General features: G+C 68.6%; 54 protein-coding genes and 4 pseudogenes. 42 read left to right on the forward strand and 16 right to left on the reverse strand.

All coding sequences use genetic code 11. The features are described 5' to 3' along the window. Positions 1–52 precede the first annotated feature (52 nt). From L0C60_RS00005 to dnaE, 5 genes and pseudogenes are all read left to right on the forward strand, one after another. Positions 53–163 (forward strand): annotated as a pseudogene (locus L0C60_RS00005) (IS701 family transposase); the annotation flags it as partial. A 256-nt stretch (positions 164–419) separates the two neighbouring features. Beyond that, a complete protein-coding gene (locus L0C60_RS12725; RefSeq protein ID WP_267962813.1) occupies positions 420–1,046 on the forward strand; it encodes a LexA family protein in 627 nt (208 codons plus the stop codon). Further along, on the forward strand, positions 1,047–2,279 hold the full coding sequence (locus tag L0C60_RS12730; RefSeq protein WP_279231877.1) for a Y-family DNA polymerase: 1,233 nt from the start codon (positions 1,047–1,049) through the stop codon (positions 2,277–2,279). Further along, positions 2,227–2,379, forward strand: coding sequence for a hypothetical protein (locus tag L0C60_RS00030; RefSeq protein WP_234508174.1), 153 nt, complete (start codon positions 2,227–2,229; stop codon positions 2,377–2,379). The genes L0C60_RS12730 and L0C60_RS00030 overlap by 53 nt, the downstream gene beginning before the upstream one ends. Beyond that, positions 2,352–5,390, forward strand: coding sequence for a DNA polymerase III subunit alpha (dnaE, locus tag L0C60_RS00035; protein WP_267962812.1), 3,039 nt, complete (start codon positions 2,352–2,354; stop codon positions 5,388–5,390). Before L0C60_RS00030 ends, dnaE begins: the two co-directional genes overlap by 28 nt. 48 nt (positions 5,391–5,438) lie before the next feature. Here the strand turns inward: dnaE and L0C60_RS00040 are convergent, their stop codons facing one another. Together L0C60_RS00040 and L0C60_RS00045 are read right to left on the reverse strand one after the other, a co-directional pair. After that, positions 5,439–5,909, reverse strand: a complete 471-nt coding sequence (locus L0C60_RS00040) for an RES family NAD+ phosphorylase (protein ID WP_234508172.1) — start codon at positions 5,907–5,909, stop codon at positions 5,439–5,441. 10 nt (positions 5,910–5,919) lie between these two features. Then, positions 5,920–6,276 carry an antitoxin Xre-like helix-turn-helix domain-containing protein gene (locus L0C60_RS00045; RefSeq protein ID WP_234508170.1) on the reverse strand — a complete coding sequence of 119 codons (357 nt, stop codon included), beginning with the start codon at positions 6,274–6,276 and terminating at the stop codon, positions 5,920–5,922. Positions 6,277–7,199: 923 nt separating this feature from the next. Between L0C60_RS00045 and L0C60_RS00050 the strand changes: the two genes are divergently transcribed. The 6 genes from L0C60_RS00050 to L0C60_RS00075 all read left to right on the forward strand — a co-directional run bounded on the left by L0C60_RS00050 (position 7,200) and on the right by L0C60_RS00075 (position 15,362). Beyond that, on the forward strand, positions 7,200–8,891 hold the full coding sequence (locus L0C60_RS00050) for a tetratricopeptide repeat protein (protein ID WP_234508169.1): 1,692 nt from the start codon (positions 7,200–7,202) through the stop codon (positions 8,889–8,891). Between the two features lie 35 nt (positions 8,892–8,926). Next, positions 8,927–10,195, forward strand: a complete 1,269-nt coding sequence (locus L0C60_RS00055) for a peptidase S8 and S53 subtilisin kexin sedolisin (RefSeq protein WP_234508167.1) — start codon at positions 8,927–8,929, stop codon at positions 10,193–10,195. Between the two features lie 63 nt (positions 10,196–10,258). Then, positions 10,259–11,572 carry a S8 family peptidase gene (locus tag L0C60_RS00060; RefSeq protein WP_234508165.1) on the forward strand — a complete coding sequence of 438 codons (1,314 nt, stop codon included), beginning with the start codon at positions 10,259–10,261 and terminating at the stop codon, positions 11,570–11,572. A 110-nt stretch (positions 11,573–11,682) separates the two neighbouring features. Next, entirely contained in the window at positions 11,683–12,864 is a 1,182-nt protein-coding gene (locus L0C60_RS00065; RefSeq protein ID WP_234508163.1) for a hypothetical protein, read from the forward strand. A gap of 88 nt (positions 12,865–12,952) precedes the next feature. Beyond that, positions 12,953–13,576, forward strand: coding sequence for a gamma-glutamyl-gamma-aminobutyrate hydrolase family protein (locus tag L0C60_RS00070; protein WP_234508161.1), 624 nt, complete (start codon positions 12,953–12,955; stop codon positions 13,574–13,576). A 370-nt stretch (positions 13,577–13,946) separates the two neighbouring features. Next, positions 13,947–15,362: a DUF5666 domain-containing protein gene (locus L0C60_RS00075; RefSeq protein WP_243092366.1), complete on the forward strand. Its 1,416-nt coding sequence runs from the start codon at positions 13,947–13,949 to the stop codon at positions 15,360–15,362. A gap of 347 nt (positions 15,363–15,709) precedes the next feature. Here the strand turns inward: L0C60_RS00075 and L0C60_RS00080 are convergent, their stop codons facing one another. Continuing rightward, complete coding sequence (locus tag L0C60_RS00080) at positions 15,710–15,925, reverse strand: DUF4926 domain-containing protein (protein ID WP_243092367.1); 216 nt, start codon at positions 15,923–15,925, stop codon at positions 15,710–15,712. 285 nt (positions 15,926–16,210) lie between these two features. Between L0C60_RS00080 and L0C60_RS00085 the strand changes: the two genes are divergently transcribed. The 6 genes from L0C60_RS00085 (at position 16,211) to L0C60_RS00110 (ending at position 20,363) form a co-directional block, all read left to right on the forward strand. Further along, positions 16,211–16,645, forward strand: coding sequence for a YceI family protein (locus L0C60_RS00085; RefSeq protein ID WP_234508155.1), 435 nt, complete (start codon positions 16,211–16,213; stop codon positions 16,643–16,645). A 72-nt stretch (positions 16,646–16,717) separates the two neighbouring features. Then, positions 16,718–17,506 carry a cytochrome c3 family protein gene (locus tag L0C60_RS00090; protein ID WP_234508153.1) on the forward strand — a complete coding sequence of 263 codons (789 nt, stop codon included), beginning with the start codon at positions 16,718–16,720 and terminating at the stop codon, positions 17,504–17,506. A gap of 32 nt (positions 17,507–17,538) precedes the next feature. Next, positions 17,539–17,958, forward strand: a complete 420-nt coding sequence (locus L0C60_RS00095) for a hypothetical protein (protein ID WP_243092368.1) — start codon at positions 17,539–17,541, stop codon at positions 17,956–17,958. Next, the gene (locus tag L0C60_RS00100) at positions 17,955–18,611 is read left to right on the forward strand and encodes a response regulator transcription factor (RefSeq protein WP_243092369.1); all 657 of its coding nucleotides are present in this window, start codon (positions 17,955–17,957) and stop codon (positions 18,609–18,611) included. The genes L0C60_RS00095 and L0C60_RS00100 overlap by 4 nt, the downstream gene beginning before the upstream one ends. After that, on the forward strand, positions 18,608–19,849 hold the full coding sequence (locus L0C60_RS00105; protein WP_234508145.1) for a sensor histidine kinase: 1,242 nt from the start codon (positions 18,608–18,610) through the stop codon (positions 19,847–19,849). The genes L0C60_RS00100 and L0C60_RS00105 overlap by 4 nt, the downstream gene beginning before the upstream one ends. Next, positions 19,824–20,363: a hypothetical protein gene (locus L0C60_RS00110; protein WP_234508143.1), complete on the forward strand. Its 540-nt coding sequence runs from the start codon at positions 19,824–19,826 to the stop codon at positions 20,361–20,363. The genes L0C60_RS00105 and L0C60_RS00110 overlap by 26 nt, the downstream gene beginning before the upstream one ends. Here L0C60_RS00110 and L0C60_RS00115 read toward each other — a convergent pair. The 8 genes from L0C60_RS00115 to lysA form a co-directional block, all read right to left on the reverse strand. Further along, complete coding sequence (locus L0C60_RS00115; RefSeq protein WP_234508142.1) at positions 20,360–21,169, reverse strand: NADH-quinone oxidoreductase subunit B family protein; 810 nt, start codon at positions 21,167–21,169, stop codon at positions 20,360–20,362. The two genes, L0C60_RS00110 and L0C60_RS00115, sit on opposite strands and share 4 nt — an antisense overlap. An 8-nt stretch (positions 21,170–21,177) precedes the next feature. Then, positions 21,178–22,488, reverse strand: coding sequence for a hydrogenase large subunit (locus tag L0C60_RS00120; RefSeq protein ID WP_234508139.1), 1,311 nt, complete (start codon positions 22,486–22,488; stop codon positions 21,178–21,180). Further along, positions 22,476–23,822, reverse strand: coding sequence for a proton-conducting transporter transmembrane domain-containing protein (locus L0C60_RS00125; RefSeq protein ID WP_234508137.1), 1,347 nt, complete (start codon positions 23,820–23,822; stop codon positions 22,476–22,478). Before L0C60_RS00125 ends, L0C60_RS00120 begins: the two co-directional genes overlap by 13 nt. 3 nt (positions 23,823–23,825) lie before the next feature. After that, positions 23,826–24,458 (reverse strand): NADH-quinone oxidoreductase subunit K, encoded by a 633-nt coding sequence (locus L0C60_RS00130; protein WP_234508135.1) that lies wholly within the window; start codon positions 24,456–24,458, stop codon positions 23,826–23,828. Next, positions 24,446–25,300: a respiratory chain complex I subunit 1 family protein gene (locus L0C60_RS00135; protein WP_234508133.1), complete on the reverse strand. Its 855-nt coding sequence runs from the start codon at positions 25,298–25,300 to the stop codon at positions 24,446–24,448. Before L0C60_RS00135 ends, L0C60_RS00130 begins: the two co-directional genes overlap by 13 nt. After that, the gene (locus tag L0C60_RS00140) at positions 25,297–26,958 is read right to left on the reverse strand and encodes a proton-conducting transporter transmembrane domain-containing protein (protein WP_234508131.1); all 1,662 of its coding nucleotides are present in this window, start codon (positions 26,956–26,958) and stop codon (positions 25,297–25,299) included. The genes L0C60_RS00135 and L0C60_RS00140 overlap by 4 nt, the downstream gene beginning before the upstream one ends. Next, entirely contained in the window at positions 26,955–27,284 is a 330-nt protein-coding gene (locus L0C60_RS00145) for an ArsR/SmtB family transcription factor (protein WP_234508129.1), read from the reverse strand. The genes L0C60_RS00140 and L0C60_RS00145 overlap by 4 nt, the downstream gene beginning before the upstream one ends. Positions 27,285–27,496: 212 nt before the next feature. Continuing rightward, entirely contained in the window at positions 27,497–28,663 is a 1,167-nt protein-coding gene (lysA, locus tag L0C60_RS00150; RefSeq protein ID WP_243092414.1) for a diaminopimelate decarboxylase, read from the reverse strand. A 73-nt stretch (positions 28,664–28,736) separates the two neighbouring features. Between lysA and nagA the strand changes: the two genes are divergently transcribed. Then, positions 28,737–29,813, forward strand: coding sequence for an N-acetylglucosamine-6-phosphate deacetylase (gene nagA / locus L0C60_RS00155; RefSeq protein WP_234508128.1), 1,077 nt, complete (start codon positions 28,737–28,739; stop codon positions 29,811–29,813). Between the two features lie 15 nt (positions 29,814–29,828). Then, positions 29,829–30,074: pseudogene (locus L0C60_RS00160) on the forward strand (TSUP family transporter); the annotation flags it as partial. A 16-nt stretch (positions 30,075–30,090) separates the two neighbouring features. Here L0C60_RS00160 and L0C60_RS00165 read toward each other — a convergent pair. Continuing rightward, on the reverse strand, positions 30,091–30,882 hold the full coding sequence (locus L0C60_RS00165; protein WP_243092370.1) for an SDR family NAD(P)-dependent oxidoreductase: 792 nt from the start codon (positions 30,880–30,882) through the stop codon (positions 30,091–30,093). An 84-nt stretch (positions 30,883–30,966) separates the two neighbouring features. Here L0C60_RS00165 and L0C60_RS00170 point away from each other — a divergent pair, with 84 nt between their 5' ends. The 22 genes and pseudogenes from L0C60_RS00170 (at position 30,967) to L0C60_RS00270 (ending at position 49,471) form a co-directional block, all read left to right on the forward strand. Continuing rightward, positions 30,967–32,391, forward strand: coding sequence for a CoA-acylating methylmalonate-semialdehyde dehydrogenase (locus tag L0C60_RS00170; protein WP_234508124.1), 1,425 nt, complete (start codon positions 30,967–30,969; stop codon positions 32,389–32,391). Then, complete coding sequence (locus tag L0C60_RS00175) at positions 32,385–33,545, forward strand: M20 family metallopeptidase (protein ID WP_234508122.1); 1,161 nt, start codon at positions 32,385–32,387, stop codon at positions 33,543–33,545. Before L0C60_RS00170 ends, L0C60_RS00175 begins: the two co-directional genes overlap by 7 nt. A 46-nt stretch (positions 33,546–33,591) precedes the next feature. Then, on the forward strand, positions 33,592–34,158 hold the full coding sequence (locus L0C60_RS00180) for a LemA family protein (protein ID WP_234508120.1): 567 nt from the start codon (positions 33,592–33,594) through the stop codon (positions 34,156–34,158). A gap of 10 nt (positions 34,159–34,168) precedes the next feature. Then, on the forward strand, positions 34,169–35,278 hold the full coding sequence (locus L0C60_RS00185) for a DUF3137 domain-containing protein (protein WP_234508118.1): 1,110 nt from the start codon (positions 34,169–34,171) through the stop codon (positions 35,276–35,278). A gap of 22 nt (positions 35,279–35,300) precedes the next feature. Then, positions 35,301–36,782, forward strand: a complete 1,482-nt coding sequence (locus L0C60_RS00190) for an ABC transporter substrate-binding protein (RefSeq protein ID WP_234508116.1) — start codon at positions 35,301–35,303, stop codon at positions 36,780–36,782. After that, the gene (locus L0C60_RS00195) at positions 36,783–37,718 is read left to right on the forward strand and encodes an ABC transporter permease (RefSeq protein ID WP_234508114.1); all 936 of its coding nucleotides are present in this window, start codon (positions 36,783–36,785) and stop codon (positions 37,716–37,718) included. It begins immediately after the preceding gene. Further along, on the forward strand, positions 37,711–38,508 hold the full coding sequence (locus tag L0C60_RS00200; RefSeq protein WP_234508113.1) for an ABC transporter permease: 798 nt from the start codon (positions 37,711–37,713) through the stop codon (positions 38,506–38,508). Before L0C60_RS00195 ends, L0C60_RS00200 begins: the two co-directional genes overlap by 8 nt. Positions 38,509–38,565: 57 nt before the next feature. Then, positions 38,566–39,375, forward strand: a complete 810-nt coding sequence (locus L0C60_RS00205) for a cyclase family protein (RefSeq protein WP_234508110.1) — start codon at positions 38,566–38,568, stop codon at positions 39,373–39,375. Next, positions 39,369–39,917, forward strand: a complete 549-nt coding sequence (locus L0C60_RS00210) for a peroxidase-related enzyme (protein WP_234508108.1) — start codon at positions 39,369–39,371, stop codon at positions 39,915–39,917. The genes L0C60_RS00205 and L0C60_RS00210 overlap by 7 nt, the downstream gene beginning before the upstream one ends. After that, a complete protein-coding gene (locus L0C60_RS00215; RefSeq protein WP_234508105.1) occupies positions 39,914–40,687 on the forward strand; it encodes an ABC transporter ATP-binding protein in 774 nt (257 codons plus the stop codon). Before L0C60_RS00210 ends, L0C60_RS00215 begins: the two co-directional genes overlap by 4 nt. Further along, positions 40,674–41,441 (forward strand): ABC transporter permease, encoded by a 768-nt coding sequence (locus tag L0C60_RS00220; protein ID WP_234508103.1) that lies wholly within the window; start codon positions 40,674–40,676, stop codon positions 41,439–41,441. The genes L0C60_RS00215 and L0C60_RS00220 overlap by 14 nt, the downstream gene beginning before the upstream one ends. Beyond that, positions 41,438–42,427 carry an ABC transporter substrate-binding protein gene (locus L0C60_RS00225; protein WP_234508101.1) on the forward strand — a complete coding sequence of 330 codons (990 nt, stop codon included), beginning with the start codon at positions 41,438–41,440 and terminating at the stop codon, positions 42,425–42,427. Before L0C60_RS00220 ends, L0C60_RS00225 begins: the two co-directional genes overlap by 4 nt. Before the next feature lie 174 nt (positions 42,428–42,601). Continuing rightward, complete coding sequence (dctP, locus tag L0C60_RS00230) at positions 42,602–43,867, forward strand: TRAP transporter substrate-binding protein DctP (protein WP_234508099.1); 1,266 nt, start codon at positions 42,602–42,604, stop codon at positions 43,865–43,867. Beyond that, a pseudogene (locus tag L0C60_RS00235) lies at positions 43,864–45,114 on the forward strand (TRAP transporter large permease). The gene dctP and the pseudogene L0C60_RS00235 overlap by 4 nt, the downstream one beginning before the upstream one ends. Before the next feature lie 216 nt (positions 45,115–45,330). After that, positions 45,331–45,692: pseudogene (locus tag L0C60_RS12935) on the forward strand (transposase family protein); the annotation flags it as partial. 45 nt (positions 45,693–45,737) lie between these two features. Beyond that, positions 45,738–45,980, forward strand: a complete 243-nt coding sequence (locus tag L0C60_RS00240) for an AbrB/MazE/SpoVT family DNA-binding domain-containing protein (protein WP_234508097.1) — start codon at positions 45,738–45,740, stop codon at positions 45,978–45,980. Further along, positions 45,961–46,416 (forward strand): type II toxin-antitoxin system VapC family toxin, encoded by a 456-nt coding sequence (locus L0C60_RS00245; RefSeq protein ID WP_234508094.1) that lies wholly within the window; start codon positions 45,961–45,963, stop codon positions 46,414–46,416. Before L0C60_RS00240 ends, L0C60_RS00245 begins: the two co-directional genes overlap by 20 nt. A gap of 88 nt (positions 46,417–46,504) precedes the next feature. Further along, on the forward strand, positions 46,505–46,894 hold the full coding sequence (locus L0C60_RS00250; RefSeq protein WP_234508093.1) for a hypothetical protein: 390 nt from the start codon (positions 46,505–46,507) through the stop codon (positions 46,892–46,894). Between the two features lie 27 nt (positions 46,895–46,921). After that, positions 46,922–47,275, forward strand: coding sequence for a hypothetical protein (locus L0C60_RS00255; RefSeq protein WP_234508091.1), 354 nt, complete (start codon positions 46,922–46,924; stop codon positions 47,273–47,275). Next, positions 47,259–48,215 (forward strand): hypothetical protein, encoded by a 957-nt coding sequence (locus L0C60_RS00260; protein ID WP_234508089.1) that lies wholly within the window; start codon positions 47,259–47,261, stop codon positions 48,213–48,215. Before L0C60_RS00255 ends, L0C60_RS00260 begins: the two co-directional genes overlap by 17 nt. Continuing rightward, positions 48,212–48,931 carry a hypothetical protein gene (locus L0C60_RS00265; protein WP_234508086.1) on the forward strand — a complete coding sequence of 240 codons (720 nt, stop codon included), beginning with the start codon at positions 48,212–48,214 and terminating at the stop codon, positions 48,929–48,931. Before L0C60_RS00260 ends, L0C60_RS00265 begins: the two co-directional genes overlap by 4 nt. A 3-nt stretch (positions 48,932–48,934) precedes the next feature. Next, complete coding sequence (locus L0C60_RS00270) at positions 48,935–49,471, forward strand: hypothetical protein (protein ID WP_234508085.1); 537 nt, start codon at positions 48,935–48,937, stop codon at positions 49,469–49,471. Here the strand turns inward: L0C60_RS00270 and L0C60_RS00275 are convergent. From L0C60_RS00275 to L0C60_RS00290, 4 genes are read right to left on the reverse strand one after another with little or no spacing between them, the layout of a single operon-like run. Continuing rightward, the gene (locus tag L0C60_RS00275) at positions 49,468–51,348 is read right to left on the reverse strand and encodes a hypothetical protein (RefSeq protein WP_234508083.1); all 1,881 of its coding nucleotides are present in this window, start codon (positions 51,346–51,348) and stop codon (positions 49,468–49,470) included. The two genes, L0C60_RS00270 and L0C60_RS00275, sit on opposite strands and share 4 nt — an antisense overlap. A 3-nt stretch (positions 51,349–51,351) precedes the next feature. Beyond that, the gene (locus L0C60_RS00280) at positions 51,352–52,095 is read right to left on the reverse strand and encodes a hypothetical protein (protein ID WP_234508081.1); all 744 of its coding nucleotides are present in this window, start codon (positions 52,093–52,095) and stop codon (positions 51,352–51,354) included. Continuing rightward, a complete protein-coding gene (locus L0C60_RS00285; RefSeq protein WP_234508178.1) occupies positions 52,092–53,003 on the reverse strand; it encodes an RNA-guided endonuclease InsQ/TnpB family protein in 912 nt (303 codons plus the stop codon). The genes L0C60_RS00280 and L0C60_RS00285 overlap by 4 nt, the downstream gene beginning before the upstream one ends. Positions 53,004–53,019: 16 nt before the next feature. Then, positions 53,020–53,229 (reverse strand): helix-turn-helix domain-containing protein, encoded by a 210-nt coding sequence (locus L0C60_RS00290; RefSeq protein ID WP_234508079.1) that lies wholly within the window; start codon positions 53,227–53,229, stop codon positions 53,020–53,022. Between the two features lie 272 nt (positions 53,230–53,501). On the opposite strand from L0C60_RS00290, the gene L0C60_RS00295 reads away from it, so the two are divergent. Next, positions 53,502–54,872: a replication initiator protein A gene (locus tag L0C60_RS00295; RefSeq protein ID WP_234508077.1), complete on the forward strand. Its 1,371-nt coding sequence runs from the start codon at positions 53,502–53,504 to the stop codon at positions 54,870–54,872. Positions 54,873–55,054: the final 182 nt, after the last annotated feature.

Here is a 55,054-nt window from a genome sequence, read left to right on the forward strand (position 1 = left end):
AGCCCTGACTAAACTGACCGGTAAGGTGGTCCAAATTTAGGGCCGCAGTACATATCGTTTGCGGACGGGGATAAGCTGGTATGAGGCGAAGGCAGCCATTCTTCGGGACGCCATCCGAGCCTATCTGGCACACCCCTCCTATGAACTCATCCCAACTGCGTAAGTCCTATCACCGTTGTACCGCAAGCCGCGGCTCTCCAATCCCTCCCGAAGCATCGAGAGGCTAAATGGTTGTTGTTGGAAGGGCTACGTCTTGGGCCAGGCGGAGAGGGGCTGGGGGCCTCCTTGGAGGTCGGTTCTCGGCGAGGGAAGCCGCGCTTGCCCATGTCAATTCGACACCTCAAGGGAGTTTGCAAGGCAAGCTCCGTAGGCCTTGACGCCCCCTAGTACCTGTTATATAACAGGTGTAGGGGGATCCTATGAAACTGCCTCCCGGGCAACAGCGGGTGCTCAAGGCCGCGGCGGAGATGGTCCAGGAGGGCTTCTCCCCCACGGCCCACGACCTCACGCGCCTCCTCGGCCTGCGGCCCCAAACCCTGCGGCAACACCTCGAGGCCCTGGAGAAAAAGGGCCTCCTCCGCCTCCACCCCGCCGGCCACGGCCGCCCCACCCACCTGGAGCTCACCCCCGAGGGCCTCCTGGTGGCGGGGGCGGCCATCCCCTTGGTGGGCCGCATCCCCGCAGGCCCCTTGGAGGAGGCCATGGAGGAGGCGGAGGGCCTCCTGGCCCTTCCGGGAAGGCCGGGCCTCTTCGCCCTGGTGGTGGAGGGGGACAGCATGGCGGAGTACCTCCTGGAGGGGGACGTGGTGGTGGTGGAGCGGGGGCCCAAGCCCAGGCGGGGAGAGGTGGCGGCGGTCCTCCACCAGGGGCGGACCACCTTGAAGTACGTCTACCTCGAGGGGGACGAGGTGGTCCTCAGGCCCCACAACCCCGCCTACCCCACCCTGCGCCTCCCCGCAGGGGAGGTGGAGGTGCAAGGGGTCTTCCGCTTCCTCCTGCGGGGACGGGAGGCCTTGGAGGCCCTAAGGATCCTGCGGAGGCTCTAGATGGTGGCCGCCGCCCTCTTCCGCCCCTGGCCCGTTTGGCTCCTCGGGCGGGAACGGCCCGAGCTCCAAGACCTCCCCCTGGCCCTGCACCGGGGCGGGCGGGTGGTGGCCCTCTCCCCCAAGGCCCGCCGCCTCGGGGTGCGGGAGGGGATGGGGGTGGAGGTGGCCCGGATGCGGGCGGCGGGCCTCGCCCTCCTCCCCTACCCCGCCCACGCCGCCCCCGCCTGGCGGGCCCTCCTCCAGGAGCTTTACCGCCTCACCCCCTGGGTGGAGCCCCTGGAGGAGGGGACGGTCCTCCTCGGGCTCGCCCCCGCCGAGGCCCGGCTCCTGGCGGAGGGGTACGGGGTGCGGGTGGGGGTGGCCGCCTGGCGGGAGGTGGCCCTCCTGGCCGCCTGGGCCGCCCGGGAGGGGGAGGCCCGGGTGGTGGCGGAAGGGGCGGAGCGGGCCTTCCTGGCCCGGCTTCCCCTCCACTTCCTGAGGGGGGTGGGGCTTGGCCTCGAGGGGCTCGGGAAGCTCAGGCTTCTGGGGCTCAAGCGGGTGGGCGAGCTCCTCGCCTGGAGCCCCGCCCAGCTTCGCGCCTACCTCCCGGAAGGGGAAAGGCTTCTCCCCTACCTCCACGGCCCCTGGCACCGGGGGGTGGCCCGCTTCCCCGAGGCGCCCCAGGTGGAGGCCAGGGCCCCCTTGGACCCCCAGGGGGAGGTGGGGGTGGACCTCCTGGAGCACCTGGCCCGGAGGCTCCACCAAAGGCTCGCCGGCCGGGCCGCCCTTTGGGTGGCGGTGGAGGCGGTGGGGGCGGGGCTTCGCTTCCGGGGGGAGCACCTGGCCAAAGCCCCCTTGCGGGAGGAGAAGGAGGTGCGGCTCGCCCTGGAGCTGGCCTTCCGGCGGAGCGGGGCCTGGGGGATGCCCCTGGAGGAGGTGCGGGCGGCGGCCTCGGGCCTCCACCGCCCCGCCCACCAGGAGGGGCTTTTCCGCCGGCCGGGGGCCGGGCTCGGCCCCCTCTTGGCCCGCTACCCGGGGGCGCTTTTGCGGGTGGAGGTCCTGGACCCGGAGGCCCTGGCCCCGGAATGGGGCTTCCGCTACCGGAGCCTGGAGGTGGAGGATGCGGCTTTACCTGGTGCCCCTCACGGTCCTCGTTCAGGAGGGGAAACCCCGGTGGGTGGTCTGGGGCAGGAAGCGGCGGGTGGTGCGCCTCCTGGACCGCTGGCGGGCCGGCGGGCGCTGGTGGCGCCTTGAGCCCGGGCGGGACTACTTCCTCCTGGAGGTGGAGGGAGGCCTCCTCCTGGAGGTCTACCGGGAGGGGGAAGGATGGGTGCTGAGCCGGGTCCTGGACTAGCCCTGCTCTGGACGGAGTCCTACTTCGGCCGAGGGGTTTCCTCCCCGGAGAGGCTTTTGGAGGTGGCCTCGGCCCTGGGCCACACCCACCTGGCCCTCACGGACTGGCGCTCCCTCACCGGGGGCGTGCGCCTATACCAGCGGGCGAAGGCCCTGGGGGTGGTGCCCCTCCTGGGGGCGGGGCTTCCCCTCAAGACCCCGGAGGGCACCTTCCCCGTCCTCCTCCTGGCGGGGAGCCGGGAGGGGTACGCCCGGCTTTCCGCCCACCTGACCCAGGCCCTGGCGGAAGGGAGCCTGCCCCTGGAAGCCCTCCTCGAGGCCAACGAGGACCTCGTCCTCCTCACGGGGGGAAGGGAGGGCTTCCCAAGCCGCCTCCTGGCGCAAAGGCGCCTGGAGGCCTTGGATCGCCTCCTAAAGGCCCTGCGGGCGGCCTTCGGGGAGCGGCTTTTCCTCTCCCTCTACCACGCCCGCCTCCCGGGGGACGACCGCCGGGCCCGGGTGCTCCGGGCCCTGGCCCAGGACCGGGGCCTGCCCTACGTGGCGGCCCTCGAGGTGCGCCAGGCCACGCCGGACCTCTACCCCCTCCTGGACGCCCTCACCTGCGCCCGGCTGGGGGTGAGCGTGGAAGAGCCCCATCCGGAAAGGCCCCGGAACGAGGCCCTGGCTCTGCCCAGCCGGGAGGAGGCCCTGGACCGCCTCCCCTTCCCCGAAGCCTGGGCCAACGCCCGGGCCCTGGGGGAGGCCCTGGCCTTCCCCCTCCTGCCCGAAAGGAGCCTGGACCCTCCCGTCCCCCTCCCCCCGGGGCGCACCCCCATGGGGGAGCTCGCCCGCCTGGCCTGGGAGGCCTTGGAGCGCCGCTACCCCCACAGGCCCGCCTACCGGGAGCGCCTCAGGGAGGAGCTCGCCACCGTGGAGGCCTTGGGCCTCGCCGGCTTCTTCCTCCTGGCCCACGGAGTGGCGGCCTGGGCCCGGGCCCGGGGCATCCTGGCCTCCGCCCGGGGGAGCGCCGTGGGGAGCCTCCTCGCCCACCTCCTGGACCTCACCCCTGTGGACCCGGTGGCGGAGGGCCTCCTCTTTGAGCGCTTCCTCCACGGGGGGATGAAGGCCCTGCCGGACATAGACCTGGACCTGGCGAGCCGCCGCCGGGAGGAGGTGATCCGCCACCTGGAGGAGGCCTACGGGGCCCAGGAGGCCATGGCCGTCGCCTACGTCACCTACCGCCTGCCCTTGGCGGTGCAGGACCTGGGGCGGGCCCTGGGCCTGCCCGCCCCCTTGCGGAACCGCCTCACCCGGGCCCTGGGCCGGGACTTCCGCCACCTTCCCCCCCACCGGGCGGGGGAGGCGGAGCCCCTCTTTCGGGAGGTGCTGGGGGAGGCCCCCGTGAAGGACCTCCTCCTTTCCCTCCTCGCCCGCATGGAGAAGGGGCAGGTGCGCCACCTCACCCCCCACGTGGGCGGGGTGGTGGTGGCCCCCGGTCCCCTCACCCGCTACGCCCCCGTGGTGCGGAGCGCAGGGGGGATCCGGCTCCTCACCCTGGACAAGGACGACCTCGAGGCCCTAGGCCTGGTGAAGCTGGACCTCCTGGGCCTGCGCACCCTCTCGGCCCTGGAGCGGGCCCGGGAGGAGGTCTTCCGCCTGGAGGGGGTCTGGCTGGACCTGGAGCGCCTTCCCCAGGAGGAAGGGGTGTACCGCCCCCTCTGGCGGGGGGAAACCCTGGGGGTCTTCCAGTTGGAAAGCCCTGCCCAGACCGCCATGAGCCGGAAGCTCCGCCCGAGGAGCCTGGAGGACCTGGCCCACCAGATCGCCTTGGTCCGCCCGGGGCCCATCCAGTCGGGGACGGTGCGCCCCTACCTGGCCCGGCGCCTGGGCCAGGCGGCGAAGCCCCCCCTGCCCCCCGCCCTGGAGCCCATCCTGGGGAAGACCCACGGGGTCCTCCTCTTCCAAGAGCAACTCCTCCGCCTCCTCCACCACGGGGCGGGGATGGACTGGCCGGAGGCGGAGGCCTTCCGCAAGGCGGTGGCCAAGGCCCGGGACGAGGAGGACCTCCGCCCCTTGCGGGAGCGGTTCTTGCGGGGCCTAGCGGCCACCTTGGGCCTTGCGGGGGAGGAGGCGGAGGGGCTATGGCGCATGGTGGAGGGCTTCCGGGGGTACGGGTTCACGGAGAGCCACGCCCTGGCCTTCGCCCGCCACGCCTACGCCACGCTATGGCTCAAGGCCCACTACCCGGCGGAGTTCCTGGCGGGCCTCCTCTCCGAGGCTCCCGGCATGTGGCCCCTCGCCACCCTGCGCCAGGAGGCGAGGCGGCTGGGGGTGCCCCTTCTGCCCCTCTGCGTCAACCGCTCGGGCCTCCACTACCGGGTGGAGGTCCAAGGGGGGGTGAAGGCCCTCCGCCCACCCCTCACCGCCGCCAAAGGGGTTTCGCCGGAGGTGGCCCGGGCCATCCTGCGGGAGAGGCTTCGGGGCCCCTTCCGCTCCTTAGAGGAGTTCCGCGCCCGCCTGGACCTCCCCCAGGACATCCTCCTCTCCCTGGCCCGGGCGGGGGCCTTTGACGGCCTCCACGAACGGCGGGAAGCCCTCTTCCGCGCGGGCCTTCCCCGCCAAGGCCCCCTTCTGGGGGAAGGGATAACGCCCCCGCCCCTCCCCTCCCTAGGGGCCGGGGAGCGGCTTGCCCTGGACCTCGAGGCCAAGGGGTTTTCCGAGCTCCCCCTCCACCCCATGGACCTCCTCCGGGGGAGGCTGGAGGAGCTCGGGGCCACCCCCATCCCCCTCCTCCGCCCCGGGCCCGCCCTCACCGCCGGGCTCGTGGTGGCCAAGCAGAAGCCCCCCACCGCCCAAGGCCACGCCTTTTACGTCCTCGAGGACGGCCCCCACCGCCTCCAGGCGGTCATCCCCCCGGAGGTGTGGGCGAGGCGCTACCCCACCCTGCGGGACGCCCGGGTTTTGCTGGTGCGGGGGGTTCTGGAAGGAGGGGCTTTGCGGGTGGAAGAGGTATGGGACCTTGGGGAAGCGTAGGCCTGCCCCTCGAGGGCCCGGCTAAAAACCGGAGGCTTATCCGCCCCGCTAGCCCCGTGCCCGCCGCACCAACTCCTCCACCCTGGGGTCCCAGACAAGGGAGAAAGGCCCCTCTACCTCCACCAGGTGGAAGGCGGGGTGCTTCGGGTTAAGGACCAGGTTCCACCCCTCAGGCACCAGCACCGAGGGTACAAGGAAAGCAAGGGCGCCCTCCTCCACCAGAAGGCGTCTGCCGACTTCCTGGGTTTCGGGAGGATGAGGGAGGGCCCTCCAGTTCGGCGGGATTTCCGCCCGGACAACCTCGGACGAGGGCACCTCTAGGCGAAAGTAGACGTAGCTCTCCAAGGAGGCTACCTCCAGGGCGTAGGCTAACCACTCCAGCACGCTCAGGGCCAGGTGCTCGCTGGCGTAGACTGCGGGAACACCTTTGGGGTTCCAGCGCCCGCCCCGGAGCGCCGCGCCGCGGCCCGAGAAGGCCTCCGGGGCATAGTCCGCCTTCACGAGACGGTAGGCTCGCAAACCCGTCTCCCTACAGGTACACCCCCTCCTCCAGGTTGTCCAGGAGGTCAAGGGTGGCCTCGAGGCCGGCTTCGTTGACCGCAAGGTCCAGGGGGCGCTTCCCGCCCAGGGCGGGGTTTGGGGTGAGGAGGAAGCGCCGAGCCCGCTCCGGGTCGCCGTGGAAGAGGAGGGCCCGCTCGTAAAGGCGGTAGAGGCGGTAGAGGCGGTCGGAGAGCTCCGGGGAAAGCCGCGCCCCCTGGCGTTGGAGGGTCCTGGGGGTGGTGCGGAGGAGGCGGGCCAGGGTGGTTTGGGGAAGTCCGAGGTTCTTTTGCAGTTCTAGGAGCGCCTCCTTGGGCAAACCCTCTTCCAGGAGGGTCGCACGCGCCACAGGATCGGGTGGGAGAACCATAATGGTATTGTCGCAAGTTATGCGACAAAGAGCAAGGGCTGCCCGCCGTATGCCCCTCCCCTTAGGTTTTCAACCTAACGCCCCCCAAAGCCCTCAGGACTCCCACCCTTGCCTCCCGTAACCCCTGCAAACGCTCGTCCGCCAGGGCATCCCATGCCCCTTCGCCCATCGCCATACCCCCCTCCATGGGATGGCAATGCGGGCTGGACCTCGGCAAGTACCTCGCCTCCCCCCTCGGCACCCCGTGTATTCCGCCGGCGGGCCCAGAGCGAAACCGCCCCCGTCCAGGGAGTCCACCCCTACCTCGTCAGGCGCACCTGCCGGGTCCGCTTCCACCCGCAACCCGTCCTCCGGAGGTGGCGGGCCAGGGTGCCCGGGGGTTAGGGCCACGCCAAAGCGCTCAGGAGGGCCTCGGAGAGCTTTGCCAACCTGAAGGTACGGTCCTCCTTGAGCCTTTCCCGGAAGCGGCCATCCCGGGGGTGAGCTTGGACCCTGCACCTCGGGGTTTGCGGTGGAGGAACCCGGGGATGCCCTCGGCGAGGGGTTGGTGGGGGATGGGGGTGGAAGGGGAGAGCGATGCGGGGGGCGGGCCATCCTGCGTTGGCCAGGCGGACCATCCACGCCTAGGTGCGGGTCTTCTTCTGCGCCTTGGCGTCCTGGGAGAGGCGCAGGGATCCTTGGCCTTCCTCGGAGGTCAGGTGGTCCTGAGGGGTGCCGCTGGGTTGGGATTGTAGGGCTTGCGGCCTGGCATCCCCCGACTTCCTTGCGAAGTAGTCCTGGCCTCGTTCCGCAAAGGCCCTTGCGGTATTGAACGAGCACGGGCAAGCCCTGCCTGAGGCAGGCCTGCCCCTCCTTCCCCAAAGCCCGTCCCAGGGCTAAACTACTCGTATCCCTTTCCTGCCATGCTGCGAACCCTAGGAACCCTCTCCCTAGAAACCCCTCAGGCCAAGGGGTTTCGCAAGAAGAAGCCCCTCCTCCTGCTGGCGTACCTCGCCCTCGAGGGCCCCCGCTCCCGCCGCCACCTGGCGGAGCTCTTTTGGCCCGAGGCCAGCGACCCCCTAAATAGCCTCTCCGTGGCCCTGACCCAGCTCCGGAAGGCCGGTGCCCCGGTCCTGGGTGGGGACGTGCTCCACACCGAAATCCCCTGCGATGCCCATATCTTTCGGACCGCTTTGGCGGAGGGAAGGCTGGAAGAGGCCCGCCGCCTTTACGAGGGAAGGTTCCTGGAGGGAGCGGACGAGGGGCTTCCCGCGGAGCTGGAGGAATGGGTTTGGAGCCAACGAGAGGCCTTGGCCGAGGCCCTGTGGCGGGGGCACGCCCGCCAGGCGAGGGCCCTGTACGCCCTCGGGCTAACCGAGGAGGCGGAAGCCCTTATGCGGGAGGTGCGCAACCTCCCGGGTATAGGCGAACCGCTGGAGGAGGAACCCCCCTGGGAGCCCTTGGACCTCGAGGCCCAACAGGCCTTCTTCGCCATCCAACTCGTGGGGCTAACCCGCGCCGTGGGCCTCCTTGGCCTACAGGCGGAGGCCCTGGACCGCCTCATGGCCCGGGGCCTCCTGGACGCCCAAGGGCAACCTACCCTGGAAGCCCCCTTGACCCTGGAAGGGCGCAAGGCCGCCTTGGAACTCGCCCGCAAGCTACCCCTGCGGGAGGCGGCCCCCCTGTACCTAGCGGCGCGGGGATGCTGGGCGGTGGCCGACCTTCCCAGGGGGCAACAGGCCCTGTTGGGCCTAGCCCGGGAGAGGGTGGAGGAAGCCCCCCACGAGGCTCTGGCCCTCTTGGCGGAACTCTCCTTCGAGCCCGAGATCCTCCTCCTCAGGGCACGCGCCTTGGAGCGGCTTGGCCGCTACCGCGAAGCCCTAGAACTTCTGGAGGAGCTACCCCCAAGCCCCGAAAGGAGCGCCGTGCGGGGGATAGTCCTCTTCCGGCTCGGCCACCTTGCGGAGGCCCTGGCCGAGGCCGAGGCGGCCTCCCAGGGGGGTGCTTACCCCCAGGCCGAGGCCTTAAACCTCCAAGGCATGGCGCTCCTGGCCCAAGGCCGCTTCCAGGAGGCAGCGGAGGCCTTTAGCCGGGCGGCGGTGCGGTTTTTGATGGCGGGGGAAGAAGCGCGGCACCTTGGAGCCTTGGGTAACCGGGCGGTGGCCTTGGCGGAACTCGGGCAGGGGGAGGAGGCGTTCAGGGAGGTCCTGGAGGCTGTGGGGAACCGGGCTTGGCTGCGGGCCCGGATCTACCTCAACCTGGGGGTGCTGAAGGAGCGCCGGGGGGAGGTGGCCGAAGCCGAAGGGCTTTGCAAGGAGTCCCTGGCCCTGGCCCAGGGGAACCTGGAGGCCATGGGCCGGGCCTGGAACAACCTGGGGGCCCTCTACCACCGCCAAGGGCGCACCGAGGAGGCCCGAACGGCCTACGAGGAGGCCCTCCGCCTCGCCCGGGCCAGCCAGGAGTGGGTGCTCACGGCGGCGGTGCTCGCCAACCTGGCCGAGCTTACAGGGGAGCGGGCCAACCTCGAGGAAGCTATAGCCCTGCTGGAGGAAGCCCGGTACACCGTGCTGGCCGAGCGCTACCGGGGCCGCCTGGAGACGTTCAGACCCCGTTAAGGGGGGGTGGTCTAGGGTGCGGGGGAGGTGGGAAGATGGTACGGAAACTTCTGGGCATGGGGTTGGCGGGTATGTTGGCAGGTTGCGGCGGGGGCACGGTCCCACCCCCGAGCAGCATCACCCTGACTGTGGTGGACACCCAGAACGTTGGCTATGCGGCGGCCTACCAGTTGGGTAGCGGCTCCTGGACAGCCCTCACCCCAAACCCCGGTGGCACCTACACCATCAGCGTGCGCGGCAATACTCTCTACGGCGTGGCCGTGCGTTGCAACCCCTTGGTCCCGGGGATGGCCGTGGAAGTCCACGTCATCCAAGCGGCCGCCTCAGAGCTCGCCAACCCCAAGGTGACCTGTAGCGGTACAAACCCCAGCACGGTGAGCTACACCCTCACCGTGAACGCCCCCGGGGTACCCGGGTTGGCCGTGGGCGACACCGTGATGGCCAGTGGAAGAGCCTTTAGTGCCGGGGGGACGGTGACCAGCCTGACGAGTCCGGTAGCGGTTCCCCTAACGGCCCCCGCCGGAACCCAGGATCTGCTGGTGACGGTGAGCGCACCGGGTAACCCCACCAACTACAAGGCGGCCAAGGTGGTACGGGGGGTAAACATCAGCGCCGGTGGATCCAGCAGCGTTACCCTTACCGCTTCGGACGCCCCACCCCTTCAGACCCTCATGGTGACCCTCCCCGTAGGCTTCAGCCCCACGTTCGGCATGGCCCAAGTGGTCTACCTCAGCGCGGATAACCAGGGCTTGGGCACCGTGGGTTCCGCCACCGGTAGCGCCGCCACCAACCTCTCCTTCCGCCCCGTGAGCGGGTTTGGCCCGGGGGACCGCTACGCCGCCTTCGCCGTGGCGGGCGCCGGCGGCCACGTCCTCGAGGCCTACAAGGGTAGCGGCGGAGGAGCCATTTCCCTGGCCCTGCCCAACCCTTGGCCCACAGGGAGCCTGGGGCTGAGCGCCGCCGCTCACCCCACGGTGAGCGGACTTAGCTATAGCGGGGCGAACCTGAGGGCCTACCGACTGGAACTGGAGGATCCCACCCTCGTTTACCACGCCACCTTGGGTAAGGGTTGGTTGGGGACCGCCACAGGCTACAGCTTCCCGGATCTCTCCAGCACCCTGGGCCACACGCCCTTCGCTTCCGGGAGTACCGTGCACGCATCGGTAAGTGCCCTGCTTTCGGCAAGCCCCCTCCTGCAGCTGGACGCCACGGACCCCGGCGCTTTCACGGCTACCACCGACATCGGCCTAGCCATCGCCACCGGCAGCTACACGGTGGGCGGGGCTAGCGCAAGCCTTCCCTAGCCATGCCCGCTTGGCTCTTGGACCTGAGCGGGCACAGCGTTCCCTGTAGCGAGGAGGAGATGGATGCGTGGACCCTTCTGGTTGATTCTCGCCTTGCTTTCCGCTTGCGCACCCGGGAGCCCAAGCCTAGACCTGTCCCCGGGCCGGGCGGCCATCGGGGAGGAGGTGACGGCCCGGGTGACGGGCATGGCCCTCGAGGGGGCCCGGGTGTTCGTGGGGGAGAGGGAGGCCACGGTAACGGCGCGTGAAGGGAACACCCTTCGCTTCCAAGTGCCCCCGGTGCCCGGGGGGCCGAGGGCGGTGCGGGTGGTGGCCGGCGCCAAGGAGGCCCAAGCCACCCTGGGGGTGCTGGGCCAAGTGGACCGGAACCGAATCCTCTTGCGCCTCCCCCTTGGGCGCACGCCTACCCTGCCGAGGGGGTTTACCCTCCTTCGCCGGGACGACCTCCAGGGGTGCGGCTTCGCCCTGGCCGAGCTCGGCTATAGCGGCGAGGCCCTAGGCAAGGCCCTGGAGGAGTTGGAAGCGCAGGACCCCAGCTATAAAGCCGACCCGGAAAGCCTGTGGAGCCTAAGCGGCTGGGGGAGCGAGGCCATTGGAGCCCCCTTGGCGCAGGGGCGGGGCTACCGAGGGAGAGGGGTCCGGGTAGCGGTCCTGGACACCGGGGTGGACGCAGCCATCCCCCAGGCACCGGGCTACGACTTCGTGGAGGACGACACCACGCCCCAGGACGCCTTTCCCAGCGGGCACGGTACCGGGGTAGCGGGGCTGGTAAAGGAGGTCGCCCCCGATGCTGAAATCGTCCCGGTACGCGTCTGCGACGAGAACGGGGTCTGCCGGGCCAGCCGGGTGGTGCGGGGGGTGTGCTGGGTGGTCCAACACCGCCAGGGCCCCACGGTGCTCAACCTGAGCCTAGGGGGCGACACGCCGGTGGAAGCCCTCAAGCTGGCCTTGCAAGCGGCCTTGAGCCAGAACATCCCGGTGGCCGCCGCCGCTGGGAACCAGGGGAACCAGGGAAGCCCAGCCCACTACCCTGCGGCCTTTGACTTCCCGGGCCTGGTGGCCGTGGGGGCTTTGGAAAGGGACCCGAACCAGGGAGGACTGCGCCCCGCCCCCTATAGCACGAGAGGCGCGTACCTGGACCTATCGGCCCCTGGGACGGGTCTGGAGTGCTCTGTCCCTGGCGGGGCTATGGGGACGTGCACCGGCACCTCCTTCGCCACGCCCCTGGTGGCGGGGGCCATGGCGGTTTGGCTCTCGGCCCAGCCCAGCCTCACCCCCGCGCAGCTCCAGGGAAACCTGGAACAGGATGCTTCGCCCCTCCCCTTCCCTGCCCAGGAGGTGGGGAAAGGGAGGGTGGACCTTTCGGCAAGGCCATGATGGCGGCATGCCGGCAGGTTGGGGTTCAGGGAGCGTTAAGGGTGCGTTCAGACCCCCTAGGCTACCCTAGGCCTCGAGGCTAAAAGGATACGCCTCAAAGGAGGAAGAGGATGAGGAAAGCCGTTTTGCTAGCGAGCTTTGGCGCTTTGTTGGCCCTCCTGGTTGCTTGCGGGGGGCAGACGGGTGGGCAGACGACCCCCCTTGACGAGCTCATCCAGAACGACAATGTGCTCTACGACGCCGGCCAGTCCCTCTTGGATGAGGCCGTGAATGCGTTTGCCGACCTCATGCCTCAAGGGTTTTCCCCTCAAGCCGTTTCTCCTCGCCCCCTAACCATGGCGAAGGACGGCGAGGACACCGTCCTTATCGGTGGCCCCTGGCGCCCTCCCTTCCCCTATCCCCTGCCGCCCGTGGATAAGCCCGTTTTTGTAGTCATCAAGTGCCCGAGCAAAACGCGCCCATGGTGCTACGCCGACCTGGCCTATTTGCGCCAAGCCCCTCAAGGGGGCTACGAGCTGGAGTGGCACGGTGAACGGGGAGCGGCTTCGGTGCGGACCCCGGCGCAGGTGGAGATGCGGGGGAACCCCGATCAATCGGGCGCATCCGAGCATCTAGTAAAGCTCTCCATCAGTAAACAGGGTTCCACTTGGACCATAGACATCATCATCATTCTCCGCAACGATCCCTCGAATCCGCTCCGCATGCACCTTGTGAGCGCCCTTCCTCCTGATACCCTAACCGGACGGCAGATAGCCTACAACGCAGGCAAAGAGGGTGCCATCCTCTATGAACGCAAGATCCGGGAGGTCTGTTGCGGCAGGCCCAAGCCCTTCCCGCCAAGGGAAGAAACCCCTTGGCTCCTCCGGGAGGATGTTTCCGTAGCGGCGATACCCTACGACAACCCCAAGTTGTGGGACAGCACCCCCATCGAGGAACTAGTGGGAGAAAACCTGGGCTTCCTCTACCTTCGCAAGAAGCCGTGGGGGGGAACCACCACCGACTGCGGCCCGAGCAATGTCTGGTGCCCACCCGAGGGCGACCCCTTCCTGAACCTGCGCTTGGTGCGCAACCCCGCCGGAGGGTACGCCGTGCAGCTCACCAAGCTGGGCGACCCCAATCGGGTAATCGCCACCCTGCCCGCCCAGGTGCTACCCAACGATGGGCCTGTGGGCATCGGCATAGAGGACGACATCGCCTCACCGGAGGAGCCTACCCTCAAAATCACGTGGCCCAAGATCAAGATCATCATCGTCATCTGCAAAGGCGACTGCAACATAAACGTGAGCGGTTAGCCTGAGCCTACAGACAACGCAAGGGCGGAGGGTTCTCCTCCGCCCCAACCATTTTGAAGGGGGGATCCCAAGCACCTAGACTATGACCATGCGCCTCATCGGCGTGGCCAGCCAGTTCCGTATGGCCGAGGGGTATATGCCTTACCGCTTCTGGGGCCTCCTCGAGCCCTACCTGGAGCGCATCCTCCCCCACCTGGACAGCCTCCTCCTCCCCGGGGGCGGGGACTTAGACCCTACGCATTACGGGGAAGGACCCCACCCCAAGCTTGGGGAGGTGAGCCCGGAACGGGACGCCCACGAGCTTTTCCTCGCCCGCTATGCGGCAGAAAAAGGCCTTCCCGCCCTGGGGATCTGCCGAGGAATCCAGGTGATGAACGTGGCCCTGGGAGGGACGCTTTACCAGGACCTCGAGGCCCAAGGGTTTACCGAGGTGGAACACCGCCAGAAGAGCCCCCCACCCGCCCTGGCCCACAGCGTGCGCCAGGTGGCGGATGGCCCCCTTTCCCACCTTTTCCCCGAGGAATTTCCCGTGAACTCCTACCACCACCAGGGGTTGAAGACCCTGGGCGAAGGCCTAAAGCCCCTGGCCGTGGCCCCCGATGGCCTGGCGGAGGCGGTGGTCCTGGAAGGCCACCCCCTCTTCCTGGGGGTCCAGTGGCACCCCGAGCTCTTGCGGGAGCACTGGGCCGTTTTCGGTCTCTTCCGGGAGTGATTCGTCACAGCTTCTCGGACTAAAGTCCGAGGCTACGAACTAGGCATCGCCTGACCTCGGTTCACGATAGAGCTATTGCTGGGTCCCTCCTCGGTCACGCAGAAGCGCACCTCGCAGGCGCCGCCCAGGATTGTACTGAGGATAGCAGAAGCCCTTGCGCAGCAAAGGCCATGCAAGCGGTCAGCTCAGGTGTAGCGCCAGGCTCCCGAGGCTTCCTCGGGCTTCGCCCGCACATCCCCGACACGATAACCAGGGAAAGAAGCCAAGGGTGTGCCGGGGATAGAGCTCCCCCCAGCCCGCCAAGCCGCATAGAAGCCCATTTACGCCCCGCTTACGCCGGAGTGCTAGGTTCGGACGAGGAGGTGTACCCATGCGCTGGAAGGCGCTTCTCGCATTGGCTGCCCTGCTCTCCGCTTGCCAGGTTACCCCGCAGACGGGCCAAGGGCAAGCCCTCGAGGCCCTGGGCGTTCTGGGCGGGACGGAGGCCCAGCCCACGCTCTTGGGCAAGCCTTTGGACCTCAGCGGGGCGTCCCTGGCGAAGGAGGGGGAAGCCTTCTCCGGCACCCTTCTCCCGGGAATGGTGGTCCAGGTGAAGGGCGAGGACACGGGCACCCGCATCCGGGTGGAGGCCCTCGAGGTCCAGGTGGAGCTGAGGGGCCCCGTGGCCAACGTGGACCTCCAAGCGGGCACCCTGGTGGTCCTCGGCCAAACGGTGTACACGGACGCCAACACCCGCATCTACGAAAAGGCTCCCCGGGGGTACCGGACGCTCCTCCTCTCCGACTTACGGGTAGGGGACTACGTGGAGGTCCAAGGCACGGCCACAGACACCGGCATCCTGGCCACGTACGTGGAGCGCTACCCTGCGCCCTCCTCCCAGGTGGAAACCGAGGGACGGGTACAAGGCCTGAAAACGGAGGCAAAGACCTTCACCCTTAACGGCTTCACCGTGAACTACGCCCAAGCCCGGGTGGAGGGCACTCCCCAGGACGGGGTGTGGGCGGAGGTGAAGGGAACCCTCTCGGGAACCACGATCCTCGCCACGAAGGTGGCCTTCAAGGGCCAGGGCCAAAGCGGCTTTGGCACCTCCCGGCGGGTGGAGCTGGAAGGCCCCATCGCCAACCTGGACGAGGCCGCCATGACCTTCTCCCTCCTCGGCTACACCGTGGACTTTAGCCGTGCCCAAGTGGTGGGCAACCTGACGGAAGGGAGCTACGTGGAGGCCAAGGGCCAGGTGGACGGTAACGACCCCACCCTCCTCCACGCCCAGCTGGTGAAGGTGAAGTACCCGAAGACGAGGGCCCCCAAGGCGGAGGCCAAGGGCCAGGTGACCGCCCTGGACCCGGAGGCCATGACCCTGGCCTTGGGTAGCCTGGCCTTCTACGCAGACCAGAACACCCTCGTCAAGCGGGACGACCCGGACGGGCCCATGGCCTTTGGGGAGATCCAGGTGGGGGACTACGTGGACGTGGCCTACGACCCCGCCACCCAGGACGCCGAAGGGCGCTTTTACGCCCTGCGCATTGAGGTAAAGGGGGCCACGGGGAGCGAGGAGGGCGAGTGGGAAGGCCCCGTCCAGAACGTGGACAGCGCCAACTACTCGTTCGGGCTCCTCGGCTACACGGTGGTCACCGATGCCTCCACCCAGTTTGAGGCCAACGACCAAACCTACGACCAAGCGGGCTTCTTCGCCCTAATCCGGGTGGGCGACTGGGTGGAGGTCAAGGGCACCCTTTCGGGCACCGCCCTCCAGGCCAGGGAGGTGGAGCTCAAGGGAAGGAGGTGACGGCTCCCCGCATTGGAGCGCGTGGCCTAAAGAGGCGGCTCGGCCTGGCCTCGGCTGGGGACGGGGCTTCCGCCGTGCCCTTCCGGATGGCCCCGTCCAGGCCTTGGCCAGGTCTTTGGCCTGCGGTTTAGTGGGAAAGAGGCGGCGCCTGGAGGCCACGATGCAAATTCTCCGCCCACCGGGGTGGGGATCGCACCGGGAGCACGTGGGGTAGGAGAGCGTCCCCTCGGGGTTTTGGGTGCCCGTTGAGTCATGGGGGCACTAAGCCCCCCACGGCGCATGTGGCTTCGCTGACCCGTGGGTCCCCGGCTGCGGTCCCGCCAGGGGGCCGGGCGGCGGGCGAGGGCTTAGGCGCCCCTGGCCCGGAGGCGGGCGGGCCCCGTGAGGGGGGCCACCTCCGCCTCGGAGAGGTCCAGGAGGGCCAGGGTGTTGCGCTCGTGGTCCACGAACTCCACCAGGTAACCCCCGTGGGGATATACCTGGACCACGGTGCCCACTTCTCCCGCCTTCAGGCCCCACGCTTCCTGGTCCCACATAAGAACAACCGAGCCGTGCTCCCCCATCCTTTCCCCTTCCAAGGGTACGCCATCACCCGAAAGGTCCTTCCTCCTAAGCGTACCTGCACGCCTCCTGCCCAGCGCCCCGTGGGAGCCTCTTAGGACCACCCGCACCCCTTGGCCTTGGAAGCCGGGGGGTCTGGGGCCAAAGCGTATCCCGGGCCCAACAGCTTGCGTGGACCAACTCCCCAACCCAAAGGGACCTCCCCGTGGCCATGGACGAGGCCCTGCCCCCTCGTTTACGCCCCGTATACGGCCTTTGGCTAGGTTGGAGGGAGGAGGTGAAAGGACGTGCGGCTTCTTGCCCTCTCGGTTCTCCTGGCCGGCTTGGCGCTTGGCCAGAGGTACAGCGTGACGGGGGAAGCGGTATATAGAGCGCAGGCACCCTTGGGAAGCTTCCAGGGGGTCAACCGGACCCTTAAGGGAGAGGTGGTCCAAGAGGGGGAGCGCCTCCAGGGCCAAGCCTGCATAGACCTTTCGGCCTGGGACTCCAAGGAACCCCTTCGCGACCGGCACACCAGGGAGATGTTCCAGGTGGACCGCTACCCACAGGCCTGCCTGAGGCTCCAAGGGGTGGACAGGGCTAAGGGTCTCGTCCTCGGCACCCTCACCCTCCACGGCGTGGAAAAGCCCGTGGCCTGGCCCGTGAAGCTGAACCAGGAGGGAAAAGGGGTACGCTTCCAGGGTGCCTTCGCTCTAACTAAGGCTAAGCGACTATGGGCTTAAGGCCCCGAGCTTCATGGGCATGCGGGTCAAGGACGAGGTGTGGGTGGAGGTCCGGGAGGAGGGAAGGACCCCATGAGGAGGCTCTTCCCCTTGCTCCTCTTGGGGCTCGCCCTGGCCTCGGAAGGGGAGCGCTACCTCTACGTCCGCTGGGATGCGGAGAAGGGGGCGGCGGTCCTTTCCGACGGCACGCCCCTCCCCCCGGGTGTGCGCCTGGTGCCAGGCCAGTACGTGGAGGTGGAGGAAGGCCGTCTCAAGCCCAAGCGTCAGTGGCAACCGCCCCAAGACCTCGTTCGGACCTTCCAGCCCCAGGGCATGGGCCGGGTGGTGTTCAGCCACGAACGCCACTTCGGCTTCCTTGGAGCGAAGGGGACCAGTTGCGAAACCTGCCACGCCAGTCTGGACAAGGGCAAGGCCTGGCCGAGCACCGCCCCCAACCCCAGCCTGGAACCCCACGGCCCCACCTCCCTGGGCCGCTTCTGCGCCACCTGCCACGACGGTAAAAGGCTGGTCCAGCAGATTCCAGGAAGCCGAAGCCCCATAAGGGGGCCCGTCTTCACCGCTTTGGGGAAGAAGGGTGCGGCCTCTTGTAACCTCTGCCATACTCCTCGGGACCACGGCCAGGACTTCACCCAAGGGCACGGGGAGGTGGCGGAACGCCTAGGGGGGCAAGCCTGCGCCAGCTGCCACCGGGGAGCGGACCAAATAGGCGCCGCAGCGCTCGCCTTGGCCAGGGCCTTCCAAGAGGCACAGCTCGCCCTAATCCGCAACCCGGACGACAGCCAAGCCTTCAACCAGATCCTGCCGGCCAACTTCTGCGCCTACTGCCATGGGCTGGACGGGAAGGCTTGGCGTGGGAAATGATGGAGGCGACGATGGGAAACGCAAGGACATGGTTGCGCAGGCATCTGCCGGAAGTGTTCGGCCTCTTTGCGCTGATGGGGTTCTTCCTCACCTTGGCCGAGCTCTTCCTCATGGGCCACGTGGAGGGCGTACAGGTCGTCGCCCCTATAGCCGCCACCCTAGGGGCCTTGGCCGTGGGCCTGGGCCTTCTCCTTCCCCAAAGCCGGCCCCTGGCGGTAGCCCTGCTCCTTTTGGTGGGGGGCGCTGGCCTGGTGGGGCTTTTGGAGCACCTCGAGGCGAGCCTAGGGGAAGCCCAAGGGACCCCTCGGGTGGTCCTCGTGGACGAGGAGGGCGAGGCGTGGCCGGGGTGGGAAGGGAAGGAGCAGGAGGGCACGCCCCCGCCCCTCGCCCCCTTGAGCCTCTCGGGCCTGGGCCTTCTCGGGGCCCTGGCCCTTTGGGTGCGGGAGCCATGAGGGTGCTCGTGGTGGAGGACGAGCAGGGCATCCTGGAGCCCGTGGTGGCGGTCCTCCGGAAGGAGCGGTACGAGGCCTCGGGGGTGCGGAGCCTAAAGGAAGCCTGGGAGAAGCTGGCGGAGGGGGAGCCCGACGTCCTGGTCTTGGACGTGATGCTCCCCGAGGGGGAAGGGGCCGGCTTCCGCTTCGCCGAGGACCTAAGGCAAAGCGGCTACCGGGGAGGAATCCTCTTCCTCACCGCCCGGGATGCCCTGGAGGACCGCATCCACGGCCTGGAGCTGGGCGGGGATGACTACCTGGTGAAGCCCTTCCACCTTTCCGAGCTGGTGGCCCGGGTGCGGGCCCTGGCCCGGCGCACCGCCGGCTTCAAGGGGATGATCCTCACCCGGGGGCCCCTGGTGGTGGACTTCGCCCAGCGGCGGGTCACCTACGCCGGCAAGGAAGTGGCCCTCTCCCCCAAGGCCTTCGCCCTCTTGGAGCTCCTCGCCCTTCACCCGGAGAGGACCTTCACCCGGGAGGAGCTTTTAGAAGGGCTCTTTCCTGGGGCGGAAAGCGACGCCGTGCTCCGGGTGTACGTGCAGAAGCTCCGGCAATCCCTGGCCCCATGGGTGGTGGAGCGGGTGCCTGGGGGGTATCGGCTGGGAGAACCATGACCCTCAAGGGCCGCCTGGCCTGGGCCTTCTTCCTGGTGGCCGCCTGCACGGGCCTCGCCAGCCTCCTCGGGGGCTACGCCGTGTTCTGGAACCTGGTGGAGCGGGACATCGCCCTGGACCTGGGGGAGGCCGCCTCGAAGGTGCAGAGGGCCCTCGTCCTAACCCCAGAGGGCCCCCGGCTCACTTCCGCCGAGGCCTTCAGCGGGAGCCACTACGTCTTTGGCTTCCGGCTCCTGGAGGCGGGGACGCCGATCCTGGAGGGGGGCTTTTTCCCCCAGGCGGGGGAGGCTTGGCGCACCCTAAGCCTTCCCTGGCAGGGCTACCAATTGGAGGTTTACCTGCGCACAGAGGAGTACACCCGCGCCCTAAGGGCTTACGTGCGCGGGGGGCTTTTGCTCCTCTTTCCCCTTCTGTTCCTGGCGACCCTCTTCGGCTACGGCTTCGCCCGGCTCATCGTCCGGCCCCTGGACGAGCTGGCCCGGGCGGTGGAGGCGGTTTCCCTCCTCCGGTTTCCCGAACCCCTCGCCCCCGGGCGGGAACGGGAGATCCGGCGCCTGGTCCAGGGCTTTAACCGCATGGCGGAGGCGGTGCGGGCCGCCTTGGAAAGGGAGCGCCTCTTCACCCGGCACGCCTCCCACGAGCTGAGGAGCCCCCTGGCGGTGATCCGGAGCCAGGTGGAGGCCCTTCAAGGTGGGCTTCTGCCCTTAAAGCGGGCGCTTCCCCAGCTCGCCCAAAGCGTGGACCGCATGGAGGCCGTGTTGCGGGGGCTCCTCGCCCTGGCCCGGTCCGAAGGGGCCGACCTGGCCCCGCTAGAGCTCAGCGCCTTTCTCGGGGAGTACCTGGCGGGAGAGGAGGGGGTGAGGGCCAGCCTACAAGGGCCCGCCTGGGTCCTGGCCCACCCGGCCTTGCTGGAGCGCATCCTGGATAACCTCCTGGAGAACGCCCGCCGCCACGGAGCCCCGCCCGTGGAGGTGCGCCTGGGGGTGCGGGGGGAGGAGGTCATCCTCGAGGTGCGGGACCACGGGCCCGGGGTGGCACCGGAAGACCTATCCCGGCTTGCGGAGCCCTTCTTCCGGGGACAGATGGCGGGGGATGGTCTAGGGCTTGGCCTCGCCCTGGCGCAGGAGGCGGCGAGGCGGCTTGGGGGCACCCTGGAGGTGGAAAACGCCCAGCCCGGGCTTCGGGTGCGGGTCCGGTTGCCGAGGTGGGAGGATGGGGCGGCGGCAGGTTCTCTGTAGGTTAGCCCTCTGGCTCCTAGCGGCCATGGGCCTGGCCCTCGCCTCGGGGAGGGAGGGCAAGGAAGAGAAGGAAAGGAAAAAGGAGAAGGAGGAAAAGGAAAAGCGCCCCCTCTACTACGGACGGGTAGAGGTGGTGGAGGAGGGGCAGCTTTGGGCAGGGGGCCGGGCCATCCCCTCCGCCTCCCCCCTCCTCCCCTACTTGGCCCCAGGGATGGTGGTGGAGCTGGGCCCAGAGGGCCTTAAGACCCTGGAACCGGCAAGGTGGGCCTACTACGAGGGACCCGGTGCCCCCTGGGGGCTATCCTTGACCTGGGCCAGGGTCTGGTGGGTGGGCGGGAAGGTTTGGAAGGCGCTTCCGGGCACCGGGCGGGAGGCCCTCCTCGTGGCCCAATACGCCGAGGGGAAGTGGCGGGCCGTCCCCCCGGGCCTCCGCCTCCCCCGTCCCCCCAGGGAGGGGTGGTGGCTTCTCCGCCTGGAGGGCCTCGAGGGCGCTCTCGTGCGCTTCCTAAACTAGCCCCCTTCTGGGGCTTCATCGGGAAGGATCCCTCCCCGGAGCCGTTGCGCCACCCGGCCCGTGAGGAGCAGGAGGCCAAAGAGGATCGCCCCGGGCCGGGGAGGGTCCCCGGGCACGTACACGTCCACGGGCACCACCCGGTCCACCCCGCCCACCACCTCGGGGCTCCCGGCGAACACGCCCCCCGAGATGGCCTCGTTTCCCACCGCCACAACCCCCTTGGGCTCGGGTGTGGCCTCATAGGTGCGCCAGAGGGCCTGGGCCATGTTGCGGCTCACGGGGCCAGTAACCACCAGGGCATCCGCATGCCGGGGCGAAGCGGCCACGGTAAAGCCGAAGCGACCCATGTCGTGGAAGGGGTTGGCAAGAAGCGCCACCTCGGAGTCCGCAAGGCCCGTATCCCCGGCGCTCACCTCCCGGAAAGCCAGGGTGGGAAGGACCAGCTCGGGCCGGGGGGGAGGAGGAGGGCCCGGGTCCAGGAAACCCCGGCTCCTCAGGTCCACCCGCTGCACCAGGTCTTCCCTGCGCCTCACCGCCACCGCCAAGGACCGCATCTCCCCCACTGCCCGTGGATAGGCCAGGGCGCACCGGCCGCATCCCACGCACCGTGCAAGGTCAAGGCCGAAGACCCCTTCCTCTTCAAAGAAGGCGTCGCTCGGGCAGAGTGAAAGGAGGCCTCGTTGCGCTTCCCGGTCAAGCCCTTCGGGCTTCAGGCGTGGCAGGCCGAAGGCGTGCACCGGGACCCTCAGGAGATCCTCGAGCTTCCTCGCTAAACGACCGATGCGCAAGCTGTGCCAAAGGCTCATCTTCCCCCCTACAGGTCGTTCCCCGCATAGGAGAGGTCAAAGGACTTGTTGCAAAGGGGGAAGTCGGGAAGCCCCTCCCCCCGCACCGCAAGCTCCAGGGCCCGCCAGTTTTTGAAGGAAGGGTCCACGCCCTCCGCCACGTCCACCTGCCCCTCCAGGAGGCGCACGAACCAGAAGACCTCCCCCCTACCCGCCTCCACCCGCGCCATCCCCTCCCCTTCCCCCGGGGGCGGTTCCCAGGCCAGGGGGCCTTCAGGGAGGCCCTTGAGGAAGCGCAAGGCGAGGTCTAGGGCCGCCACCGCCTCCTCGGCGTATACCTGGGCCCGCGCCAGAACGTCCCCGCCCTGGCGCACCGCTGGCGCAAAACCCGGGTAGAGGGGGTCGTCCTGGCGCAGGTCGCGCGCCACCCCACTGGCCCGCGCCGTGGGGCCCACGAAACCTAGGGTTTCCGCCTCCACCCGGCGCACCACGCCCACGTACCGCATCCGGTCCAGCACAGGGGGATGGCGCAAGAGGCGGGGGAGTAGGCGGGCGAGCTCCCTACGGTAGCTGGCGAGGGCCTCGAGGTCCGCCCGGCCCTCCCGCCCCACCCCGCCCACGCGGACGAAGTTGCGCCCGTACCGGTGGCCGGTGAGACGGTCCACCCCCGCCTGCAGGAGGGCGCGGATCCGCCCCACCTGGGTGGCCCCGTAGGCGTAACCGATGTCGGTGAAAAGCCCCGCCAGGCGCCCCAAGTGGCCAAAGGCCCGCTCCAGCTCCAACGCCGCGCGCCGAAGAGCCTGGGCCCGGGGAGGGGCCGCCCGCCCGAGGGCCCTTTCCCAGGCCTCGGCGAAGGCCAAGGCGTGGGCCACCGGCTCGCTCCCTGCCCGCTCCACCAAGAGTAGGGCCCGCTCGGGACCGGCCCTGCGCAAAAGGGTAAGAAGGCCCCGGTGCTGGTATCCGAGACGGATCTCCAGGTGAACGATGCTCTCCCCGAGCACGCTGAAGCGGAAGTGGCCCGGTTCGATGATCCCGGCGTGGACGGGTCCCACCGGCACCTCGTGCAGTTCGGCAAAGCGCCGGAAGGTGTAGGGAAGGTCGTGGCGCCGCAGGGGCTTCAAGTCCGGATGCCCGTCCACCTCCAGGCCCCGCTCCCATAGGGCGCGCTCAAACCAGTCCAGGGCAGGGAACTCGGCTGCCAGGCTCGGGAACCGCCCCCCACCCCCGTAGCGGTAGACCCGAAGCGTCCCTTCCACCTCCGCCACCAAGGCCACCCCATCCCCATAGGGGTACAGGGCCACCGGCCGACCCGACCGCAACGCCTCCCTCACCTCGTCCACAGCACCGCCTCCACTGCCTTAAGTAGCGCCACCGGGGGGAATAGTCCGAGGAAGAGAAGGGCGCCGAGCAAAAGCCAAAGGGGGGCCCACGGCAGGCCCCGGGCCTTGGGCGGCTGCCCGGGACCGAAGCCCATCCGGGTTACGGCCGGAAGCAACCCGGCAAAGGCAAGCCCGAGTCCGAGGAGGTAGAGGAGACCCAGGACAGGCCACCGCCACGCCGCCGTCACCGCCTGGACCTCGGCGTAAAAGAGGGGGAAGGGCGGGAGCCCCCCAAGGGCCAAAAAGGCCAGGACCAGGGGCACGCCGAGGGCGGGGAGGCCCAGGAAGAGCCCCCCCACCCGCCCCACCTCCCGGGCATGGGTGAGGGCGTACACCCCGCTCGCCCCGAGGAAGGCGAGGGTCTTGCTCAGGGAGTGGGCCAGGGTGTGGAAGAGGGCGAGCCAGGGCAGTCCGAGGCCCAGCGCAAAGAGGGCAAGCCCCATGTGCTCCACGCTGGAATAGGCGAGGAGCCGCTTGTACTCCTTCTGGCCATAGAGGAGGAGCCCCGCCGCCAAAAGGCTCAATAGGCCAAAGAAGAGGAGAAGGCCCTGGACGAAGGGGAAGAGTCCCGCCGCCTGGGCTAGGGCGGCGTAGCGCAACAGGGCGTAGAAAGCCACATTCAAAAGGGTTCCAGAAAGCAAGGCGGAAGCGGGCCCTGGGGCCTCGGCGTGGGCATCGGGAAGCCAGGTGTGGAGGGGGAAAAGGCCCACCTTGGTCCCGAAGCCCACGAGCAAGAAGGCGTAGGCCACCTTGAACCCCTCCGGGTTCACGGAGGCCATGAGCGACCGGGCCCGCCCCCAGTCCAAGGTGGCTCCCCCCAGGAGGGCGTAGACCAGGATGACGCCCAAAAGCCCGAAGGCGATGCCCACGCTCCCCAGCATCAGGTACTTCCAGGTGGCCTCGAGGGCCCTGGCCCCGCCCCTGTGGTAGACAAGGAGGGCGGAGGCCAATGTGCTCCCCTCTACGAAGATCCAGAGGACCCCGAGGTTGTGGGCCAGGTAGGCCCCGTGGGCGGCCAAGAGGAAGAGGGCGCCGGCCCAATAGAAGCGCCAGGCTTCCTCCTTTGGGAAGTACCCGAGGGCGAACCGGGCCACCAGGGCGTACAGCAAATCGGTGAGTACGAGGTAGAAAAGGCCCACCGCATCCAGCCGAAACGGGCCCGACGCCTGGCCCAAGAGGGCCAGGGAAAGAAGCGCCGCCCCTAAGGGCACGAGCTGGGAAAGGAGGGCCAGGCGGCCCGCCTCCCGCCGGCCCAGGAGCGCCAGGAGGGGGAGGAGAAGGAGCAGGTAAAGCACCCCTCACCCCCTCAGGGCCCGCATCCGGGCGGTGTCCAGATGCCCCAGCTCTCCCCGGATGCGGAAGAGGAGAACGCCCGCCAGGAATACGGCGGCGAAGGCGTCCAGGGCCACGCCCAGCTCCACGAAGAGGGGCAGGCCATGGCTCTCCGAGAGGGCGAGGAGGAAGACCCCGTTCTCCAGGGCCAGGAACCCCAGTACCTGGCTGATGGCCTTCTTCCGGACCACCATGGAGAGCGCGCCCAAGAGGACCAGGCTCAGGGCCACCGGCACCCCTTCGGGGAGCGGAGCCCCGGGAAGAATGAACACCCCGCCCACGCGGAAGGCCAGGGCGGTGAGGGCCCCCGCCAGGGCCAAGGTGAGAAAGACGGAGAGGTAGCCCTCCACCTCGTGGCTCACCTCGAGGCGGTCCAGAAGCCAGAAGAGGTAAACCGGTATGGCAACCCCCTTGAGGAGGAAAAGAGCGAGCCCCGCCAAAACGAAGTGGAGTTCCCCATGGGCCAATCCAAAGGACACCAGGGCCAAGAGGATGTTCTGTAGGGCGTAAAGCCGGATGATGGCATCCAGGCTCCGCCGACTCACCATGAGAAATCCCGTGGCCAACACCGCAAGGACCAGCACGTTCACCGTAGCCATATCGCCCCCAAAAGCGCCAGCGCCCCAAACAGGGTGTTATAGGAAAGAAAGTCGGGGAGCCGCAGATAGCGGAGTTTCACGCCATAGGTTTCCAGGTAGGCGAGGACCACCGCCCACACCCCTACCAACCCCAAGAAGACGCATAGCCGCGGCCCCGGCAGGAGGAGGGCCATGAGGCCAGCGTAGAAGAGCATCTTGGCCGAGGCCGCCAGTTCGTATAGGCCGAGGAGGGGGCCGCCGTGGTCCAGGAGCTGGGCCTCGTGGATCATGGTCAACTCCAGGTGCGTGGCGGGGTCGTCCACCGGCATCCGCGCCCCCTCCGCCAGGAAGGCCACCGCCAAGGAGGCGAGGACCAGGACCACCACCAGGGCATGCTCCCCGTTCAGGACCGCCAGACCCTGGAGGCTACCCCCCTTCCCCACGGCCGCCGCAGCCGCCAAGGCCATGAGCGTTCCCGGCTCCGCCAGTAGGGTAACCACGCCCTCCCGGTAGCTACCCTGGGCTCCAAAGGCGCTCCCGGCGTCCAAGGCCGCCAGCATCTGGAAGAAGCGGCCCAGGTTTACAAGGTAGACAGCCAACAGGAAGTCTCCGGGTAAGGCCAATCCTGGGAGGATGGGGAGGAGGCTCACCGCCAGGGTGGTCCCCAGAAGGGCCACGATGGGGCCAAGGAGAAAGGCGGGAGAGCTAGGCCATGGACGCACCCAAGCCTTGCGCCATAGCTTAGAGAGGTTCCGGTACTCCAGGAAAGGGCTCGCCCCCTGCCGGTGCGTGAGCCTCGCCTTGAGCCACTTCACGCTTCCCGTAAAGAGGGGGGCTAGGAGGAGGATTAGGACCGCCGTCATCGCAACACCACCCAAAGAACGGCCACAAGGGTGAGGAGTTGGAGGAGCAGGTAGAGGTGGATGCTCCCCGACTGGAGCCCCTGGAACGCCCGAGCGAGGCGGGCGTAGCTGCGGCCCACTCCGGCATACGTGTTGGCGAGGGGCTCTTCCAGAAGAGGCTTATCGCCCACCCAGAGGCGGAGGAAAGGGAATAGGCCCAAGGCGGGGGCGGCGAATCCTAGGCCGTTGGGTTGCATCCTGGGCTCCAGCTGCCCATAGCCGCAGTCCCAGGTGCCGTAGTCCCGGTGGGGCCGGGCGAGGAGGTGGCGGTAGAGGGGGTACGCCAACGCCACGAGAAGGAAAAGCAGGATCCCGTTGAGGTAGAAGGAAGCCCGAAGGGGCCCAAGCGCCAAGCCCGGGAAGAACGCAAGGGCGAGCAAGGCCACCACAAGGAAACCCAGGCCCTGGCGCATGCCCCGCCCCAGGTGGACCTCCACCCTGGCGCGGGGCAGGCCCAGGAAGGCGAGGCCGAAGAGGCGGACATAAAAGTAGAGGGCGAGGGCCCCCACCAGGGCCAAGACGCCCACCGCCAGAGGCAGAAGGCCCGGCGCCCCAAGGAAACCCCGGTACAGGGTCCACTCCGCCAGGAAAAGGGGCCCGGGCGGTAACCCCGCCCCCACGCCCATCCCCAGAAGGACCAAGGCGCCTAAAACGGGTTCCGAACGCCACAGACCCCCAAGGCGGGATAGACGTCGCTCCGGCAAGGCCCCCGCCGCCAAGAAGAGGAGCCCCTTGAAGAGCGCATGGGCCAATTGGTGCAGGAAAAAGGCGTGGAGAAAGAGGGGCGTCTGGGTCAGGAAGTAGGCCCCGAGCGCCGCCTGCATGAGGCCAAGGTTCTCCACGCTGGAGTAGGCCAGGGCACCCTTCACGTCCTCCTCGCCCAAGCCCCGTACCAGAGCGTATACGCCCCCCGAAAGCCCCAAGACCACAAGGGCCCAACCGGCCCAACTGGGAGGTGGGCCGAACCAGAACGGGGCCTGGTACAAGCCGTAAAGCCCAAGCTTGGTCATGGCCGAGGAGAGGAGGGCGGAAACCGGGCTAAGGGCCACGGGGTGGGCCAGGGGAAGCCAAGGGTGCAAGGGAAAGAGGGCAGCCTTCACCCCAAATCCCAGCAAAAGCCCCGCCCATAGCCATTCCCTAGGAAGGGTTCCCTGGCCCAGAAAGGCCAGGTAGAGCCCCGCCGCCCCCAGTCGGCTCGCCAGGAAGAAGGCGCGGGCCCCCGCCTCCGCCTTGGGGCCCTCCAGAGCGATGAGGAGGTAGCCGAGAAGGGCCATGCCCTCCCAGAGGAACAGGAAGGGAAACCCCGGGGGGGCCACCGCAACCCCCGCCATGCTCCCGAGGAAGAGGGGCACCAGGAAGCCATAGACCCTCGCCGTCCTGGGGTGATGGGCGAGGTAAGCGGGGAGATAGGGGGCGAGGGCCAGGGTGAGGAGGCCAAGGAGCGCAAGGAAGAAGCCCCCCGCCTGAGCGTTGTGCCACCAGGCCAGCCCTCCCCCACCGAGCCAGAGGGCCCCCACCGCCCCAAGAGCCAGGCCGTAAGCGTGGCCCTTCGGATCCCTTAGCCCTAAGAGGCTCGCTCCGAGCAAGGCGGGCCACGCCCCGAGGAGCCAGGCGCTCACATCCCCTCCTCGAGGGCCTGAAGGCGCGCCCGCTCCGCCTGCAGGTGGCGCTCGAAGATGCGCCGCCCCAGGTCCAAGAAGGCGTAGACCTCGGAGTCTTTGGTGCGGTAGTAAGCGAGGGCACCTTCCCGCCTCACCTCCACCAACCCTCGCTCACGCAGAAAAGCCAGCTGCCGGGACACGGCCGACTGCTCCACGCGAAGCTCCTTTTGTAAAGCGGTGACGCTCTTCTCCCCCTCCCGCAAGGCGTCCAGGATGGCTAGCCGCAAGGGGTGGGCCAAGGCCTTGAAGAACTCCGCCTTGTAGCGGTGCAGGGCGCTCGGCATGCATGTCTCCTTTCGCTTATGGCAATATTGCCATATGTGGTCATGGTACCGTGCTAACGGCGCGCCGTCAACCCAAGGCGCTTGCACATCCCGCTAGGGGCGGTGTGCCCCATCTGGGGGCCACGACCCCGTCGCCCAAGCCCGGCACCCCTACCACCTGGCAGAAGCGCCAAGCGTAGTCCCCGGAGGCCTTTCCCACCGTTCCGAGGCCGTTAGTCCCCCGGCGGCCCCTCCCCGGCCATGAGGCTCTCCCAGGGCTCCCGCTCCCGCAACACCTCCCAAGCCTCCCCCGTCCAGAGGAGCTCCAGGGGCCTCGGGGTATCCAGGTAGGAAAGGGCCATGCTGGCCCCGTAGGCCCCCGCCTCGAGGAGGGCCAGGGCGTCCCCCTCCTCGGGGGCGGGGAGGCGCACCCCCCGGGCCAGGACGTCCCCCGCCTCGCAGGCGGGCCCCGCCAGGTCGTACACCCCCTCCTCCCCGCCCTCGTACAGGGGAAGGACCGGGTGCCGGGCGCCGTAGAGGGCGGGGCGCAGGAGGGCGGTCATGCCGGCGTCCAGGAGGAGGTACCGCCTCCGGGTTTCCTTCACCCCCACCACCCGGGCCACCAGCACCCCCGCCTCCGCCACCAGGTAGCGCCCGGGCTCCAGCCAGACCTCCGCCCCGTAGGCCCGGGCCAGGGCCTCCATGCCGGGGGCCAGGGCGGCGAGCCCCAGGCCCAGGCCGAACCCGCCCCCCAGGTCCAGCACCTCCACGGGCCCCACCTCCGGCCTCAGGGCCTCCAGCACCCGGTAGCCCAGGAGGAAGTCCTCGGGGTCCTCGAGGGCGGAGCCCAGGTGCAGGTGGAGGCCCAAAACCCTTAGCCCCCGCTCCCTCGCCTCCCGGAGAAGGACGGGCACCTCCTCGGGCAGGACGCCGAACTGGCTCTCCCCCCGGCCCGTGGCCAGGTGGCCGTGGGTCCTCACGGGGAGGTCCGGGTTCACCCGCAGGAGGACCCGCACCCCCGGAAGCTCCTCCGCCACCCTCCCCAGGTCCTCCCGGGAGTCCAGCACCACCACGGGGGCCTGGCCCCTCAGGGCCCGCAGGGCCTCCCGGGGCTTCACGGGGCCATTCCAGAGGACCTCCTCCGGGGAAAAACCCGCCCAGTAGGCCCTTAGGACCTCCCCCAAGGAAACCGCCTCCGCCCCCAGTCCCAAGGCGCGAAGCCGTCGGAGAAGCCCAAGGCGCGGGTTCGCCTTCAGGGCGTAGAAGAGGCGGGCGAAGGGAAAGGCGGCCCGAAGGCGCTTTAGGCGTTCCTCCACCGCTTGCCAGTCGTAGGCGTAAAAGGGGGTGGGGTAACGGGAAAGGGCCTCCTTCAGGGCCTGGAGGAACTCCGGGCGTAGCAGGCTCACCCCTTCAGGCTACCCGAGGTAAGGCCCCCCTGGGGTCCGGCATGGCCTCGAGGCTAGGCTAGAGGGTATGGGCGGGGTCCTGGAGGGGCAGATCCTCACCCCCTCGGGCTTCCTCCGAGGCCGCCTCCACTTCGGCGAGCGCATAGAGGCCCTGGAAGAGGCCCCCGTGGAGGGCCCCTATATCCTCCCCGGGTTTCTGGACCTCCACGTCCACGGGGGTGGGGGGCACGAGGTTATGGCGGGGAAGGAAAGCGTGGAGGGGACCCTCCGCTTCCACCTCTCCCACGGCACCACGGGCCTCCTGGCCACCACGGTCACCGCCCCCCTTCCCGACCTGGAGCGCGCCCTTAGGGGCATCAGGGAGGCGGGAGAAGGCCACTTGGGAGAGGCCCTTTTGGGCGTCCACCTCGAGGGCCCCTTCATCAGCCCAAAGCGCCTTGGGGCCCAGCCCCCCTACCCTCTCCTCCCCGACCTGGAGGTGGCCTCCCGCCTCCTCTCCCTGGCCCCCGTGCGGGCCATCACCCTGGCCCCCGAGCTCCCTGGGGCCCTGGACCTGGTGCGCTTCCTGGCCGAGCGGGGCGTGCGGGTCCAGCTCGGCCACACGGAAGCGGGCTACGAGGAGGCCCTGGAGGCCCTGAAGGCGGGTGCTGCGGGCTTCACCCACCTCTACAACGCCATGACCGGCCTCCACCACCGCTCCCCCGGGGTGGTGGGCCTCGCCCTGGAGCGGGGTGCCTGGGCCGAGCTCATCCCCGACGGCCTCCACGTGCACCCCTCCGCCCTTCACCTGGCCCTGAAGGCCATCCCCGGCCTCTACTTCGTGACGGACGCCGTGGCGGCGGCGGGGATGCCGGACGGCACCTACCCCTTGGGGGCCCACCGGGTGGAGAAGCAGGGGAACGGGGTCTGGCTTGGGGAGAGCCTGGCGGGGAGCACCCTCACCCTGGACCAGGCCCTGAGGAACCTGGTGGCCTGGGGCCTCCCCTTGGAGGAGGCGGCGAGGCGGCTTTCCCTCTATCCCGCCCGCTACCTGGGCCTTTCCGACCGGGGGGAGATCGCACCCGGGAAGCGGGCCGACCTGGTGGTCCTGGACGAGGCCCTCCGGGTGCAGGCGGTTTACCTGGGAGGAAAACGGGTGGCCTAAACCCTCACCCGCCATGACCCCAAACGGGCGGCAGGCATCAACGCCTTCGCCGTAACCCCTCCCTCCTTCTCCGCCTTCCTCCCCCACATGGCCACCGCCCGGCTTGACCTGGGCCTCACCCCCACCCTGCTCGTGGCCGGGGCGCTCGGGTCCTACCTGGGCTCGAGGCTCACCAGCCTCTTCGTCCCCCCGGCCCGGATCAAGCAGATCTTCGGGGTCCTCATCGTCCTGGTGACCCTGTACAAGATCGTCCAGCTTTGACCCCGCCCAAAGCCCCCTACAGGGGCGGCGCATACCGCCCGTCCACCGCCGTCCAGCCCCCGTCCACGAGGAAGAGGGTCCCGGTGACGTAGCTACTGGCGGGGGAGGCCAGGTAGACCACGGCCATGGCCACCTCCTCGGGCCTGCCCCAGCGGCCCAGGGCGGTCTTCTCGGCGTAGGCCCGGTACCACCCGGGGTTGGCCTTGATGGGGGCGGTGAGGGGGGTTTCAATGGGCCCAGGGGCGATGGCGTTGGCCCGCACCCCCTTGGGCCCAAGCTCCGCCGCCAAGGCCCGGACGAGCTGCAGGATCCCCGCCTTGGTGGCGGCGTAGACCCCTTGCCCGGGCTCCACCACCAGGGCGCGGATGGAGGCGAAGGCGATGAGGCTTCCCGAGCCCTGCTCCGCCATCACCCGCCCCCCGGCCCGGAGGAGGCGCAGGGTGGCCTTCAGGTTCAGGTCCACCACCCGGTCCACCTCCTCGTCCGTGTAGGCGAGGAGGGGCTTGCGCACGTTGATGGCCGGGGTGGTGACCAGGGCGTCCAGCCGGCCAAAGCGCTCCAGGGTCCAGGCCACGAGGCGGTCCGCCGCCTCCTTTTCGGCGATGTCCACGGGGAGGGCGTCCGCCTCGAGGCCATTCCGCCTTAGGCCCTCCGCGACCTCGGAAAGCCCCGCCGCATCCCGGTCGGCCAGGGCCACCTTGGCCCCGAAGGCCGCCAAGGCCTCCGCCGAGGCCCGCCCGATCCCCGAGGCCGCCCCCACCACCAAGGCCACCTGGCCCGTCAAGTCCAAAAGGCGCCGGTAGTCCATAGCTTTTCACCCCATCCTACCCCCGGCCCAAGCCCTTGCCAAGCCGCCCGGCCTTGGGGATGATGGGGGACAAAGGGGGAAAGCATGCTCAAGAACCTCATCGGCGGCGCATGGCGGGAGGTTTCCCGGCCCACCCTTCCCGTCTACAACCCGGCCACGGGGGAGGTGCTGGAGGAGGTGCCCCTCTCGGGGCCGGAGGAGGTGGACCAGGCGGTCCGGGCGGCGGAAGCGGCCTTTGCGATTTGGAGCCGGACCCCCCTCCTGGAAAGGGTGCGGCTCATGTTCCGCTTCAAGGAGCTTTTGGAAAGGCACCTTGAGGAGCTCGCCCGCCTCATCACCCTCCACCACGGCAAGACCCTGGAGGAGGCCCGGGGGGAGGTGCGCCGGGGCATTGAGGTGGTGGACTTCGCCCTCTCCGCCCCCACCCTTCTCCAAGGGCGGACCCTGAGGGAGGTGACGGGGGGCGTGGACCAGAACCTCTACCACTACCCCTTGGGGGTGGTGGCGGGCATCCCCCCCTTCAACTTCCCCGTGATGATCCCCCTCTGGATGTTCCCCATCGCCGTGGTGGCGGGGAACACCTTCGTCCTGAAGCCCTCGGAGCGCACCCCCTTGGGGGCGGTGCGCCTTGCGGAGCTCTTCCTGGAGGCGGGCTTCCCCGAGGGGGTCCTGAACCTGGTCCACGGGGGCAAGGAGGCCGCCGAGGCCCTGGTGCGCCATCCGGGGGTGCGGGCGGTGCAGTTTGTGGGCTCGGAGCCCGTGGCCCGCCGGATCTACGCCCTGGCGGCGGAGGGGGGGAAGCGGGTTTCGGCGGCCGGGGGGGCCAAGAACCACCTGGTGGTCCTGCCGGACGCCGATTGGGAGGTGGCGGTACCCGCCATCCTCAACTCCGCCTTCGGCAACGCCGGGGAGCGGTGCCTGGCGGGGAGCGTGGCCGTGGGGGTGGGGGAGGCGGGGCCCGAGCTCCTGGAGCGGGTGGTGGCGGCGGCCCAAAGGCTCAAGGTGGGCCCGGGATGGGAGGAAGGGGTGGACCTGGGCCCCCTCATCCGGGAGGAGCACCGGAGGCGGGTGGTGGGGTACATCCAACGGGGCCTGGAGGAGGGGGCCACCCTGGCCCTGGACGGGCGGGGGGTGGAGGGGCCGGGGTTTTTCCTGGGGCCCACGGTGCTCGCTGGGGTCTCCCCCCGGATGGCGGTGGGGCGGGAGGAGATCTTCGGCCCGGTGCTCTCCGTTTCCTTCGTGAAGACCCTGGAGGAGGCCATCGCGCAGGCCAACGCCGTGCCCTACGGGAACATGGCCTGCGTCTTCACCGGAAGCGGCAAGGCGGCCCGGGCCTTCCGGGAGGGAGTGCAGGCGGGGATGGTGGGGGTGAACGTGGGGGTGGCCCAGCCCTTCGCCTTCTACCCCTTCTCCGGCTGGCGGGACTCCTTTTTCGGGGACCTCCACCCCCACGGCCCCGACGCCTTCCTCTTCTACACGCAAAGGAAGGTGGTGGTGGAAAGGTGGTAAGGGAAGCCCTTCGGGCGGCGGAGGCCGTGGACGAGAAGGAGGTGGTGGACCTCCTCAAGGCCCTGGTGCGCATCCCAAGCCACTACCCGGGGCCAGGGGAGGCGGGGGTGGCGGCGTACCTGGAGGCCTACCTGAAGGAGCGGGGCCTAGGGGTTTTCCTCCAGGAGGCGGCCCCGGGCCGGCCCAACCTGGTGGCGGACCTGGGGGAGGGCGAGGGGGGGCTCCTCCTCGAGGGCCACACGGACGTGGTCACCCCAGGGGATGAGGCCCTTTGGACCCATCCCCCTTACGCCGGGGTGGTGGAGGGAAGGAGGCTCTACGGCCGGGGAAGTTGCGACATGAAGGGGGGCCTCGCCGCCCTGGTGGGGGCCATGCTGGCGGTGAAGCGGGCCCTGGGAAAACCCAAGCGCCCCCTTCGCCTCGCCGCCCTGGCGGACGAGGAGGGGATGATGCTCGGGGTCAAAGCCTTCCTCCGGGCGGGGCTGGCGGAGGGCTTCCGGGGGGCCTTGGTGGCGGAGCCCGAGGAGATGGAGGTCTGCCTCTGGCAAAAGGGGGCCCTGCGCCTCCGCCTCCTTTTCCCGGGAAAGATGGCCCACGGGGCCATGCCCTACGCCGGGGAAAACCCCATCCCCAAGGCGGCCTGCTTCGTGGTGGCGCTAAAGGACCTGGAGGAGCGCCTGCAGAAGGCCCACCCCCACCCTTACCTGGGCCCGCCCTACCTCACCCCCACCCGCTTCCTGGCAAGCGCCGGGGAGGGGCAACTCAACGTCATCCCCGGCCGGGCGGAGGTGGCCCTGGACGTCCGCACCGTGCCCGGGGTGGACCATCATGGCTTGGTAAGGGAGCTGGAAGCCCTCTCCGGGGTAGGGGTGGAGGTCCTCGAGGACCGCCCCCCCGTGGAAACCCCCCGGGACGACCCCCTGGTCCAGGCGGCGGAGGAGGCCTTGAGGCTCCTAGGCCTGTCCGTGCGGCTTGGCGGGGTGCCGGGGGCCACGGACGGCACCTTCCTCAGGGCCTGGGGCGGGCTTCCCGTGGTGGTCATGGGGCCAGGGAGGAAGACCCTTCCCCACCAGGTGGACGAGTGGGTGGACCTCGAGGAGGTGGTCCTGGCGGCCCGGGTCTACGCCGCCCTAGCGGTGCTCTACCTGGCGTAGGGCCCCTGGAAGGCCTAGGTCTTTAGGATGGAGGGGGAGGGACAGGATGGACCTGGCTATCGTGCTAGGGTTGGTGGCGCTCCTCGTCTTGGGGGGCTTTCTCACCTACAACGCCCTCATCGCCCGCAAAAACCAGGTGGAAAACGCCCTTGGCGCCGTGGAGGCCTACCTCAAGAAGCGCCACGACCTCATCCCCAACCTGGTGGAGGCGGTGAAACGGTACATGGCCCACGAACGGGAGCTTTTGGAGAGGCTCGTGGAGCTCCGGGAGAAAGCTTCTATGGCCCTAAGGGAGGGCAAGCCCGAAGAGGACTTCCGGCTGGAAGGAGAGCTCTCCCGCCTCCTCGCCCAGGTGCGCCTCCGGGCGGAGGCCTACCCGGACCTAAAGGCGAGCCAGAACTTCCTGCAACTCCAAGCCGCCCTCACGGAGGTGGAGGACTCCCTGGCCGCTGCCCGGCGCTTCTACAACCAGGCGGTGACGGACTACAACAACGCCATTGAGCAACTGCCGGGCCGCCTCCTCGCCCCCCTCATGGGCCTAGGGCGCAAGCCCGTCTTCACGGTCCCCGAAGAAGAGCGGGAAAGGCCCGACTTGGGGAAGCTCTTCGGGTAGGGAGGGCTAGGTGGAGAAAGAAGAAATCCTGGCCGCCCTCGAGGCCAAGCTCGCCCCCCTGGAGGCCCAAAGGAGGCGGGAACTCCTCCTGGCGGGGGTCCTCCTTCTCCTCACCCCCTTCTGGGCCTACCTCCTCCTGAAGGCTTTCCAGGCTATCGGAGTCCGGGGGCTAGGCACCCTCTGGACCCTCCTCGTGGCCATCCCCCCGGGGCTCGCCCTGTGGCGCCTCCACGTCCTCCGCTCCACCCTCAAGTGGAAGCTCGCCAAGCCCCTGGCGGAAGCCCTGGGCTTCACCTACTTTCCCTCCTCCGGCCTGTCCCGGGAGGACGTGGAGGCCTCGGGCCTCCTTCCCCGGGCGGACCGCTATGAAAGCGAGGACTTCCTGGAGGGGCAAGTGGGCCCCTTCGCCTTCCGCTCGGGGGACATCGCCCTCTACCAAAAGCAACGCACCAAGAACGGCACCCGCTACGTCCAAATCTTCCAAGGGACCCTCTACCGCTTCTCCCTCCCCTTCGCCTTTCCCCAGGAGGTACGCCTCGCCCCCCAAGGGGCGGGGGTACAGGCGGGTGGGGCCTCTCCCGCCCTCGTCCTCGGCTTCCTGGCCCTCTTCTGGGGGATTTTCGTCCTTGGCGTTACCTTTGGCGAAGGGGATAAGGCGGAACTCCCCCTCGTGGTGGGGGGCTTCGCCCTCCTAAGCCTCCCCTTCCTCCTCTACGGCCTTGGCCTCTGGAAGCCCGGCGTGGGGCCTAGGGAGCGGGTGGCCCTGGAGTCGGGGGAGTTTGAGCAGCTCTTTGACGTCTACGGGGACCAGATAGAGGCCAGGAAGCTCCTGACCCCAAGGGTGCAAGAGGCTTTGGTGGCCTTCAGAAAGGCCCTGGGGAAGCCCTTCTGGGCGGCCTTTAGGGGAAGCGAAGCCTGGTTTCTCATCCGAGGGCGGAACCGCTTTGAGCCGAGCCCCCTCCGCCCCCTGAACCGAGAAACGCTTCGGGGCTACGTGGAAACCTGGACCCACGACCTCACAGAGGCCAAGCGGCTTTTGGAGGCGGTGGGGCTGGACCTCGAGGCCAGGAAGCGGGGCCTCTTGGGGGGCGAGGGCGCCACCCCTGGAACCCTGTGGTAGGCTTTCCCTAAGGGAGGAACCCATGAAGCGCACCCTGGCGATGCTCGCTCTCGGCTTCTCCCTCGCCCTGGCCCAGACCCGGGGCGGGGAGCTTCGGGTGGCCATCCTGGCCGAGCCCCCGGTCCTGGACCCCACCGCCTCCACCAGCCAAGAGATCGCCCGGATGCTCTACGACAACGTCCTCCAGGGCCTGGTGAAGTTCAACGAGAAGGGGGAGATCGTTCCCGCCCTGGCGGAGCGCTGGCAGGGAAGCCCCTCCAGCCTCACCTGGACCTTTTACCTGCGGAAGGGGGTGCGCTTCCACGACGGGAGCCCCTTCACCGCCGAGGACGTGGTCTACAAGTTCAACCGGGCCCGGGACCCCAGGTCCGGCCACACCCACCCCGAGTACTACCAGGACATCCAGAGCGTGGAGACCAAAGACCCCTACACCGTGGTCTTCCGCCTGCGCCAGCCCAACCAGGACTTCCTGTTCAACTTGGCCCGTCCCGACTCCGTGATCGGCCCCAAGGGGCGGGTGGAGGCGCAGCGGACAAACCCCATCGGCACCGGCCCCTTCCGCTTCGTGGCCTGGGAGCGGGGGGTGGGGGTGCGGCTGGAGCGGTTTGAGGGGTACTACGAGCCCGGCCTCCCCTACCTGGACCGGGTCTTCTTCCGCTTCCTTCCCGACGCCAACGCCCAAATCGCCGCCTTAAGGGCCGGGGACATCCACGTGATCGGCCTCGGGGTGAGCCCGGAAAACGCCCTGGTGCTCGGGCGGGACCCCGCCTTCAAGGTGGTCACGGGCTTCACCACCACGGAGATCACCGCAGGGATGAACAACAGCCGCCCCCCTTTCAACGACCCCCGGGTGCGCCGGGCCATCCAGCACGCCGTGGACAAGAAGGCCCTGGTGGAGGGGGTGATGCTGGGCTACGGCACGCCCATCGGAAGCCACCGCTCCCCGGGGGAGAGTTGCTACGAGGACCTCTCCGGCTACTACCCCTACGACCCCGCCCGGGCCCGGGCCCTCCTGCAGGAGGCAGGGTATGGGCCGGGCAACCCCTTGCGCTTCACCTTCACCCTCGCCGCCCCCTACCCCTACGAAAGGCGGCTTGGGGAGGCCATCGCCGCCCAGCTCGGCCAGATCGGGGTCCAGGCCCGCCTCGAGGTGGTGGAGTGGGCCACCTGGCTTTCTCGGGTCTTCCGGGGGGCGGACTACCAGATGACCATCATCGGCCACTCCGAGCCCAACGACATCGGGATCTACGCCAACCCCAACTACTACTTCCGCTACGACTCCCCCAGGTTCCGGGAGCTCTACACCCAGTACCTGCGCACCCCGGACCCCAAACGGGCCTGCGAGCTCATGAAGGAGATGCAACGCCTCCTCGCCCAGGACGCGGTGAACCTTTGGGTGATGAACGCCCCCTACTTGGCCGCCATGCGCCGGGAGGTGATGGGCTGGTGGACGAACCAACCCACCCCGAGCCTCAACGTGACCCGGGTCTACCTGGCGCGCTAGATGCGGGGCTTCCTCCTCCGCCGCCTCCTCCTCGCCCTCTTCACCCTCTGGCTTTCCGCCACCTTGGTCTTCGCCTTCCTCCTCCTCCTGCCTGGGGACCCCGTGCAGGCCATCCTGGGCCTGGAGGCCTCCCCCGAGGCCCGGGCCGCCCTGGAGCGCTCCTTGGGCCTGGACAAGCCCCCCCTGGCGCGCTACCTGGACTGGCTAGAGGGGGTTTTCCGGGGGGAGCTGGGGGAGTCCATCCGCTACGGGAAGCCCGTGGCGGAACTCCTCTGGGAGAGGCTTCCCCTCTCCTTGGCCCTGGTCCTCCTGGGGCTTGGGGGTAGCCTGGCCCTCTCCCTCCCCCTCGCCCTCCTCGCCCTCCGCTTTCCCCTTTGGGACCTGGCCCTAAGCGGCCTCATGGCCTTCCTCCAGTCCCTCCCCACCTTTTTCCTCGGGGTGGCCCTCCTCTACCTCCTCGCCGTCCACCTTCCCCTTCTCCCCGCAAGCGGCTTCCCGGGCTGGGAAAGGCCCTTAGAGGCCCTCCGCCACCTCCTCCTCCCCGCCTTCACCCTGGCCCTCTCCCGGGCCGCCCTCCTCTTCCGCATGGCCCGGGCGAGCCTCCTGGAGGTCCTCTCCCAGGACTACATCCGCACCGCCCGGGCCAAGGGGGTCCCCGAGGGGCGGGTGCTTTGGAAGCACGCCCTGAAACCGGCAAGCCTTCCCCTAGTGACCCTTTTAGGCCTCGAGGGGGGCTTCCTCCTCACGGGGGCGGTGGTGGTGGAGGCGGTCTTCGCCCTCCCCGGCCTCGGGAGCCTGGCCCTCACCGCCCTGGAGGCCCGGGACTACCCCCTCCTCCAGGGCCTGGTCCTCGCCATGGCCTGCCTCATCGTCCTCTTCAACCTCCTCGTGGACCTCCTCTACGGCCTTCTGGACCCCCGGGTGGCGTATGCCTAGGCCAAGCCTCCTCTTGGGAAGCCTCCTCGTGGGCCTCTTCCTCCTCCTGGCCCTGGCCTCCTTCCTCTACCCCGTGGACCCCAACGCCCCGGACTTCCTCCGCCGTCTAAGCCCTCCTTCCCCGGACCACCCCCTGGGCACGGACCCCTTGGGCCGGGACCTCCTGGCGCGGGTCCTCCACGGGGCCAGAAACGCCCTTTGGGTGGGGGGCATCGCCGTGGCGGTGGGGTTTGGCCTGGGGGTCCCCTTGGGGCTCCTCGCCGGGTACCTGGGGGGCCTGGTGGACGGGGCCCTAAGCCTCCTCATGGAGGCCCTCTACGCCCTGCCCGGCCTTCTCCTCGCCCTCCTCTTCGCCGCCCTCCTGGGCCCCGGGGCCTTGAGCAGCATGCTGGCGGTGGGGCTATCCATGGTGCCCGCCTTCTTCCGGGTGGCCCGCGCCGGGGCCATGGCCCTCCGGAGCGCCCCCTTCGTGGAGGCGGCCGTGGCCTTAGGGGCCTCGAGGGGGCGCATCCTCCTCCGCCACATCCTCCCCAACCTCCTCGGGCCCCTCCTGGTCCAGGCGAGCCTAGCCTTCGCAGCCGCCCTCCTGGCCGAGGCCGCCCTCGCCTACCTGGGCCTCGGCGTCCAGCCCCCCGCCCCAAGCCTCGGCCGGATGCTCCGGGAGGCGCAAAGCTTCCTCCCCCTCTCCCCTTACCCCGCCCTGGTCCCGGGCCTCGCCCTCACCCTGGCCGTCCTCGGCTTCAACCTCTTGGGGGACGGGCTACGGGACCGGCTGGACCCCAGGCGGTAACCCTTGCCTACCTTTGCGGGGACGTGGTAAGTTTATTCGGCAAGAAAGGAGGACGCCATGTGCGCACCCTTGGTGATGGAGGCGGTGGCCCGCTCCCTTTCCCGGAGGGCCTTTTTGGGGGCGGGCCTGGGGCTTCTGGCGGGGCGGGCCCTGGCCCAGGCGGAGGTGCCGGGGAAGGCCTTCTCCCGGGCGGTGGACCTCACCCATGAGCTCTCCCCGGAGATCCCCCTCTTCCCCGGGGCCGAGCCCATGCGCATCACCACCCTGGTCACCGTGCGGCAGAACGGCTACTACGGGAACCGCCTGGACCTCTGGGAGCACTCGGGCACCCACATGGACGCCCCCGCCCACTTCGCCGAGGGGGGGCTTACGGCGGAGAAGCTCCCCGTGGCAAGCCTCATCGCCCCCCTGGCGGTGCTCCACCTCCACGAGCGGGCGGCCAGGGACCCCGACACCCAGGTGACCGTGGACGACATCCTGGCCTACGAGCGCCAGCACGGCCGCCTGCCCAAGGGGGCCTTCGTGGCCATGCACTCGGGCTGGGAGGCGCGCTGGCGCGACCCCAAGGCCTTCCTCAACCAGGACGCCTCCGGCACCCTCCACTTCCCCGGCTTCTCCCCCGAGGCGGCGGAGTTCCTGGTGCGGGAGCGGGAGATCGTGGGGGTGGGGGTGGACACCCTCTCCCTGGACCACGGCCCCTCCAAGGACTTTAAGGCCCACGTGATCCTCCTCGGGGCCGGGAAGTACGGCCTGGAGAACCTGGCCAACCTGGCCCAGGTGCCCCCCGCCGGGGCCCTCCTCTTCGTGGGCGGGCCCAAGCACCGGGGCGCCTCCGGCGGCCCCGTGCGGGCGGTGGCGGTATGGTGATCTCCTGGCTCCGGGTCCCGGAGGAGGCGGAGCTTCCCGAGGAGGTGAGGGCCCTCTTCGGGGAGTTCCGGGAGCAAATGGGCTTCGTCCCCAACGTGGCCCGGGCCTTCGCCCTAAGCCCCCGCTTCCTCCTCTGGTTCCGCTACTACCACGCCCTCATGCGGGGGGAGGGCCTCCTCAGCCGGGAGGAAAAGGAGGCCATGGCCATCGCCATAAGCGGGGAAAACCGGTGCGAGTACTGCGTGGCGAGCCACAAGCGCTACCTGAAGGAGCTCACCGGGGACGGGCGGCTCCCCGAGGTCCTGGCCGCCAACCCCCGCCGGGCGGAGCTTCCCCCGAGGATGCGGGCCCTGGTGAACTTTGCCCTCAAGGTAACCCACCGGCACTACGAGCTTTCGAAGGAGGACCTGAGGCCCCTCAAGGAGGCGGGGCTTTCCGACGAGGCCATCCTCGAGGCCGCCGAGGTGGCGGCCATGTTCAACTTCACCAACCGCCTCCTTAACGCCCTTGGGATAAGGCCCAACCCCGAGTACTATTCATGAGCCTCCTGGAGTTCCGGCAGGTTTCCGTGGCCTTTGGGGAGTACGTGGCGGTGGAAGGGGTTACCCTCCGCCTCGTCCCCGGGGAGTTCGTGAGCCTGGTGGGGCCCACGGGGTGCGGGAAGAGCACCCTCCTCAACGTGGCGGCGGGCCTCCTCCCCCCAAGCCGGGGGGAGGTCCTCCTGGAGGGGAGGCCCCTCAGGGGCCTGAACCCCTTGGCGGGCTACCTCTTCCAGCAGGACGCCATCCTCCCCTGGAAGACCGCCCTGGACAACGTGGCCCTCCCCTTGGTCTTCCGGGGGCGCCCCTGGGCCGAGGCCCGCAAGGAGGCCCTGGCCTGGCTGGAGAAGGTGGGGCTTGGGCGTTTTCCCCACCACTTCCCCCACCAGCTCTCCGGCGGGATGCGCAAGCGGGTGGGCCTGGCCCAGGTCCTCATCGCCGGCCCCAAGCTCCTCCTCATGGACGAGCCCTTCTCCGCCCTGGACGTGCAGACCCGGCAACTCATGGAGAACGAGCTTCTAAAGCTCTGGCAGGAGGACCGGAAGACGGTGCTCTTCGTGACCCACGACCTAGAGGAGGCCATCGCCCTCTCCGACCGGGTGGTGGTCCTCTCCGCCGGGCCCCGCTCCCGGCCCATCGGGGAGTTCCCCATCCCCCTCCCCCGGCCCCGGGACGTGGCGGAGATCCGGCTCACCCCCGAGTTCCTGCGGCTCCACCGGGAGATTTGGGAGCTTTTGCGAGGGGAGGTGATGCGGGCCCATGCGGGGGCTTAGGGTACGGCTTTGGCAGGCGGGGCTCCTCGTGGCCTTCCTCCTCCTTTGGGAGTGGGCCTCGAGGACAGGCCGCATAGACCCCTTCTTCTTCTCCTACCCCTCGGAGATCCTCAAGCGGGTCCTCCGCTGGTTCGGCACGGGGGAGGTCTACCCCCACCTCTACGTGACCACGGTGGAGATGCTCCTCGCCTTCGCCATCGGCACCCTCCTCGGGGTGGTCTTCGGGCTCTGGCTCGCCCTCTCCCCCGGGGTGGCGGCGGTGCTGGATCCCTACGTGAAGGCCCTGAACGCCATCCCCCGGGTGGTCCTCGCCCCCATCTTCACCCTGTGGTTCGGCCTCGGGGTCCTCTCCAAGGTGGCCCTGGGGGTCACCCTGGTCTTCTTCGTGGCCTTCTTCAACACCTACCAAGGGGTGAAGGAGGTGAGCCCCATCGTCCTGCAAAACGCCCGCCTCCTCGGGGCGAACCGCCGCCACCTCCTCGCCCACGTTTACCTGCCGGCGGCGGCGAGCTGGATCTTCAGCTCCTTGCGGACCTCCATCGGCTTCGCCGTCATCGGGGCCGTGGTGGGGGAGTACCTGGGAAGCGCCGCCGGGCTTGGCTACCTCATCGCCCAGGCGGAAGGGGTTTTTGACACCACGGGGGTCTTTGCCGGGATGGTGGTCCTCATGGCCTTCGTCCTGGCGCTGGACGCCCTGGTGGGGGCCGTGGAACGGAGGCTTCTCGTGTGGCGGCCCAAAGGAGGTGAAGCATGAAGCGGATTGCGGTCTGGTTCCTTCTGGTCCTTTTGGCCTTCGGCCTCGCCCAGAAGCGGGTGGTCCTGGGCGTGGGGGGGAAGACCGCCGTGGTCTACCTGCCCCTCACGGTGGTGGAAAGGCTCGGCTACTTCAAGGAAGAGGGCCTGGACGTGGTGATCCAGGACCTCCAGGCGGGTAGCCGCGCCCTCCAGGCCCTTATCGGGGGAAGCGTGGAGGTGGTGATGGGCTACTACGACCACACCATCCAGATGCAGGCCCAGGGCCGGGACATCGTGGCCTTCGTGCAGGTGGGGCGGTATCCGGCCATCGTCCTCGGGGTGCGCTCGGACCTGGCGGACCAGGTGCGGTCCATCGCCGACCTCAAGGGGCGCCGGGTGGGGGTCACCGCCCCCGGCTCCTCCACCCACTTCTTCCTCAACTACCTCCTGGTGAAGAACGGCCTCAAGCCCACGGACGTGGCCGTGGTGGGGGTTTCCGTGGGGGCGCAGGCGGTGGCCGCCGTGCAGAACAAGCAGGTGGAGGCCATCGCCAACGTGGAACCCGCCATCACCCTCCTGGAGGAGCGGGGCCTCATCAAGGTCCTGGCGGACACCCGCACCACCAAGGGCACCCGGGAGGTCCTGGGAGGGGAGTACCCCGCCGCCGTCCTCTACACCACCCGGGCCTGGCTGGAGCGGAACCCGGACACGGCCCAGCGCCTGGTGAACGCCATGGTGCGGGGCCTGCGCTGGATGCAGGGCAAGTCCCCCGAGGAGATCGCCGCCATTCTGCCCGAGGAGTACTTCCTGGGGGACAAGGCCCTCTACCTGAAGGTGCTCAGGAACTCCTTGGAAAGCTTCTCCCCCACGGGGCGCTTCAGCGACACCGCCCCCTTGCGGCCCCTCACGGTGCTCTCCGCCTTTGACCCCAACGTGGCCCGGGCGCGGATAGACCTGAAGCGCACCTACACCAACGCCTTCGTGGACCAGGCGCCCAAGCAGTAAGATTATGCATAAGAGGCGAGGGTTCCTGCGCAAAGCCCTGGTAGCCCTTATCGGCATTTCCTGAAGGCCCAAGCCCAGACCTAGAACATGGCCACCCCCTATCCCCCGGCCAACTTCCACACTCAAGAACATCCTCCAGTTCGCCCAGGAGGTGGAGGAGGCCACGGGGGGCGGGTGAAGATCACGGTCCACCCCGGGGGGTCCCTCCTCCCCCACCCGCAGATCCTCCCCGCGGTGCGCAACGGGCAGATCCAGATGGGGGAGGTCCTCATGTCCCTCCTCGCCAACGAAAACCCCCTCTTCAACCTGGACTCCATCCCCTTCGTGGCCATGAGCTACGAAGGGGCGCAGCGGCTTTACCAAGCCCAGCGGCCCGAGGTGGAGCGGTGGCTCGCCCAGCGGGGGGTGGTCTTCCTCTACGCCGTGCCCTGGCCGCCCCAGGGGCTTTACACCAAGAAGCCCGTCCAGTCCGCCCAGGACCTCCAGGGGATCCGCTTCCGCGCCTATAACCCCGCCACGGCCCGGCTGGCGGAGCTCCTGGGCATGACCCCCGTGCAGGTGGAGGCGGCGGACATCCCCCAAGCCTTCGCCACGGGCATCGTGGAGGCCATGATCACCTCCCCCGTCACGGGGGTGGACAGCCAGGCCTGGGACTTCGCCCGCTACTTCTACGACGTGAAGGCCTGGATTCCCAAGAACATGGGGGTCATCGGCCGCCGGGCCTTTGAGAGCCTCTCCCCCCAGGACCGGGAAGCCCTCCTGCAGGCGGCCAAGCGGGCGGAGAAACGGGGCTGGCGGCTAAGCCAAGAGCAGGAGGAGAAGGCGCTAAAGACCCTGGAGAGCCGGGGCATGCAGGTGGTGAAGCCCTCGCCCCAGCTCCTCGCCGACCTCAAGAAGGTGGGCGGGACCATGATCGTGGAGTGGCAACGCCAGGCGGGGGCCACAGGGGTGAAGGTCTACCGGCAGTACCTCGGCCGAATGAGCCTCCTATTTCGCCTGGCAGAACTCCTCGCGGCCCTCATGGGCCTTTTCGTCCTCCTGGTGATCCTGGCCCAGGTGGTGGAGCGCTTCCTCGGCTTCGTGGTCCCCTCGGCCCTGGAGCTCGCCGGCTACGCCACCGCTGGCCTCATCTTCCTGGGCCTCGCCCCCACCCTGCGGGCCGGGGGGCACATCCGGGTGGGGCTCCTCCTGGAGCGGCTTCCCCCAGGGCCCAGGCGGGCCGTGGAGGCGGGGGCTCTCCTCCTGGGCCTTTTGGCGAGCCTCTTCGCCGCCTACCACGCCTGGGCCAAGGCGGCGGAGAGCTACCGCTATGGCGACCTGGCCCCGGGGCTACTCCCCTTGCCCCTATGGCTGCCGCAGGGTTTTCTAGCCCTGGGGCTTAGCTTTTTCGCCTTAGGCCTCCTGGAAGCCTTCCTGAAGGCGGCGAGGAGGGAAAGGTGAACCTCCTCGAAGCCAGCCTCGCCCTCATCCTCACCCTCCTGGAGCTTGGGGTGTACGTGGGGCTTGCCCTCCTCCTGGTGGGCCTCCTGGCCCTCGCCCTCTACACCTAGGCCCCCCTTGGGCCCAACCTGGCCACGGCCCTCTGGACGGCCACCTCGGGCTGGAGCCTGGCCGCCCTTCCCCTCTTCGTCTGGATGGGGGAGGTCCTCTATCGGTCCCTCCTGGCCCAGGGGCTTTTCCAGGGGCTTGCCCCGCTCCTCTCCCGGCTCACCGGGGGGCTCCTCCACGGGAACGTGGTGGCGAGCGCCCTCTTCGCCGCCGTCATCGGTTCCTCCGCCGCCACCACGGCCACGGTGAACCGCTTCACCCTGCCCGAGCTCCTGCGGCGGGGCTACCCCAAGCCCCTCGCCCTGGGCTCCCTGGCGGGGGCGGGCACCCTGGGCTTCCTTATCCCCCCGAGCGTCATCATGATCGCCTACGGGGTGATGGCGGAGGTGTCCGCGGCCCGGCTCTTCATGCTCACGGTGGCCCTCCTCGCCCTAAGGCACCGGGACGCCTTGCCGAGGGAGCCCTCGAGGCCCCTCGGGGAAACCCTCCTGGGCCTCCTAAAGGTGGGCCCCGTACTCCTCCTCATCCTCCTCGTCCTGGGCTCCATCTACCTTGGGGTCGCCACCCCCACGGAGGCGGCGGCCATCGGTGTAGTGGGGGCCTTCCTCCTCGCCGCCCTCTGCCGGGAACTCTCCCCTTCCCTCTCCTTTGAAAGCCTCTTGGGAGCCGTGCGTACCACCAGCATGATCGGCCTCATCTTGGCGGGGGCTGGGGTGCTCACCCTGGCCATGGGCTTCACGGGCATCCCCCGGGCCCTGGCCGCCTGGGCGGCCGAGGCCGGGGTCACGCCAATAGCCCTCATCTTCTTCCTAACCCTGGTCTACATCGTCCTGGGCTGGTTCCTGGACGGCATCTCCATCGTGGTCCTCACCATCAGCGTGATCCTGCCCGTGGTGAAGGCCATCGGTGTGGACCCCCTGTGGTTTGGCATCTACCTGGTGATTATGGTGGAACTCGCCCAGATCACGCCGCCCGTGGGCTTCAACCTCTTCGTCCTCCAGTCCCTGACCGGGGAGGACCTCGTCCGCATCGCCCGGTATAGCCTCCCCTTTATGGGGGTCCTCCTCCTCATGGTGGCCCTCCTGGTGGCCTTCCCCGAACTGGCCACCTGGCTACCCCGGACCATGACGGGAGGCTAAGGCCTGGCGGCACGAGCTCGCCATCTGGCGGATGGTATCGCCCCTTGGGGAAACCTTCCTGTAGGCAGCTCCTCGGCATCTTGACTCCAACAAGCGGAATGCCTTCGTGTGCTACTTGATCTCCAGGGTCAGATGCGCAAAAAGAGGGGGTGCTATGAAGCTTAACCGTGAGCACCCCCTTTAACCACCTTGATTCCAAAGGTCCTTGAAGGCTAAGACCTCGCCAAAGACTACCTGGCCAGCAAAACCCTCCTCAAACCCCTCTTCCCCTCTCTACCCCACCTCTCCCGCTTCTACCGCGTCCTCCAAAAAGCCGCCCGCCTCCCCGCCCTCCTGGCCCAACGCCTGGAAGGCGGACCCGGCCTCCCCCAAGGGGTGGACCGCAAACCCCTACCCCTAGTCCACGGCCACCGCATCCACACCCGCTCCTTCCCCCACGTAGCCATCGGCGTGGGCCCTTTGGATTTGCTGGGCTTGTCCTGGGGGTGGTGATGAACGAGCGGGGACGCTTCTTTCGCTTCGCCCTTTTGCCCAGGAACGTTCGGGAGAAGTGGAGCGAGGGGCTATTGGAAGGTATGAATTTCGGCAAACCAAGAAACCCTGAGTTGGGATATACTGAAACCATGGAACTGGCCAAGCTTAGCCGAAAGGGCCAACTCTCCATTCCCAAGCGCCTCCTCAGGGCCATGGGCGTGGAGGGGGAAGCTTACTTCCTAGTGGAGCTCGCCCCCGAAGGGGGGCTCCTCTTGCGCCCCGCCGGGGTCTACCCTCTGGAGGTGTACACGGAAAGGCGCCTCCAGGAGCTCCTGGCAGAGGACGCCCTTACCGAAGAGGAACGGGCCCGCCTTGCCGCAATCCCCCGCTAAGCTCCGCCGCCTTTTTCTAGACGCCAACGTCCTCTTCGCCGCTTGTTGGCAAGCGGGAAGGGCGCGGGCTCTTCTGGAGCTAGCGCCCAAAGTGGGCTTAGAGCTCCTCACCTCCGCCCACGCCCTGGAGGAGGCCCGGCGCAACCTGGAGGCGAAACGGCTGGAGGCCCTGGAGTACCTTCAGGTCCTTCGGGAAAGCGTGCGGCCGGTTCCTGAGGCTCCTTGGAGCTTGGTGCAAAAAGCCTTAGCGAAAGGTCTTACCTTGGAGGATGCACCGATCCTGGCGGCCGCCTGGAGCGCTCGTGCGAATGCCCTGGTTACCGGTGACCGACGCCATTTCGGGCACCTTATGGGCAAAAAGGTGGGAACGGTCTGGGTGCTTTCCCTGAGGGAGTCCTTGGAGTTGGTTCTGGACCTCCTGGAGAGCCAGGGGTGAGGAAAGCTTTGGGACGAGGGGTTTGCGGGGTCCCGTAGGCCCTGAAGTTCCCCCTGGCCCACCGAGGAGGAAGGGAGAAGCCTTGGGCATGGCAAGATCCCTCCGCCTGGCGGTCTTTCTGCTCCTGGGGGGCTTAACTTACGGCCAAAGATTGGGCAAACCCCTGGGGGCTGACTGGAACGCCATCTCCCAAGATCTCTTGGCGACCGGGGCGGCACCCGACACGCTCGGGGAAAGACCTCCCTTGGAGCGCCTCCTCCTTGGGCCCTTGCCTGAGGGTTACCAAGGGTTTTCCCTTTCCGTGGGGCTTCTCCGTTGGAGCGTGCCCTGGACCTTCGCCGGGGCCTTGGAGGGGCTCGTGGTGGCCGATTCTTTATGGCAGGGCTTCTGGCTCACCAACGCCCTCTGGGCCGCAGAGGACGGAGGCATCGCCCTGGTGTTCTTCCTCGAGCGCAGAGCGCCTTTCAAACCCTCATAGGTACGGTGCAAACCCCTCAAGGAACGGGTGAAGAGGCAACTTGTCGCCCTGGAAGAGCGGTTCACACGCCGCAAGGCGCCCTTACTGAAGGCCCTGGAGGAGTACCAGAAGGTGCTCGCCCACCTGGAGAACCTTCGGGCGGAAGGGCGCTACCCCGAGGGCGCCCTCCGGGCGGCCCTTGCCCGGGAGGAGCTTAGGATCGCCTACGTCAAGGGGGAGCTTGCCCGCCTCGAGGAGGCCCACCGCCTCCAGGTGGCCAAGCGCCTCACCCGGGCCCGGGTCAAGGCCGCCCGCCTAGCGGCCCTGGCCCAAGCAGAGGAGGCCTTGGACGACCTCTTCCCCCTGCCGCAAAAGGAGGAAGGCCATGCCCCTGCTCTTTAGCCTGCGCAACATGCGCGCCTACTGGATCGGAAAGCGGGACGGGAGGAATTTCGCCAAGAAGCACGCCAGCCTCGCCTACCTCACGCCAAGCCCCTTCCCCCAGGAGCTCGCCGAGCGCTTCCGGCGCTGGATGGAGGGGGTGGCGGGGCGGTACCTGCGGCTTAGGGCCAGGCTGGAGGAGCGGCTAGAGGTGGTCCGCCACCAGCGGAAGGCCCTCACCCGGGTGGTGGGCCAGGACGAACCCACCCCGGAAGTCTTCGCCCACATGTGGGGCTACGCCGGGCGGTACGGGCTCCTCGGAGCGGTGCTCGCCGCCGAGCTCGTCTACAACAAGCTCGCCATGGACACCCTAGAGCTCTCCCAGCTAGAGGCCTACATCGTGGCCTCCATCGCCACCTTGGTCATGTTCTGGCTTGGGCACGAGGCGGGCAACCAGTTCCGGAAGGGCAACGTGCCCCTCGCCCTGGGCATGGCGGTCTTGCCGGCCCTGATGGCGGTGAGCTTCGCCGCCCTCCGCACGGAGTTCACCCGGCGCATGGCCCAGATCAACGGGGACCCCCTCCCCTCCCCCTGGGCCCTGCCGGCCCTTTTGGTCTTGGGCCTGGCCCTCGTGGCCTTCACCTTCTTCCTGGGCTACAAGAGCCCCCACGAACGGGAGGTGCTCATGCGGAAGCTCTTCCTCACCGCCCGGAAGGAGAGGCGGCTTGCGGAGCACCTAGAGGCCCTACACCGGCACACGGAGCGCGCCCTGGACCAGCTCCTCGCCCACTACCGGGAGGAGGTGGCCGCCTACTGGCGGGGGTTCGCCCGGGCCTGGCCCGCCTGGGACCCGGCCCCCGAGTTCGTGGGATACGTGCCCCCCTTGAACCGCCCCGAGCTCCCACCCCTCACCCACGAGGCCCCGAGCGACCCCCTGACGCAAGAGGTGCGGGCGGGATGATCCCTTGGGTCTTGAGCCTAGCCCTCACCCTGCCCTTTGGCGGGCAGGTCCAGGACTTCCAGGTGCTGGTGGCCCTGGGATGCAGCGCCCCCCGTCACGTGCAAAACGCCTACCGGGAGGCACTGGCCCACGAGGTCCTGCCCCGCCTGGCGGAGAGGCTTCTCAACGAACGGATACGCCTCACCCTGGCCCCCATCACGGGGCGGAGCTACACCGCCCCCGTGCGGGTCCTGGAAACGCCGGACCCCCTTTCCACCCCCCGGTTCAAGCTGGAAAAGGAAAAGGCCCTCTGGCAGAGGCGGGCCCTCGAGGCCTTTGACGAGCTCCGCAGGCGGGCCACCGCCGAGTGCACCAAGGGCACGGAGATCGTGGCCGCCCTAAAGGCGGCTGGGGAGCGGGCCAGGGGCAGGGGGCGCATCCTGGTCCTGGCCCACGGATTTGAGCAGTCCGAGCTGGTGAACCTTTACGATTACCGGCTCAAGCTGGAAAGGCCCGAGGTGCGCAAAACCCTGCTAGAGCGGACAAAGCAACGGCTGGGATTACCTAACCTAAGGGGCCAGGAGGTCTGCATCGCCGGCATCACCGCAGGCCACGACAACAACGCCAACGCCCGGCTCACCACCTCCATCAAGGCCTTTTGGGAAGAGCTTATCGCCGCTTCCGGAGGGAGGCTTGTGGGCTACGGCGCCTCCCCCCGGCTCTACCCCTTCCTATAGGCCATGGCCGCAGTCTGGAAACGCACGGGAGATCCGCTTGGGGACTTTATCCGGCTCATCCTCCTCCTGGAGGAAGCCCTGGAGCGGCTCGGGGCTCCCCCTGAGGCCACCCTGGGGGCCAAGCTCCACTCGGGGGCCGCCCTGGCTTTTTTCCAGAGCTACCCCGATGGGGAGGAGGTGCGGGCCAGGCTTTGGCGGCTCGTGGAGGTGCGGAACGCCGTCCTGCACGAGCGGGCGGAGGTCCCCCCTTGGGCCTTTGAAGAGGGAGAGGCCCTCCTCCGCCGGATGCTTCTCGCCCTGGAGAGGCAGGGGTTCTACGAAAGGGGGGAGCTTGCCGAGCGGGTGGCCTTCCTTCAGGCCCCGCCCCCGCCCGAGCCCGCGCCTATCCTCGAGGCCATCCCCCCGGAGGAGGCGCGGGTCCCCGAACCCTTGCGGGAAAGGCCCAAACGGCCCTGGTGGGCCCTCCGCCTTCCCCTGCCCATTCCCGCGCGGGCCCTTCCCAGAAGGCTCCTCCCCGTGCCCAAGCGTAGGCTCCGCTAGGGAAGCACCTTATCCAGGTCCTCGGGGAAGCGGTGGACCCCTTCCACCCCTTCGGGCACCCGCAGGGCCATGTAGACGAGCCGAGGGCTCCTCTCCGGCGGCGGCGCATTCCCCCAGTCCCGGGCCAGCATGAGCCCCTTCCCCTGGGTCCCCGCCACCCCCTGTACCAGGCTTTCCATGAAGGGGGCCCGTTTCCGGAGTTCCCGGGCCGTGGGCTTGCACTCCAGAAACCACAGGGCACCCCGGTAGAGGAGGACGCCGTCCACCTCCGTGTTCTGCCCGCCCAGGTCCTCCCGCCCTCCCAGGGGCACGAGGTTGCCGCCCATGGCCGCCCTACCTCCTCTGGTCGCAAGGTGGGCCTGGAGCTCGGCGAAAGCGAGGTACTCCAGGGCAAGACCCTTCAGGCTTCCCCTGTCCTTACCGGAAAACTCCCGGCCAAACCGCCTCCACCGGTCAAGGAAGCCTTTGACTAGGGGAGAGGTGTCCCATCCCCGCTCCGCCTCTTCCCAGCCCTCGAGGATGCGGCGGGCCAAAGCCAAGAGCTCGGGGTCCGGGTAAGGTCTCCCCACCTTGCCGAGGAGCCGGTACACTCGCAGGAGAGGGTAGGCCTCCGGGTCGCCCTCCCCCCAGGGAACGGGGAGCTCGCCCCCCTCTAGCCGCAAAAGCCGGTCCCGGTCCAGGTAGGAGGCCTCCACCCCTTTCCCCAAGGCGAGGAATAGGCCCATGGCCAAGGCGGTGGTGCCCCCATTGAGGTTGGCGTGCACGGGTAACCCCCGCCTCGAGGCCTCCTCCACCACGGGGCCTAGAAGCCTGACCACCTCCTTCCAGGCCCAGGGGGAGGAGAGGAAGCTGAAGTGGACCCGCACCCCCTGTTCCCGGAAAAAGGCTTGGGCCGAGCGGAGTTGCCCCTCCATTTCCCCGGTGGCGAGGGGGTAGACCTCCTCAGGCTTGGCGTGGAGGTAAGCGGCGTAAAGGGGCATGCTCTGCTCGGAAAGGAGGGCGAGAAGGCTTGGCCCCTGTGGGGCGGGAAGGGCCTTCTTGGGGGCCTTGCCCTGGGCTTGGGGAGCGAGGTGCGCCGCCAAGGGCTTTTCCGGGTGGGCGAGGAGAACCCCCTGCTCCTGCGCCCAGGCCCGCCAGCGGGCCAGGACGTTGCCCCTTTGTTTGGCGTGGAGGCTTTGCAGGTGGGCGGCGTGGAAGGCCACCACGGGCCGGCACAGGTAGCCTCCAAGCCTCTGGGCCTCCTGGCGGTGCTGGGCGAGGGCGTTCCGCTCCATCTCCCCCTTAGGGTTCCCAAGGTGGGGGCGCACCCAGTAGGGCCGGCCCCGGTAGACCACAAAGAGGCCTCCCCCACGCCCATGAAGCCGCACGGCCTCTGCCCCTTGGAGGAAGGCCCTGGGCGGTTGCACGGGCTCCACCTCCTCCCCCTCGGGCCGGAGGTAGAGGCGGAGGTAGTCCGCTAGCGTCAGGGCAGCACCCCCGTCTCGCACCTCCTCCCCTTCCTCCGGGAGGAAGAAGAGGGCCCGGGGGGCCTCGAGGTCCCGGTGGGCGTCCAGGAGGAAGACCCTGGCCCCCGTCCCCTGCCAGCGGCGGAGGGAGCGGAGGGCGAGGAGCTTGGAGCCCCCGGTGAGGTTGACCCAAACCCCCTCTCCTGGCTCCACCCCTGCCCCGTCCAAAGCCCCCGCTTCCAGCAGGCGGTAGGGGGTGCCCTCCTCCTCAAGGAGCCGCAGAAGGGCCTCCCACTTCTTCTCGTACCCCGGCCAGGGCCTTTCGGCGTAGAAGACCGCTTCCTCCACGCTGCCCGCGCGGCTACGCACGAACTTGAGCCCTATGTAGGCGGGGCCGGGCTCGTTGCCCAAGAGAGAAACGTAGACCGCCATGGCTCACCGGGGCAAGGGGATGGCCTCGAGGTCCGGCTGGAACCCGAGCGCCCCTTGGAGGTCCTGAAAGAGCTTCCGGGCGAGGGCCGCCACCTGGTCCACCTGCTTCTCCGTGGGCACCTGCAGGCCGTGGACGAGGAGGGCCTGGTTTCTGGCCTTGAGCACCCCAGCAAGCCCCTGCAGGTCCCGGACGTTCAGGGAGGCCAGGAGGGGGTCCCCCAGCACCCGGAGGAAGGCCAAGACCTCCAGAAGCCCGAGCTTTTCCCGAACCCTCGGGGCCTCGTTCCCCGGGAGGATGCGCCGAAGCTCCTCCGCTAAAGCCTCCGCCTCCTCCGGGGAGAGCCCGGGGGCCTCGGCAAGGCGGCCGAACCGGCCAAGCCGCTCCTGGAGGAGGAGTTCCAGGGCCCGGTAGGCGTAGAGGGCCGCCAGGGTGGTCTGGCCCCGCTTGCCGAAGCGTTCGCTCAGGTGAAGGAGGGTGGCCGCCACCGCCAGCACCCCTCGGGGGTTCGCCAGGTCCCCTGTGGAAAGAAGCTCCCGCGCCGCTTGGAGAAGCTCCGTTTGGCGCTTGAGGCGCCCGAAGTGGCGGGCCAGGGGGTGCTGGAGCCAGACGTTCCTGCCCAGGGCCTCGAGGAGGCTTTCCCCCTTCCTGGCCGCCTCCTTAAAGTCCAGGGCCCGCCAAGCCCGGTACATCTCGGCGAGGAGGTGGTGACGACTCCTCGGACTAAAGTCCGAGGCTTCTCGGTTCAAGATACAGCTATCCCTGTATCTTTCCCCGAAGGCCCCGTCCAGGCCCGAGCCAAGATGTTCCGCGCAGCGGCCACATCCCTGTGAAGCGGCGTCCCGCAGGATGAACAAACAAACTCCCTCACCCACAGGGGCTTTTTCTCCCTGTGGCCGCACACCGGACAGTCCTGGCTCGTGTATTTGGGGTCTACCCTTATGACTCGCCTACCAGCCTCCTCCGCTTTGTAGGCGAGGATTTGCAAAAACTGCGCCCAACCGGCATCGTGTACGCCCTTGGCTGTGTGGCTACGAGCTAAGCCAAGAACGTTCAGGTCTTCGTGGACGATAGTCCCATAGCGGTTAACAAGCCTCCTCGCCACCTTGTGGTGGAAGTCCAACCTTTGCCTAGCTACCTTCCGGTGTAGCTTGGCAAACTCTTCCTTGGCCTTCAGGTAGCGACAGCTCCCCTTCCCTTTACGAGAGAGCTCCCTCTGCTTCCTAGCCAGCCTCTCCTGGGTCTTCTGGTAGTACCGAGGGGCTTCTATCTTTTCCCCCTCCGAGGTGATGAGGAAGTGGGGGTTGGTCCCCAGGTCAAGGCCCACCGCCTCCCTAGACGGGGGAAGCGGTTTGGGGTCTACCTCACACACAAAGACGATGTACCATTCGTCCCCTTCTCTTTTGATTGTGGCGGTCTTGATTTTCCCTTCAAGCGGGCGGTGCATCTTGACCTTAACCGAACCAATCCCGTGAAGAAGAACCCGCTTCCCGCCCTCCTGGACTTTGATCCCGGTGGCGTAGGCCTGGGGGAAGGTGAAGGCGTCGTAGCGTCCCTTTCCCTTGAACCGGGGGTAGCCGGCTTTACCCTTTCTGGCTTTTAGGCGGCGGAAGAAGCCCTTGAAGGCTCGGTCTACTCTCTTAAGAACGTCTTGCAGGACCTGGGAGTGGACCCTATTTGTACTCCGGCAGGTCGGCTCTTATCTCTGGGAGCCACCTCATTTGTTCGTAGAGGGAAAGGCTTTTCTTCGCTTTCCTATGTGCCATCCTCCGTTCTTGGAGGGCGGCGTTGTAGAGCTGGCGGCAGAGCTCCAGGGTGCGCTCCAGGTCCTTTTGCTGGGGCTTGGTGGGGTAGAGGCGGTATTTGAAGGCTTTACGTGCCACGTGCCATCACAATAGCGCATCCTCCGCTTGTCCTGCTATGTGCACCTTCGACGGGCGTGGGGGAGTTTATGTATCCCCGGCTCGGGAACTGGGGGATTATCGCTTCCCTACGCCGCCCCCTCTTTTCTGTAAAGGGCCTGGGAGTTCCCGCCCGCAGCCACCGCCTCCTTGTACCTGGCCCACGCCTCTTGCAACGCCTTCCACCGTTCCTGCTCTTGGAGCATGGAAACCCTTATACCACAAGGCCCCCCTCCGGTAGAATGGACCGGAACATGGCCGCAAGCCGCCCTTCCAAGAAGGAGGTCCTGGCCCGGGCGCAGCACCTGGACGAGGCCAACGTGGCCCGCCTTGGGCTCATCTCCATCCAGGAGCGCATCCCCGAGGGCTACTCCTCTTGGGAAGAGGAGTTTGAGTTCCTGGGCAAGCCGGTGAAGCTGGCCTGCTACGCCAGCGAAAAGGTGGGGGGCGTGCCCCACGGCTTGGACAACGAGGTTTCCTTGGCCCTCATCGCCCTTTACTTCAACGCCGGAAGCCCCGAGGACGGCACCTTCACCGCCACCCCTTACCAGATCCTGAAGCTCATGGGCCTGGACACCTCGGGCTACTACTACCAGGCCCTCAAGGAGAGCCTCATGCGCCTCACCACCGCCACTTACGTCCTCTCAGAGGCCTGGCGGGCGGATGGGCGCTGGCAGAGCGTCACCTTCCGCTACATAGAGAAGCTGGAGTACACCTCTTCCGCCGAGGGCAAGCTGGACCGGGCCAGCGTCTTGCGCATCACTCTGGCCAAGGAAATCGTGCGCTCGCTAAAGCAAAACTACGTGAAGCCCATTGACATTGAGTTCATGGCGAGCCTCCGCCGCCCCTTGAGCCGGGCCCTGTACCGGCTTTTGGACGCCCAGCGGTTTTCCCCGGAGAACCCGGCCCCCCTCACCCGGTTTGAGGTGAACCTCATGGAGTGGGCCGCCGCCTGCAAGATCGTCCACAAGCGGCCCGACAAGGTGCGGCGCACCCTCGAGCCCGCCCACGAGGAGCTCATAGAGCGCCGCTACCTTCAGTCCGTGGAATACATCGGCCGGGGCCAGAACCAGACCATCGTCTACGTCTTCGGCGAGGAGGCGGGCGGGGTCCCAGATATGGAGGCGGTGGAGCTCCTGATGGCGGAGGGCCTTTCCTTCACCAGCGCCTATTCCCTCGCCCGCCGCTACCCCTTGGCCCACATCAAGGAGCGCTTGGAGCGGTACCGGAACATCCTGGCCTCCGGGTACAAACCCAAGAACAATCTGGGCTTCCTGGTGGACGTGATCCGGGACGAAAGCGGCAAGTACGCCCGCGCCCTCCCCCCCGCCTCCGCCCGCAGGGTCCAGGCCAAGGTGGAGGAGGAGGAGGCCCGCCGCATAGAGGAAGAGGCGGAAAGGGAGTGGCAGAACATGCCCAAGGAGGCCCAGGTGCGCCGGGCGGTGCAGGTGGCCCAGCTCCTTTTGCGTTCCCGCCTTTCCGTGGGCGACCTCGAGGACCTCACCCGCCTCATGGAGGCGGGGGTGCTTGAGCCGCGGCGGGTGGTGGAGGAGCTCAAGGAGGCGGCGTCCCGGGGGACTTTGGAGGAATGGGTCCAAAGTTTCCGCATGGGGCTGGGGGAGTAGGGGTATCGGAAGACTTGGGGAGTTTTGGGCGGGGCGGGAAGCGAAACCCCGCCCTTTTCCCTTAGTTAAGGCAAAATCGGCTCGTACCCCGACTATCGGAAGACTTGGGGAGTTTGCCCGGTCCCGTATCGGAAGACTTGGGGAGTTTGGGGAGCAAACTATCGGAAGACTTGGGGAGTTGG

It is taken from the genome of Thermus hydrothermalis (genome assembly GCF_022760925.1).
In the GTDB taxonomy this organism is placed as follows: Bacteria; Deinococcota; Deinococci; order Deinococcales; family Thermaceae; genus Thermus; species Thermus hydrothermalis.

Coding starts and splice junctions, on each gene's coding strand:
- L0C60_RS00065 (WP_234508163.1), top strand. CDS start 11,683: ATGAGGAAAGCCGTTTTGCTAGCGAGCTTTGGCGCTTTGTTGGCCCTC.
- L0C60_RS00075 (WP_243092366.1), top strand. CDS start 13,947: ATGCGCTGGAAGGCGCTTCTCGCATTGGCTGCCCTGCTCTCCGCTTGC.
- L0C60_RS00105 (WP_234508145.1), top strand. CDS start 18,608: ATGACCCTCAAGGGCCGCCTGGCCTGGGCCTTCTTCCTGGTGGCCGCC.
- L0C60_RS00070 (WP_234508161.1), top strand. CDS start 12,953: ATGCGCCTCATCGGCGTGGCCAGCCAGTTCCGTATGGCCGAGGGGTAT.
- L0C60_RS00225 (WP_234508101.1), top strand. CDS start 41,438: ATGAAGCGGATTGCGGTCTGGTTCCTTCTGGTCCTTTTGGCCTTCGGC.
- L0C60_RS00240 (WP_234508097.1), top strand. CDS start 45,738: ATGGAACTGGCCAAGCTTAGCCGAAAGGGCCAACTCTCCATTCCCAAG.
- L0C60_RS00220 (WP_234508103.1), top strand. CDS start 40,674: ATGCGGGGGCTTAGGGTACGGCTTTGGCAGGCGGGGCTCCTCGTGGCC.
- nagA (WP_234508128.1), top strand. CDS start 28,737: ATGGGCGGGGTCCTGGAGGGGCAGATCCTCACCCCCTCGGGCTTCCTC.
- L0C60_RS00215 (WP_234508105.1), top strand. CDS start 39,914: ATGAGCCTCCTGGAGTTCCGGCAGGTTTCCGTGGCCTTTGGGGAGTAC.
- L0C60_RS00180 (WP_234508120.1), top strand. CDS start 33,592: ATGGACCTGGCTATCGTGCTAGGGTTGGTGGCGCTCCTCGTCTTGGGG.
- L0C60_RS00145 (WP_234508129.1), bottom strand. CDS start 27,284: ATGCCGAGCGCCCTGCACCGCTACAAGGCGGAGTTCTTCAAGGCCTTG.
- L0C60_RS00210 (WP_234508108.1), top strand. CDS start 39,369: ATGGTGATCTCCTGGCTCCGGGTCCCGGAGGAGGCGGAGCTTCCCGAG.
- L0C60_RS00200 (WP_234508113.1), top strand. CDS start 37,711: ATGCCTAGGCCAAGCCTCCTCTTGGGAAGCCTCCTCGTGGGCCTCTTC.
- L0C60_RS00195 (WP_234508114.1), top strand. CDS start 36,783: ATGCGGGGCTTCCTCCTCCGCCGCCTCCTCCTCGCCCTCTTCACCCTC.
- L0C60_RS00115 (WP_234508142.1), bottom strand. CDS start 21,169: ATGAGCCTTTGGCACAGCTTGCGCATCGGTCGTTTAGCGAGGAAGCTC.
- L0C60_RS00165 (WP_243092370.1), bottom strand. CDS start 30,882: ATGGACTACCGGCGCCTTTTGGACTTGACGGGCCAGGTGGCCTTGGTG.
- L0C60_RS12725 (WP_267962813.1), top strand. CDS start 420: ATGAAACTGCCTCCCGGGCAACAGCGGGTGCTCAAGGCCGCGGCGGAG.
- L0C60_RS00260 (WP_234508089.1), top strand. CDS start 47,259: ATGCCCCTGCTCTTTAGCCTGCGCAACATGCGCGCCTACTGGATCGGA.
- L0C60_RS00190 (WP_234508116.1), top strand. CDS start 35,301: ATGAAGCGCACCCTGGCGATGCTCGCTCTCGGCTTCTCCCTCGCCCTG.
- L0C60_RS00170 (WP_234508124.1), top strand. CDS start 30,967: ATGCTCAAGAACCTCATCGGCGGCGCATGGCGGGAGGTTTCCCGGCCC.
- dnaE (WP_267962812.1), top strand. CDS start 2,352: ATGGGTGCTGAGCCGGGTCCTGGACTAGCCCTGCTCTGGACGGAGTCC.
- L0C60_RS00270 (WP_234508085.1), top strand. CDS start 48,935: ATGGCCGCAGTCTGGAAACGCACGGGAGATCCGCTTGGGGACTTTATC.
- L0C60_RS00275 (WP_234508083.1), bottom strand. CDS start 51,348: ATGGCGGTCTACGTTTCTCTCTTGGGCAACGAGCCCGGCCCCGCCTAC.
- L0C60_RS12730 (WP_279231877.1), top strand. CDS start 1,047: ATGGTGGCCGCCGCCCTCTTCCGCCCCTGGCCCGTTTGGCTCCTCGGG.
- L0C60_RS00055 (WP_234508167.1), top strand. CDS start 8,927: ATGGTACGGAAACTTCTGGGCATGGGGTTGGCGGGTATGTTGGCAGGT.
- L0C60_RS00295 (WP_234508077.1), top strand. CDS start 53,502: ATGGCCGCAAGCCGCCCTTCCAAGAAGGAGGTCCTGGCCCGGGCGCAG.
- L0C60_RS00205 (WP_234508110.1), top strand. CDS start 38,566: ATGTGCGCACCCTTGGTGATGGAGGCGGTGGCCCGCTCCCTTTCCCGG.
- L0C60_RS00050 (WP_234508169.1), top strand. CDS start 7,200: ATGCTGCGAACCCTAGGAACCCTCTCCCTAGAAACCCCTCAGGCCAAG.
- L0C60_RS00135 (WP_234508133.1), bottom strand. CDS start 25,300: ATGACGGCGGTCCTAATCCTCCTCCTAGCCCCCCTCTTTACGGGAAGC.
- L0C60_RS00265 (WP_234508086.1), top strand. CDS start 48,212: ATGATCCCTTGGGTCTTGAGCCTAGCCCTCACCCTGCCCTTTGGCGGG.
- L0C60_RS00100 (WP_243092369.1), top strand. CDS start 17,955: ATGAGGGTGCTCGTGGTGGAGGACGAGCAGGGCATCCTGGAGCCCGTG.
- L0C60_RS00130 (WP_234508135.1), bottom strand. CDS start 24,458: ATGGCTACGGTGAACGTGCTGGTCCTTGCGGTGTTGGCCACGGGATTT.
- L0C60_RS00090 (WP_234508153.1), top strand. CDS start 16,718: ATGAGGAGGCTCTTCCCCTTGCTCCTCTTGGGGCTCGCCCTGGCCTCG.
- L0C60_RS00080 (WP_243092367.1), bottom strand. CDS start 15,925: ATGGGGGAGCACGGCTCGGTTGTTCTTATGTGGGACCAGGAAGCGTGG.
- L0C60_RS00250 (WP_234508093.1), top strand. CDS start 46,505: ATGGCAAGATCCCTCCGCCTGGCGGTCTTTCTGCTCCTGGGGGGCTTA.
- L0C60_RS00110 (WP_234508143.1), top strand. CDS start 19,824: ATGGGGCGGCGGCAGGTTCTCTGTAGGTTAGCCCTCTGGCTCCTAGCG.
- L0C60_RS00060 (WP_234508165.1), top strand. CDS start 10,259: ATGCGTGGACCCTTCTGGTTGATTCTCGCCTTGCTTTCCGCTTGCGCA.